The organism is Ellagibacter sp., from assembly GCF_048412355.1.
Taxonomy (GTDB): domain Bacteria; phylum Actinomycetota; class Coriobacteriia; order Coriobacteriales; family Eggerthellaceae; genus Ellagibacter.
On record NZ_DBFSAP010000044.1, the window covers coordinates 1 to 56,401 of the forward strand.

General features: G+C 61.4%; 52 protein-coding genes and 3 tRNA genes (1 of these 55 cut by a window edge). 44 read left to right on the top strand and 11 right to left on the bottom strand.

Features of this window, described 5'->3' with window-relative positions:
- Window positions 1-197 (top strand): hypothetical protein (locus tag ACMRQN_RS06015; protein ID WP_418734225.1); only part of this gene is annotated, 197 nt, incomplete at its 5' end.
- A 206-nt stretch (window positions 198-403) separates the two neighbouring features.
- Here ACMRQN_RS06015 and ACMRQN_RS06020 read toward each other — a convergent pair.
- Window positions 404-781 carry a winged helix-turn-helix transcriptional regulator gene (locus ACMRQN_RS06020; protein WP_418734226.1) on the bottom strand — a complete coding sequence of 126 codons (378 nt, stop codon included), beginning with the start codon at window positions 779-781 and terminating at the stop codon, window positions 404-406.
- A 148-nt stretch (window positions 782-929) separates the two neighbouring features.
- On the opposite strand from ACMRQN_RS06020, the gene ACMRQN_RS06025 reads away from it, so the two are divergent.
- The 4 genes from ACMRQN_RS06025 to ACMRQN_RS06040 all read left to right on the top strand — a co-directional run bounded on the left by ACMRQN_RS06025 (window position 930) and on the right by ACMRQN_RS06040 (window position 4,095).
- Window positions 930-1,703, top strand: coding sequence for a nuclear transport factor 2 family protein (locus tag ACMRQN_RS06025; RefSeq protein ID WP_418734227.1), 774 nt, complete (start codon window positions 930-932; stop codon window positions 1,701-1,703).
- Between the two features lie 72 nt (window positions 1,704-1,775).
- Window positions 1,776-2,486: an ATP-binding protein gene (locus tag ACMRQN_RS06030; protein ID WP_418734228.1), complete on the top strand. Its 711-nt coding sequence runs from the start codon at window positions 1,776-1,778 to the stop codon at window positions 2,484-2,486.
- A gap of 12 nt (window positions 2,487-2,498) precedes the next feature.
- On the top strand, window positions 2,499-3,524 hold the full coding sequence (locus ACMRQN_RS06035) for an SIR2 family NAD-dependent protein deacylase (RefSeq protein ID WP_418734229.1): 1,026 nt from the start codon (window positions 2,499-2,501) through the stop codon (window positions 3,522-3,524).
- A gap of 370 nt (window positions 3,525-3,894) precedes the next feature.
- On the top strand, window positions 3,895-4,095 hold the full coding sequence (locus tag ACMRQN_RS06040; protein ID WP_418734230.1) for a hypothetical protein: 201 nt from the start codon (window positions 3,895-3,897) through the stop codon (window positions 4,093-4,095).
- Between the two features lie 104 nt (window positions 4,096-4,199).
- Here the strand turns inward: ACMRQN_RS06040 and ACMRQN_RS06045 are convergent, their stop codons facing one another.
- Together ACMRQN_RS06045 and ACMRQN_RS06050 are read right to left on the bottom strand one after the other, a co-directional pair.
- Window positions 4,200-5,363, bottom strand: coding sequence for an iron-containing alcohol dehydrogenase (locus ACMRQN_RS06045; protein WP_418734231.1), 1,164 nt, complete (start codon window positions 5,361-5,363; stop codon window positions 4,200-4,202).
- Window positions 5,364-5,411: 48 nt separating this feature from the next.
- On the bottom strand, window positions 5,412-5,981 hold the full coding sequence (locus ACMRQN_RS06050) for a TetR/AcrR family transcriptional regulator (RefSeq protein WP_418734232.1): 570 nt from the start codon (window positions 5,979-5,981) through the stop codon (window positions 5,412-5,414).
- A 144-nt stretch (window positions 5,982-6,125) separates the two neighbouring features.
- Between ACMRQN_RS06050 and ACMRQN_RS06055 the strand changes: the two genes are divergently transcribed.
- The 21 genes from ACMRQN_RS06055 (at window position 6,126) to ACMRQN_RS06155 (ending at window position 25,399) form a co-directional block, all read left to right on the top strand.
- Window positions 6,126-8,315 carry a molybdopterin-containing oxidoreductase family protein gene (locus ACMRQN_RS06055; protein ID WP_418734233.1) on the top strand — a complete coding sequence of 730 codons (2,190 nt, stop codon included), beginning with the start codon at window positions 6,126-6,128 and terminating at the stop codon, window positions 8,313-8,315.
- 46 nt (window positions 8,316-8,361) lie between these two features.
- The gene (locus tag ACMRQN_RS06060) at window positions 8,362-8,619 is read left to right on the top strand and encodes a hypothetical protein (RefSeq protein ID WP_418734234.1); all 258 of its coding nucleotides are present in this window, start codon (window positions 8,362-8,364) and stop codon (window positions 8,617-8,619) included.
- A 396-nt stretch (window positions 8,620-9,015) separates the two neighbouring features.
- The gene (locus ACMRQN_RS06065; protein ID WP_418734235.1) at window positions 9,016-9,420 is read left to right on the top strand and encodes a YkgJ family cysteine cluster protein; all 405 of its coding nucleotides are present in this window, start codon (window positions 9,016-9,018) and stop codon (window positions 9,418-9,420) included.
- 100 nt (window positions 9,421-9,520) lie between these two features.
- Window positions 9,521-9,985, top strand: a complete 465-nt coding sequence (gene purE / locus ACMRQN_RS06070) for a 5-(carboxyamino)imidazole ribonucleotide mutase (RefSeq protein WP_158049118.1) — start codon at window positions 9,521-9,523, stop codon at window positions 9,983-9,985.
- Between the two features lie 178 nt (window positions 9,986-10,163).
- Complete coding sequence (locus ACMRQN_RS06075) at window positions 10,164-11,342, top strand: SurA N-terminal domain-containing protein (protein ID WP_418734236.1); 1,179 nt, start codon at window positions 10,164-10,166, stop codon at window positions 11,340-11,342.
- A gap of 5 nt (window positions 11,343-11,347) precedes the next feature.
- On the top strand, window positions 11,348-12,178 hold the full coding sequence (locus ACMRQN_RS06080) for an ABC transporter ATP-binding protein (RefSeq protein WP_418734237.1): 831 nt from the start codon (window positions 11,348-11,350) through the stop codon (window positions 12,176-12,178).
- Between the two features lie 134 nt (window positions 12,179-12,312).
- A tRNA-Ser gene (locus ACMRQN_RS06085) sits at window positions 12,313-12,404 on the top strand.
- 61 nt (window positions 12,405-12,465) lie between these two features.
- Window positions 12,466-12,558: transfer RNA gene (locus ACMRQN_RS06090), tRNA-Ser, on the top strand.
- A 112-nt stretch (window positions 12,559-12,670) separates the two neighbouring features.
- Window positions 12,671-13,210: a hypothetical protein gene (locus ACMRQN_RS06095; RefSeq protein ID WP_418734238.1), complete on the top strand. Its 540-nt coding sequence runs from the start codon at window positions 12,671-12,673 to the stop codon at window positions 13,208-13,210.
- A gap of 302 nt (window positions 13,211-13,512) precedes the next feature.
- Window positions 13,513-13,806 carry a 30S ribosomal protein S6 gene (rpsF, locus tag ACMRQN_RS06100; RefSeq protein WP_158049122.1) on the top strand — a complete coding sequence of 98 codons (294 nt, stop codon included), beginning with the start codon at window positions 13,513-13,515 and terminating at the stop codon, window positions 13,804-13,806.
- Window positions 13,807-13,859: 53 nt separating this feature from the next.
- Entirely contained in the window at window positions 13,860-14,354 is a 495-nt protein-coding gene (locus ACMRQN_RS06105) for a single-stranded DNA-binding protein (protein WP_418734239.1), read from the top strand.
- Window positions 14,355-14,365: 11 nt separating this feature from the next.
- Window positions 14,366-14,635: a 30S ribosomal protein S18 gene (rpsR, locus tag ACMRQN_RS06110; RefSeq protein ID WP_158049124.1), complete on the top strand. Its 270-nt coding sequence runs from the start codon at window positions 14,366-14,368 to the stop codon at window positions 14,633-14,635.
- 14 nt (window positions 14,636-14,649) lie between these two features.
- Window positions 14,650-15,189, top strand: a complete 540-nt coding sequence (rplI, locus tag ACMRQN_RS06115; RefSeq protein WP_418734240.1) for a 50S ribosomal protein L9 — start codon at window positions 14,650-14,652, stop codon at window positions 15,187-15,189.
- A 172-nt stretch (window positions 15,190-15,361) separates the two neighbouring features.
- Window positions 15,362-16,777 (top strand): replicative DNA helicase, encoded by a 1,416-nt coding sequence (dnaB, locus tag ACMRQN_RS06120; protein ID WP_158049126.1) that lies wholly within the window; start codon window positions 15,362-15,364, stop codon window positions 16,775-16,777.
- Between the two features lie 13 nt (window positions 16,778-16,790).
- The gene (locus tag ACMRQN_RS06125) at window positions 16,791-18,065 is read left to right on the top strand and encodes a metallophosphoesterase family protein (RefSeq protein ID WP_418734241.1); all 1,275 of its coding nucleotides are present in this window, start codon (window positions 16,791-16,793) and stop codon (window positions 18,063-18,065) included.
- Between the two features lie 8 nt (window positions 18,066-18,073).
- Window positions 18,074-20,242 (top strand): ATP-binding protein, encoded by a 2,169-nt coding sequence (locus ACMRQN_RS06130; RefSeq protein ID WP_418734242.1) that lies wholly within the window; start codon window positions 18,074-18,076, stop codon window positions 20,240-20,242.
- 80 nt (window positions 20,243-20,322) lie between these two features.
- The gene (locus tag ACMRQN_RS06135) at window positions 20,323-21,633 is read left to right on the top strand and encodes an adenylosuccinate synthase (RefSeq protein ID WP_418734243.1); all 1,311 of its coding nucleotides are present in this window, start codon (window positions 20,323-20,325) and stop codon (window positions 21,631-21,633) included.
- Window positions 21,634-21,777: 144 nt separating this feature from the next.
- The gene (purD, locus tag ACMRQN_RS06140; protein WP_418734244.1) at window positions 21,778-23,070 is read left to right on the top strand and encodes a phosphoribosylamine--glycine ligase; all 1,293 of its coding nucleotides are present in this window, start codon (window positions 21,778-21,780) and stop codon (window positions 23,068-23,070) included.
- 40 nt (window positions 23,071-23,110) lie between these two features.
- Window positions 23,111-24,421 carry a coproporphyrinogen III oxidase family protein gene (locus ACMRQN_RS06145; protein WP_418734245.1) on the top strand — a complete coding sequence of 437 codons (1,311 nt, stop codon included), beginning with the start codon at window positions 23,111-23,113 and terminating at the stop codon, window positions 24,419-24,421.
- Between the two features lie 226 nt (window positions 24,422-24,647).
- On the top strand, window positions 24,648-25,235 hold the full coding sequence (locus ACMRQN_RS06150) for a prepilin peptidase (RefSeq protein WP_418734246.1): 588 nt from the start codon (window positions 24,648-24,650) through the stop codon (window positions 25,233-25,235).
- A gap of 88 nt (window positions 25,236-25,323) precedes the next feature.
- Window positions 25,324-25,399 (top strand) — tRNA-Phe (locus ACMRQN_RS06155).
- Window positions 25,400-25,531: 132 nt separating this feature from the next.
- Here ACMRQN_RS06155 and ACMRQN_RS06160 read toward each other — a convergent pair.
- Window positions 25,532-26,506, bottom strand: a complete 975-nt coding sequence (locus ACMRQN_RS06160; protein WP_418734247.1) for an FAD:protein FMN transferase — start codon at window positions 26,504-26,506, stop codon at window positions 25,532-25,534.
- 426 nt (window positions 26,507-26,932) lie between these two features.
- Between ACMRQN_RS06160 and ACMRQN_RS06165 the strand changes: the two genes are divergently transcribed.
- On the top strand, window positions 26,933-28,276 hold the full coding sequence (locus ACMRQN_RS06165) for a (Fe-S)-binding protein (protein WP_418734248.1): 1,344 nt from the start codon (window positions 26,933-26,935) through the stop codon (window positions 28,274-28,276).
- A 399-nt stretch (window positions 28,277-28,675) separates the two neighbouring features.
- Here ACMRQN_RS06165 and ACMRQN_RS06170 read toward each other — a convergent pair whose 3' ends face one another.
- Window positions 28,676-29,140, bottom strand: a complete 465-nt coding sequence (locus ACMRQN_RS06170; protein WP_418734249.1) for a hypothetical protein — start codon at window positions 29,138-29,140, stop codon at window positions 28,676-28,678.
- A 125-nt stretch (window positions 29,141-29,265) separates the two neighbouring features.
- Here ACMRQN_RS06170 and ACMRQN_RS06175 point away from each other — a divergent pair, with 125 nt between their 5' ends.
- Together ACMRQN_RS06175 and nikR are read left to right on the top strand one after the other, a co-directional pair.
- A complete protein-coding gene (locus ACMRQN_RS06175) occupies window positions 29,266-29,520 on the top strand; it encodes a dynein gamma chain protein (protein ID WP_418734250.1) in 255 nt (84 codons plus the stop codon).
- A 12-nt stretch (window positions 29,521-29,532) separates the two neighbouring features.
- Entirely contained in the window at window positions 29,533-29,955 is a 423-nt protein-coding gene (gene nikR / locus ACMRQN_RS06180; protein ID WP_158049136.1) for a nickel-responsive transcriptional regulator NikR, read from the top strand.
- Between the two features lie 198 nt (window positions 29,956-30,153).
- Here the strand turns inward: nikR and ACMRQN_RS06185 are convergent, their stop codons facing one another.
- The 4 genes from ACMRQN_RS06185 to ACMRQN_RS06200 all read right to left on the bottom strand — a co-directional run bounded on the left by ACMRQN_RS06185 (window position 30,154) and on the right by ACMRQN_RS06200 (window position 33,937).
- Window positions 30,154-30,861, bottom strand: coding sequence for a DUF5714 domain-containing protein (locus tag ACMRQN_RS06185; protein ID WP_418734251.1), 708 nt, complete (start codon window positions 30,859-30,861; stop codon window positions 30,154-30,156).
- A 28-nt stretch (window positions 30,862-30,889) separates the two neighbouring features.
- The gene (locus ACMRQN_RS06190; protein ID WP_418734252.1) at window positions 30,890-31,897 is read right to left on the bottom strand and encodes an ABC transporter permease; all 1,008 of its coding nucleotides are present in this window, start codon (window positions 31,895-31,897) and stop codon (window positions 30,890-30,892) included.
- Window positions 31,897-32,685: an ABC transporter ATP-binding protein gene (locus tag ACMRQN_RS06195; protein ID WP_418734253.1), complete on the bottom strand. Its 789-nt coding sequence runs from the start codon at window positions 32,683-32,685 to the stop codon at window positions 31,897-31,899. Before ACMRQN_RS06195 ends, ACMRQN_RS06190 begins: the two co-directional genes overlap by 1 nt.
- A gap of 76 nt (window positions 32,686-32,761) precedes the next feature.
- Window positions 32,762-33,937 carry an ABC transporter substrate-binding protein gene (locus ACMRQN_RS06200; protein ID WP_418734254.1) on the bottom strand — a complete coding sequence of 392 codons (1,176 nt, stop codon included), beginning with the start codon at window positions 33,935-33,937 and terminating at the stop codon, window positions 32,762-32,764.
- A 322-nt stretch (window positions 33,938-34,259) separates the two neighbouring features.
- On the opposite strand from ACMRQN_RS06200, the gene ACMRQN_RS06205 reads away from it, so the two are divergent.
- From ACMRQN_RS06205 to ACMRQN_RS06240, 8 genes are all read left to right on the top strand, one after another.
- Window positions 34,260-35,033 (top strand): DUF2703 domain-containing protein, encoded by a 774-nt coding sequence (locus ACMRQN_RS06205; RefSeq protein ID WP_418734255.1) that lies wholly within the window; start codon window positions 34,260-34,262, stop codon window positions 35,031-35,033.
- A 188-nt stretch (window positions 35,034-35,221) separates the two neighbouring features.
- A complete protein-coding gene (locus tag ACMRQN_RS06210; RefSeq protein ID WP_418734256.1) occupies window positions 35,222-36,301 on the top strand; it encodes a PhnD/SsuA/transferrin family substrate-binding protein in 1,080 nt (359 codons plus the stop codon).
- 51 nt (window positions 36,302-36,352) lie between these two features.
- On the top strand, window positions 36,353-37,138 hold the full coding sequence (gene phnC / locus ACMRQN_RS06215; protein ID WP_418734257.1) for a phosphonate ABC transporter ATP-binding protein: 786 nt from the start codon (window positions 36,353-36,355) through the stop codon (window positions 37,136-37,138).
- A complete protein-coding gene (locus ACMRQN_RS06220) occupies window positions 37,138-38,841 on the top strand; it encodes a PhnE/PtxC family ABC transporter permease (RefSeq protein WP_418734258.1) in 1,704 nt (567 codons plus the stop codon). Before phnC ends, ACMRQN_RS06220 begins: the two co-directional genes overlap by 1 nt.
- A gap of 27 nt (window positions 38,842-38,868) precedes the next feature.
- Complete coding sequence (locus tag ACMRQN_RS06225) at window positions 38,869-39,489, top strand: leucine-rich repeat domain-containing protein (RefSeq protein WP_418734259.1); 621 nt, start codon at window positions 38,869-38,871, stop codon at window positions 39,487-39,489.
- A complete protein-coding gene (locus ACMRQN_RS06230) occupies window positions 39,477-42,068 on the top strand; it encodes a molybdopterin dinucleotide binding domain-containing protein (RefSeq protein WP_418734260.1) in 2,592 nt (863 codons plus the stop codon). Before ACMRQN_RS06225 ends, ACMRQN_RS06230 begins: the two co-directional genes overlap by 13 nt.
- Before the next feature lie 259 nt (window positions 42,069-42,327).
- Window positions 42,328-43,350, top strand: coding sequence for a hydrogenase expression/formation protein HypE (gene hypE / locus ACMRQN_RS06235; protein ID WP_418240716.1), 1,023 nt, complete (start codon window positions 42,328-42,330; stop codon window positions 43,348-43,350).
- A 425-nt stretch (window positions 43,351-43,775) separates the two neighbouring features.
- Entirely contained in the window at window positions 43,776-43,964 is a 189-nt protein-coding gene (locus tag ACMRQN_RS06240; RefSeq protein ID WP_158049141.1) for a 4Fe-4S binding protein, read from the top strand.
- Between the two features lie 74 nt (window positions 43,965-44,038).
- On the opposite strand, the gene pdxT is transcribed toward ACMRQN_RS06240, so the two are convergent.
- Window positions 44,039-44,659 carry a pyridoxal 5'-phosphate synthase glutaminase subunit PdxT gene (gene pdxT, locus ACMRQN_RS06245; RefSeq protein ID WP_418734261.1) on the bottom strand — a complete coding sequence of 207 codons (621 nt, stop codon included), beginning with the start codon at window positions 44,657-44,659 and terminating at the stop codon, window positions 44,039-44,041.
- A 38-nt stretch (window positions 44,660-44,697) separates the two neighbouring features.
- The gene (pdxS, locus tag ACMRQN_RS06250; RefSeq protein ID WP_418734262.1) at window positions 44,698-45,588 is read right to left on the bottom strand and encodes a pyridoxal 5'-phosphate synthase lyase subunit PdxS; all 891 of its coding nucleotides are present in this window, start codon (window positions 45,586-45,588) and stop codon (window positions 44,698-44,700) included.
- A gap of 114 nt (window positions 45,589-45,702) precedes the next feature.
- On the opposite strand from pdxS, the gene ACMRQN_RS06255 reads away from it, so the two are divergent.
- From ACMRQN_RS06255 to ACMRQN_RS06285, 7 genes are all read left to right on the top strand, one after another.
- Window positions 45,703-47,292 (top strand): PLP-dependent aminotransferase family protein, encoded by a 1,590-nt coding sequence (locus tag ACMRQN_RS06255; RefSeq protein WP_418734263.1) that lies wholly within the window; start codon window positions 45,703-45,705, stop codon window positions 47,290-47,292.
- Window positions 47,293-47,720: 428 nt separating this feature from the next.
- Window positions 47,721-49,649, top strand: a complete 1,929-nt coding sequence (dnaK, locus tag ACMRQN_RS06260) for a molecular chaperone DnaK (RefSeq protein ID WP_418734264.1) — start codon at window positions 47,721-47,723, stop codon at window positions 49,647-49,649.
- A 5-nt stretch (window positions 49,650-49,654) separates the two neighbouring features.
- Window positions 49,655-50,407 carry a nucleotide exchange factor GrpE gene (locus tag ACMRQN_RS06265; protein WP_418734265.1) on the top strand — a complete coding sequence of 251 codons (753 nt, stop codon included), beginning with the start codon at window positions 49,655-49,657 and terminating at the stop codon, window positions 50,405-50,407.
- Window positions 50,408-50,470: 63 nt separating this feature from the next.
- Window positions 50,471-51,415, top strand: a complete 945-nt coding sequence (locus ACMRQN_RS06270; protein ID WP_418734266.1) for a DnaJ C-terminal domain-containing protein — start codon at window positions 50,471-50,473, stop codon at window positions 51,413-51,415.
- Window positions 51,415-51,813, top strand: coding sequence for a heat shock protein transcriptional repressor HspR (locus tag ACMRQN_RS06275; protein WP_158049148.1), 399 nt, complete (start codon window positions 51,415-51,417; stop codon window positions 51,811-51,813). The genes ACMRQN_RS06270 and ACMRQN_RS06275 overlap by 1 nt, the downstream gene beginning before the upstream one ends.
- Window positions 51,814-51,849: 36 nt before the next feature.
- Entirely contained in the window at window positions 51,850-54,537 is a 2,688-nt protein-coding gene (gene clpB, locus ACMRQN_RS06280; protein WP_418734267.1) for an ATP-dependent chaperone ClpB, read from the top strand.
- A gap of 347 nt (window positions 54,538-54,884) precedes the next feature.
- Window positions 54,885-56,401, top strand: partial view of a TrkH family potassium uptake protein gene (locus ACMRQN_RS06285; protein ID WP_418734268.1) — the 5' portion only. The gene runs 4 nt beyond the window's last position; the window shows 1,517 of its 1,521 coding nt (coding positions 1-1,517); its start codon is at window positions 54,885-54,887; its stop codon lies off the right edge, out of view.

Genomic DNA, 56,401 nt, shown 5'->3' on the forward strand with positions numbered 1-56,401 from the left:
ACTCAACCGAACGCCCCGATTTGCCGCAGACCGGGCCATATCGACCTGGGAAAACACAGGACGGGCGCTCACGCGCCCGTCCTGCTAACTGCGAAAACTCTATTTATGCCGCAAGTGTCCGGCTAGAGATGAAAATCAACCAGCGGCGGCTGGCTGCCGCCCATGATGGTTTGTCTCTAGCATTGCCTCAACGATGAGATCTGACGAATCGCAAACTTGAAAACTATCCCGCCCGCTGGTGATTAGGCGCAGTCGAAGATTTGCCATACGTTTCGCACATAGCGGCAACGATTGAGGAAGAACATACCAAGCATCTATTTCAGTGAGCGCCTTTGGTGCCTTGTAGAGGTCAAAATGGCAGCATCGTTATCAGTCGGGGCTATTTTGAGTTGCGAAGGGATGACTAAACCGCCAGTGCCTGGTAGCTCTCGCCCCATGCCCACATGGCATCCATGATGGGGCGCAGGGATTCGCCGATGCCGGTCAGCGAATACTCCACGCGCGGAGGCACCTCCGGGTAGACGCGCCGCACGACAAGTCCGTCAGATTCCATCTCGCGCAGGTTGGAGGTCAACACCTTTTGGGACACATCCCCTATTGAGCGTTGGAGCTCCTTGAAGCGCATCGACCCGTTGAGCAACAAATCGCGCATGATGAGCAGCTTCCACTTGCTGCCGACGAGCTGGACGCACGTCTGCACGGGGCACGCGGGAAGTTCGGATCGCCGTGGCGGCTCGATTGCCTGGTATTCGGTGAACACTTCTGAAACTTTATCTTTCATAACTTTCCCAGTTCAGAGTCAATAGTTACTTTAGAGTACCTACAGCACTTCAAAGTGCCTACTTCCATATCAACACCGTTGATTCTAGTATCGAATGCGTCAAAAGGCAACCGCGCTAAAGGCGGCGCACGACGAAAGGATATGGAAGATGTCGAAGATCGAGAAGGCAAAGGAACTCATCAACACGTTCGCAACAGGTGATGCGGATAAGGCCGCGAGCCTGCTGGCCGAGAGCTACATCCAGCACAACCTCGCATACGGGACGGGCCGCGATGCATTTGTGGAGTCGGTCGAATACCTGGCGGGCGCTCCCGTGAAGACGACCGTCGAGACCGTCCGCGCGTTCGAGGACGGCGACAAGGTGTTCATGCACAACCTCTACAACTTCGCGGGCGCGGGCGACCAGGTGGCCTTCGACATCTTCCGCTTCGACGCTGAAGGGCAGATCGCCGAGCATTGGGACAACCTCGCCGATGTCGCCGCCCCGAACCCCTCCGGCCACACCCAGACCGACGGCCCCGCCGAGGCGACAAGCAAGGACAAGACCGAGGCGAACCGCGCGCTCGTCGAGGCGTTCCTCATTGACGTCATGCAGGGCAAGCACCCCGAGAAGACGCCCGAGTACTTCGACGGCGACGCCTACATCCAGCACAACACCGCCATCGCAGATGGACTCTCGGGGCTGGGGGCCGCACTCGACGCAATGGCCGCGCAGGGCATCCAGATGATCTACGACACGACGCACATGGTGCTAGCCGAGGGCGACTTCGTGCTGGGTGTGAGCGAGGGCACCTTCGGCGGCGCGCACACAGCCTACTACGACCTGTGGCGCGTGGAGGACGGCAAGATCGCCGAGCACTGGGACGTCATGACCACCATCCCCGAAGCATCCGAGTGGGCAAACGACAACGGCAAGTTCTAAGATAGGCTGAAAGATGGAGGTCAGCGGCGCTGCCCATGGGTGGTGCCGCCGCATTTGAAGGAGACGCGTCGGATGGCAGACGAGAGGTGCGAGGCGTATGGCCTTGCGGCGAGCGCGCAGATACCTGTCGCTACATACGAAGAGATAGACGCGGGGTACTGCCTGCGCTTTATGCGGCAGGTGCGCGACTGCTCGTTCGCCACGGTCGATGAGCGCGGCCTGCCGTCGGTGCGCGTGATCGACGTCATGCACGCGGGCGATGGCCGCCTCTACTTCCTCGCCCCTCGCGGAAAGGCGTTCTACGCGGAGGTCGTGCGCACGGGGCACATCGCCATCGTAGCGCAGACGACCGACTTCCGAACATGCCGCCTGAAGGGTGCGGTCGTGCACCCGACAGACGCCGCCGAGCAGAGGCGGCTCGTGGACTGGATGTTCGAGCTGAACCCGGGAATGGACGAGCTCTACCCGGGAGACACCCGCTACGCGTGCGAGGTGTTCTACATCGAGCGCGGCGAGGGCGACTACTTCGATTTGGGGCAGAAGCCGTTGCTCCGCAAGGCGTTCGCAATCGGCGAGCCCTTGGATGCATCGCAGCTCGGGGGCTTCGGGATTGACGAGGCGACCTGCACGGGCTGCGGTGCGTGCGCGGGCGTCTGCCCGCAGAATTGCATAGCGCGCACAGACCGCGGCACGTACGCCATAGTGCAGAGCGCGTGCCTGCACTGCGGGCTGTGCTTCGAGGCATGTCCGAGCGGCGCAGTCGAGAAGCTGGGATCGAAGTAGACGATGTCGCATATGGATGATCTTAAGGAAGTGGTGGGCTATCTTGCCGAGGAACGGTTCGGCGAGGGCGAGGCCGCACGCACGTTGTGCTCGATGTGTTTGGCGAAGAGGACGAGAGGATCTACCGTGAACTTCTTTTCTAGTAACATGCTCTCAGGGGGCGGCTATGTTTGCGCGGGACGTGGCGAGGCGCTGGCGCGCGGGCGCGCGGCGAGCATTGAGGAAGCTGCGCAAGCCATTCGCGCCGAGCTCGACTCCTGCGATGCCGTCATCATCGGCGCAGGCGCAGGGCTCTCCACCGCCGCTGGCCTTATCTATTCCGGCAAGCGCTTCGACGACAACTTCGCGGACTTCCGCGACCGCTTCGGCATCACCGACATGTACTCGGGCGGGTTCTTTCCTTTCCCCGACAGAGAGACCTACTGGGCGTGGTGGAGCCGCCACATCCTCGTGAACCGCTACGTGGAGGCGCCGAACGACACCTACAAGCGGCTGCTCGATCTTGTGACGAATAAGGACTACTTCGTCATCACCACGAACGTCGACCACCAATTCCAGAAGGCCGGGTTCGACAAGAAGCGCCTGTTCTACACGCAGGGAGACTACGGCCTCTTCCAGTGCAGCCGCGCATGCACGCAGGAGACCTACGACAACAAGGACGCGGTGCATGCGATGGTCGAGCGCCAGCGCGACATGCGCGTACCGAGCGAGCTTGTCCCCAAATGCCCCAACTGCGGCGCGCTCATGATGACCAACCTTCGCGTTGACAACCGCTTCGTGGAGGACGCAGGCTGGCATGCAGCAGCAGAGCGCTACTCCGAGTTCTGCCGCCGCCACGAGGGCATGCGCGTGCTCTACCTTGAGCTCGGCGTGGGAGGTAACACGCCCGTCATCATCAAGTACCCGTTCTGGAATGCCGTGGGCAAGAGCGAATACGCGACCTACGCCTGCGTGAACATGGGCGAGGCGTGTGCGCCGAAGGTTATAGAGGGCAGAAGCATACTCGTTGACGAGGATATCAACATTACCTTAATGTAGCGCTAAAGCTAAGGAAGCGCTGAGCAAATAGGGTTGCGCCCGCCAAATCCACTTCGCTGTTAGCGTCGGGAGAATTTAGCCAACGGGGGGATGCGGCGATAATCCTGGATCATCTTGCCGCTGTTACGGGTATTTCGTCACTGTACGCGCTCTTTGAGCATCAGCATCTCGTGGTTCTTTTGATGTTCGCAGAAATGACTTGGCGATCTACTTCTAAATTAAACAGAGCGCTCCGGCACCGAATTCGACTATAGTTTTTATTCATCTGCGAAGGATTGCGCTTGAAACATCATTGTTGCCAGCGAGGCTTACAGATAAGCATCCTTTGGACGATTATAAATGCGACAGAATAACGCTTAATGCAGTTACCATGACAGAGACAAAAGACGAAGCTGGAGCCAAGATTGCGGGCGTCATCTATGGGCTGCACCGAGCCGACTGGGAGAAGTGGTCGAGCGACGTCTTGGGCATTCTCGGGATGAGCGCCGTAGGGCTTCCCGAGGAGTTATCCCGCGACGCGAGTAGACATTTGCGGGTGAAGGCCGATATCGCTACAAATGTATGCCTATAGATATGGCATACGAGGGAATGCTAACTCTGTGCATATGTCCCTATTCAGATGTTTGTAGGGAGCAGACAGAGTCCCAGGCTACTCCCTACATCGGAATCAATTAGCTACATGCACTCTTCCAATATCTCGTACACCTGGTTGCGGTCAAGCTGTATGGGACCTGTGGGCACGAGGATGGTGGTATCGGCAACGCGCTTCAGCACATCTGGGGTAATCTCGATGCTCGACCCCAACTCGGAGAGCCTTGACGGAAGGCCGCAGTCGCGGATGTAGCTGGCGAGCGCATCTACCGCCTCCTCTGCCGCCTTCGCATCGTCGTCTGCTCGAACGTCGAACACCACTCTTCCGAGCTTTGCGAACTTTTCCGGTGCGGCCTTCGCGGCCATGCGATAGTAGGCGGGCTGTATGACGGCAAGACCTTGTCCGTGGTTACAGTCTGTGAAGGCGCCGAGCTGGTGCTCGATCATGTGCGCCTGGAAGTCTATGGCGCGACCCGCAGAGAGGAGTCCATTTATTGCCATCGCAGAAGTGAACATCAGGTTCCCACGCGCCTTGATGTCATCGAAGTCGGCCAAGAGGCGTCGGACGTTGTCCACCGTCGCGCGCATGATGGAAAGCGCGATGTAGTCGGTCGGGTTGTTTTCGTCGGACTTTCCGAAATACGTCTCCATCGCGTGTGAGAATGTGTCGTATGCGCCTGAGAACACCTGCATGCGCGGCACGGTGAGCGTGAGCAGCGGGTCGAGGATGGAAAAGACGGGATGCTTGCCGATCATCGTGTCCTTCACGTCCTCGTCATCGTTGGTGATGACGGCGAGAATGTTCTGCTCTGTGCCGGTGCCCGATGCGGTGATGACCGCGCCGACGGGAAGCGAGCTCATCGGGAACTTGCGCTGCTTTCGCTCGTAGTCCCATATGTCCTCGTCGAGCATCGCCTGAACCGCAGCTATCTTGCAGCAGTCCACGACAGAGCCGCCGCCCAAGGCCAGTATGAAGTCAACCCCTTCGGCCTTTGCAAGCGCCGCACCCTCCTGCACCTTTGCGTAAGTCGGGTTCGGGCTTATCCCGGAAAAATCGACCACGCGCTTGCCGCTTGCCTCGAGCATGCGGCGCGCAGCGTCATAGGCGCCGCTTTCCTTGGCCGACTTGCCTCCGTATGCCAGCATCACGGTGTTCCCGGCTATGGCAAGTTCCTTCGGAAGCGCCTTCTCGAACGCCCCCTCTCCGAAATGCATCCTGCCCGGGAACGTCAGATCGAATGTCTGCATGCCTTTCTCCTTCCAACTTTGTTTGACAGCCGTTGTTGCAAGCTATCGTTACTTACTAGTGCCTATCATTTCCAAGAAACCGTCGGCACGCGCCTCAAGCTCTGTCACTATCCCGCGCCCGGCATTCCAAGGTACGAACATCGCGTATCCCATCATGTCGTTCATATGTACCTCGGCGGCAAGCCGTGCATCCACATGCTTGCCGATATTGCCCTCAGCCTGTGCGCGCTCGATGCAGAATGTCAGCACGTCCACGAGCGAGTATCCAATGTCCATCCCGCGTTTTGAAAGCGCCAGCTGGGAGAACAGATGCGATACGAACTCCTCGCCCTTCTTCTTGTAGTAGTTCGCCTGCCAGGCGACCACATCGCGGAACGCTTCGATGCCGGATGCGTCATCGAGCGAGGCGTAGTAGGTGCGCAGTTCGTCGCTTTCGTTGCAGACGTACTGCACCAGCACGTCGTCTTTCGTCTTGAAGTGGTGGAAGAAGGCCCCGTTGGACACCTCAGCCTCCTCGCAGATTCGCTCCACCGTGGCCGCGTCGTAGCCATCGCGGTTGATGATCCTCACCGCCGCTTCGCAGATGCGCTTCTTCGTCGCGTCTCCCTTTGAGCTCATGTCCGTCTTCCTCTCTGGGCTGAATATGTCACATTGACGAATATCATAAAACAGAGTATGCTCTAGTTATAATAGAGTGAACTCTGTTTTGCAACTGCCAAGTTTGAGCATTGCACTTTTCGAGAGGTCTGGAGGGAGAAGGCTATGGAGGCGAGAACGACCACATGCATCTTCTGCGACGGGGGATGCCAGGTCACGGCAGAGATTCATGACGACGGGAAGATGAAAGTGCGTCCGGCTAACCCCGACTTCCCGGCGATATGCCGCAAGGCGAACATGATTGACGAGTACCGGCTTCACCCCGACCGCCTGACGAAGCCTCTGCGGCGCGTGGGCGAGCGCGGAAGCGGGAAATGGGAGGAAGTCTCGTGGGGTGTGGCACTCGACGAGATAGCCGACAAGCTGAAGGTCGTCATCGACGAGTACGGTCCGGAGTCGTTCGCCATGGCGGAGATGCCTCTCAACATAGGGCTCGGAGGCATCGGGCGGCGCTTCATGAACCACCTAGGCGCCGTGAACTACACGGCTCCGGTGCAGCTTTGCATGGGGAACACCGCGCAGGTGCACCGCCTGACCTATGGCTGGATGGCGTTTGCAAACTGGAGCATTGCCGACTGCGTGATCTATTTCGGACAGGACCGCGACGGGGAGCGCTGGCCGGGCGAGTACATCAACCTCAAGCGCGCGCTCGAGCGGGGCGCCGTCCTCATAGAGGTCGACCCGCGCGAGACCGAGACGGCCAAGCTGGCGCAGCATCACCTGCGCATACGCTACGGCACCGATGCCGCGCTCGTTTTGGCGTGGCTGAACGTCATCATCGCAGAAGGGCTCTACGACAAGGAATTCGTGGAGAGCCAGTGCGTCGGCTTCGAAGAGCTTGCCGAGCGTGCATCCGCATGGACGCCCGAGCGTGCATCGGAGGTGTGCGGCATCCCCGCCGAGCAGATTATCGAGACGGCGCGCGTAATCGGCAACGCAAGTGCGCCGGTGATTCCCTGGGGTGTCGTGGGCGACATGCAGGTGAACTCAACGTCGCTTCTCCATGCACAATGCATCCTGCGTGCTGTGACGGGCGCGCTTGGGAAATCGGAGATGGTGTTCGGACCTATGACAGGCTTCATCCCCAATGCCAAGGTGTCCGAATTCGGCGTGCTCACGCCAAGCCAGCGCGAGAAGCAGCTCGGACGCGACACTCGCCCGCTGCTCACGTTCCGCACGTCGGACCTGTACAAAGAGGCGTGCGAGCGCGCCGGCCTCGACTACGAGCCGGACATCATAGGCGAGTCGTGCGCAGCTGACCCCGCCGACATGTGGGCGGCGATGCGCGGAGAAGGTCCTTACCCCGTAAAGGCCTTCTTCTCTGCAGGCAATAACACGGTGATGAGCTATGCGGGGCAGGTTGGCATAGAGGATGCGTTCCTCAACTGCGACCTCGTGGTCACGTTCGAGAACTGGATGACGCCCACGGCGCAGCTTTCCGACTACGTGCTGCCGGGAGACATGTGGGCCGAGCGCGACGTGCTCTCAGGACCCTTCGACGCCGGCCCTGCGCTCAATGTCGGGCGCGCCTTCTTCGAACCTGTTGGCAAGTGCAAGAACTGGTACTGGGTAATGAAGCAGCTGGCCTGCCGCCTGGGGATAGGCGATGCCTTCCCGTGGGAGGACGAGCGCGAGCTTCACGGGTGGCGGCTTGCGCCCTCGGGGCTCACGTTCGAAGAGGCGGCGGAGCGCGTGACGGTGCTGGGAAAGCCTGCGGCGCCAGGCACATGGCTTACGCCGTCGGGCAAGGTAGAGCTCAAGAGCTCGGTGCTCGAGGCGCTCGGCTTCGACCCGCTTCCCGACTACGTCGAGCCGAAAGACCCGGGTGCCGAGGCTGCCGGGCGCGACGAAGGTGGCAGGCCCGTCTATCCTTATGACGTGTTCGCTGGGTACCGCGAGCGCGCGAACTACAACACGAACCTGCGCCAGATCCCGTCACTTCGCAAGTGCGCTCCCGAGCCGCAGTTCTACATCAACCCTGCAGATGCGGAGCTGGAAGGGGTGGCGGAGGGCGAATGGTGCCGCGTGTCCACAGCCTACGGCGAGGTGCAGCTGCAATGCCATATCGATGACGCGCAACCGGCCGGAAGCCTCCGCGTGCCGCACGGCTGGTGGAAACCGGAGGTGCAAGGTGGCCTTGGTGGCGGCTTGTCGGGCGCGAGCCTGTACAACGACGGCATGCTGTTCCCGGATGCGGACTGGATGCTCGATCCGGCGCAAGGGGTTCCGGGTCTTCGCGGCAGCCTGCATGCGAGGGTGGACAAGCTGCATTGGCACAATAGCGGAACGAACTGATATTGGTAACTTTACGAACTTCGAGTAAGGAGGCATAAGCACGAAGGTGAGGCTCACGGTTAATCTGGGTGCTAATGGACAGGTTCTGCTGGCTGGGAAGACCAGTGCAGCAGACATGCCTTCGGAGCTTTCGGGGGCTGCGGTGAGCCATGTCGCTCAGGACGGATGCGCCGTCATGAGGCGCACGTGCTACGAGATGTTCAAGCCTTTGCTGGGAGAGGCCATGAAAACAATCGATGCCGTTGTGCTGACGAGCGGCGGCCCTATCGAAGGCGTGGCGGCCGCAAGACCATGTTGGGCATGAGCGCGTTGGCGTCCACGCCCAGGGCTTCCACGCCGCCCACCTGCGCGAGGTTGGCGGTCAGCTGCGAGGCCAAATTCGACGTGAAGAGCGACCCCACCAACGCCGATCCTACGGTGCCTCCTATCTCGCGGAAGGGGTAGAAGGTTTTTCGGAAGGCTCCATATTCTGCGTGTTTCGCGCGCTGAAGAGGCGGGTCGCGCTTTACTTTTGCCCTTGGGACGCCCTTTCCCCTCCCCTTGTGCTTCTTGCGACTTCGCGGCTCTTGGCGGGAAACGCTTCCCTTCGCTTACAAGCCGTTTGTCGATGCTTCGCAAATGAAATGCTTGCACGGTGCAATGAGCGGTATCATCAGAGAAAAGACGAGTTCCATCAACGAGTTTCATCCGAAAGCAAGCTATGAAGATTACCCCGAACGACGAGCCGTTGCGCTTCGACGGCGACAACAGCTATCCCGATTGCACTTGCTGTGGGCAGTGCTGCGGGCTGAATGTGCTGGCCATCACGCCCGAAGAGCTTGATGCCATGCACGAGTGCATCGAGCGCAAGCGTGTGCGCCCGATCGACCGCAAAGGCGAGCGCTGCCCGTTGCAGTCCCCCGAAGGCGGCTGCATGATCTGGGAGGCGCGCCCGCAGGTATGCCGCCTGTTCAACTGCCATGTCCCGCGTGTCGAAATCCTAAAGCAGAATCCCTCGATCGTCGTTCCCGAGGACATTCCCCTGCTCGATTTGACGGAGGAGTTCGTGCGCGGGCGCTCCGGCTATGAGGCCATAGCCCGCTTGATGCGCGCGGCCGCGAGCTAGCTTTGCGCAGACTCCGCGTTATCGTTTCGGCCTTGGCGATCGGCTGCGCGTCACGCGTATACTGAGAAGGCAAATAAGCGATCGCGTGAAAGGTCTTGTCATGGCAGACGAAAAGCCCGTTGTGGGCATTATCATGGGCAGCAAATCCGACATGCCGGCGATGGAGCCGTGCATGCAGCAGCTCGACGAGTTCGGCATCTCCTACGAGGTGAAGGTGGCAAGCGCTCATCGCAAGCCGCTTGAAGTGCACGAATGGGCGTCCACAGCGCATGAGCGCGGCATCAAGGTGATCATCGCGGCGGCGGGCAAGGCCGCTCATCTCGGCGGAGTCGTTGCAGCTTACACGCCCGACCCCGTCATCGCCGTGCCCATGAAGACGAGCGATCTGGGCGGTCTCGACTCCCTTCTCTCCATGGTGCAGATGCCCTCCGGCGTGCCGGTTGCCTGCGTCGCCATCAACGGCGCAAAGAACGCCGCCATCCTCGCCGTGCAGATGCTCGGCACCAATTGCGATGGCTGCCGCCAGAAAATCATCGACTTCAAGGCGGCCATGGCCGAGGCGTAGCGCTTCACGTCCCGCATGGTGTTCTGTGAAACATAAGTGGGCAAATTGTGCGACCTTATGTTTCCAAATATTCCTATGCGAAAATACTCCGCGGCATTACGTCTCGTGCGGAATCGACGTCTCATGTGCGACTTTGCATCGCCGCTGCCGCACGTTTTCATGTAAAGGGAAGGGTTTCATGAAAGCTTCTACAATCGCTAAGGCCGTTTGCGCGGTGAGCCTGTCCGCCTTGTGCGTGGTCAGCATCACGGCGTGTTCGGGCAATTCCACGTCGGGATCGAAGGGTGTTGGAGGCGTGGCGGCGACCGTCAACGGTGCCGAAATCCAAGAGGAAGAGGTTACGGCCTCCGTCGAAAGCATCCGCTCCCAGATGTCTTTGACCGACGAGGACGCGTGGGGCGAGTGGATGGTCAAATACGACTACACCCCCGAGAAGGTGCGCGAGGAGGTCATCGATTCCCTTGTGACCAAGCAGCTGATCATCCAGGGCGCCGAGGAAAAGGGCGTCACGGTGAGCGATGACGAGGTGCAGTCCTACGTCGACCAGATGAAACAGAACTACGCGAGCGACGACAAGTGGAATGAGGCGCTCCAGGCGGTCGGAATGACCGAGGACGAGTACAAAAGCAACATCAAGACCTCTCTTCTGCAGCAGGGCCTCATGAAGTCCTTCGAGGGCGACGATCCGTCCGACGAGGACGTTCTCTCCTATGCCCAGACTTACGTTTCCAGCTTCGACGGCGCGAAGCGTTCCTCCCATATCCTCTTCGACGCCGACGACACGGAAACGGCGCAGAGCGTGCTCGACCAGATTAACGCCGGAACGCTTGATTTCGCCGAGGCTGCCAAGACCTATTCCAAGGACAGCTCGGGCCAAAACGGCGGTGATGTGGGTTGGGATAAGCTCAACTCGTTTGTGAGCGAATACACCGCAGGCCTCGCCGATCTTTCGAAGGGCCAGGTAAGCGGCCTTGTCACGAGCAGTTACGGCATCCATATCATCAAGTGCACTGACGAGTTCCACGCTCCTGATGAGCTGACGAGTCTCGATCAGCTGCCCTCCGAGTTCGTCGAGCAGTTCAGAAGCTCGCTCAAGTCCTCGAACCAGTCGAAGGCCTACCAGCAGTGGCTCTCTGATGCGAAGGACAACGCCGACATCGAGATCAAGGACATGCCGAGCGGGCTGCCCTACGACCTCGATATGTCGAAGTACCAGAGCGATGACTCCTCCGACAGCTCCTCCACCGATGGGAGCAGCGGCTCCGCCGACAACGAGGTGAGCGCAACTGACGCTTCCTCCACTTCGAGCGATACTGCTTCGGACAGCGGCGATTCCGAGACCAAGAAGGCAGCATAAACCACATGGCTGACAGTCAGTTCGAGGGAGGGCGCGAAGCGGATTCGCGCCCTCCCTTTCTTTGCTTGAACAACGCGATCGTGAAACGGTCGGGCAAGACTATCTTGCATATCGGTTCCTTCGAGCTTGCCGAGGGGGAAAGCATGGCGCTGCTTGGCCCGAACGGTGCCGGCAAGTCTACCTTCATCAAGCTGATCACGCGTGAGATTCTCCCCCTTTATCAGGACGAGCCGCCGGTGCTTTTTCGCGGGAATGCTCGGGCGACGCTCGAGGACGTGAAGAAGAGCCTGGGCATCGTGTCTTCGACGATGCAGGACCAGATCACGGTGCACATGCCCGCTATCGAGGTGGTCGCTGGCGGTCTGTACGGTTCGCTCGGCGTGCCGAAACGGGTGAACGCGAGCGAGGACGACTATGCGCGCTGCCGGAAAACGATGGCGACGCTCGGCGTCGAGTCGATCGCGGACCGCGATGTGATGACGCTATCCACAGGGCAGGCGAGGCGCGTGTTGTTTGCGCGCGCTCTCGTTCACGATCCCGACGTCGTTGTGCTTGATGAGCCGTGCACGGGGCTCGATCCGCAGGGGATGCACTATGTGCGCCGCTCCATGCGTGCGATTGCGCAGTCTGGGCGCGCAATCCTGCTGGTCACCCACTATGCCGAGGACATCATTCCCGAAATCGAGCGGCTGCTTTTGATCAAGGATGGATCGGTGCACGCGGACGGGTCGAAAGAGGAGCTCCTGTGCGATGAGGCCATGTCTTCGCTGTTCGATGTTCCGATGAGCGTTGCCGAGGTGACGCCTGGCCATTACTCGCTGACAAGCGAGTACTAAACGCAAACGCTCTGGTAGAGTGTGCGTTTTCGTTTGGAGTCGCCGCAACGGGCGGGTTTGCGAGTTTTTGAAAAATATCCTTGTGGACAGACAGGGTCTTATGTATAATACTTAGCTGCTGCAATTGGCAAAACGGAGAGATGTCCGAGCTGGCCGAAGGAGCACGATTGGAAATCGTGTATGCCCCAAAAGGGTATCTGGGGTTCGAATCCCCATCTCTCCGCCAGAAAAAGTAACGCGCTTCGGCGCGTTTTACATATCGGGGGCACAAGCCCCGCACCCCATGCGGAGGGGTGGCAGAGTGGTTGAATGCGGCGGTCTCGAAAACCGTTTTGCCCGCAACCCGGGTAACGAGGGTTCGAATCCCTCCTCCTCCGCCACGAACTGACAAGCCCTCGCAATCGCGGGGGCTTTTTCTGTGCTCCTCTCCCCAAAGCGAATACGGTGGACTACACTGTGACAATCGATTATCGAAAGCAAAGGAGCGACCTTATGGCCGATCGCACTGTTGAAAACTCATCTGAGGAAGTCCCCGAGATTCCGGAGATGCTCGAAAACGTGCTCCTGTTCGCGCTCGACGAGGCGAAGGAGAAGATGGAGAAGGGCGCTGAGCTCGTTCCGTTCACGACGCTCGTCGTTAAGGAGAACCTGTTCATCGAATCGCATCCGGGCGATTCCTCCGAGGAATGCTACAACCTCGCGCAGCATACGGTGGAAGGCGCACGCGGCGCAGACGCGTATGCGTTCTGCTATGACGGCTACGTCGAGACCGACGATGGCACGAAAGACGTTATCATCGCGGAAGGCGGCGTGCCGGGCGCGGAGGACGGCTATGCGGTTGGCTACCTTTATACCGTCGATGATGAGGGCGGCTACACCTTCGAGGAAGAGGCTGCCTATATCGGTGAGGCTCCGAACTTTATGGCGAAGCTCAAGAGCGGGGTCGACTACGGTGAGGACGAGATCGACGAGAAGTATCTGACGGAAGTCGACGAGGATCCTTCGACGGGAATCGACGCCGACGGAGAATAAATCCTCCTCTTAGATTGAATTTCTGCGAGAGCCTCGTGCAAATGCACGGGGCTTTCGTTTTCGTTTTGGGAGAACTCGCATCGAAATTCGGGAAGGAATCGGGAAGGATTCTGCCAGGTTTACATGCTAGGATGCCCCCAAAACGAGCTTGGCGGCTCGAGAAGATGTGTGGATCAGGTGATGGGAGACAGCTTTGGTCTACCCGAAGCGGGAAGCCTACGTTAATATAGTCAGGCTATATCCTGCTCTGGGTGAATGCCTTCACCAGACCCAGAGCCGTAAAGTCCAAAGGAGGTGAGCTGATGAAGGCTTACGAACTGCTGTTTTTTGTCGCCCCGACCATTTCCGACGAAGATCGCGTTGCCGTCATGAAGCGAATCGAGACCACGATCGCTGAGGGCGCAGGCAAGGTTGACAACGTCGACGAGTGGGGCAAGCGCAAACTTGCTTATGAGATCAATGGTCTGACCGACGGTGATTACACTCTCGTCAATTTCCACGCTGATCCTCAGAACGTTGCCGAGCTCGATCGCGTTCTGCGCATCAACGATGCTGTGGTCCGCCACATGATCGTGAAGCGCGAAGACCGCGACTAACTGGAGCTTAATGGGCGCTTTTGGCGTCCGGCACATGGGAAGAGGCAAGAATTATGAGCATCAACAGAGTTATCATCAGCGGTAATTTGACTCGCGACCCTGAGCTTCGCAGCACTGCGGGCGGCACTTCCGTTCTCGGTTTCGGCGTGGCGGTCAACGACCGTCGCAAGAACCAGCAGACCGGCGAGTGGGAGGACTACCCCAACTTCATCGATTGCACCATGTTCGGCGCTCGCGCCGATGCCTTGAACAAGTACTTGTCCAAGGGTACGAAGGTCACGATCGAGGGTAAGCTGCGCTGGAGCCAGTGGGAACGCGACGGGCAGAAGCGCTCCAAGATCGAAGTGATTGTGGACGAGCTTGAGTTCATGTCGAGCCGCAACAGTGATGCACAGTATTCTTCCGGTCAAAGCTATGGGCAACAAGGCGGCTATCAGCCTGCACCTCAGGCGAGCTACCAATCTGCTCCGCAGGCGAGCTACCAGCCCCAGTCGGCACCGACGATCGATGCCTCTTCTTCCGTCTACGATGAAGACATCCCGTTCTAAGGAAGAGTAAGTTGAAGAAAACGTCAGATTACGCGAAGCAGCCGCGTCGCAAGTTCTGCCAGTTCTGCAAGGACGATGTTGAGTACATCGACTACAAGGACACGCAGATGCTGCGCAAGTATGTGACCGACCGCGGAAAGATCAAGCCGCGCCGCGTGACGGGTGCCTGCACCCAGCATCAGCGCGACATCGCGAACGCCGTGAAGCGCGCTCGCGAAATGGCTTTGATGCCCTACGCGGTTCCCGCCGTGAGCGGCCGTGGCGACCGCCGCAACCGCTAGGCGAAGGAGGTACCATGAAAGTCATTCTGCTTAAAGAACTGAAAGGCAGGGGCGGCGAAGGCGACGTTATCGAAGTTGCCAATGGTTACGCCAACAATTACCTGCTGACCCAGGGCTACGCCATCAAGGCGACCAAGGGCAACCTCAAGCAGCTCGAGCAGCGCAAGCACAACATCGCCAAGCGCGAGGAGACTCGCCTTGCCGACGCTGAGGCCATGCGCGCCAAGCTCGATGGTGCAACTGTCAAGGTTCTTGCCAACGTTGGCGAAGAGGGCCAGCTGTTCGGCTCCGTCACCTCTTCGATCGTCGCCGACGCAATCAAGGAGAACCTTGGCGTCGAGGTCGACCGTCGTCGTGTCGAGCTTGGCAACCCGATCAAGGTTGCCGGTGAGCATGCCGTCGCTATTTCCATCTATCGTGACATCAAGGCCACCGTTACCGTGAACGTCGTGAGCGACAAGGCTGTCGAGGCTCTGGAAGAGGAAGAGGCTGTCGAGGCTCCCGCCGAGGAAGCAGCTGCTCCCGCTGAAGAGACCGAGGCTGCTGCCGAATAGCGCATCGCACATTGCGAACACGCTTATTTCGAGACCCCTTGCCCGTTTGGGCGAGGGGTTTCTTGGTGTTTGGGGTACCTCTCGCCGAGAGTGCTCACAGTGGGGTAAGATACAACGGTTAAACGAATTCTCAACGACTCTCGTCAACGCACCCAGAAGGAAGCCATCGCATATGCCCGACAACCGCTCCAACACCCCGCGCAACTCAGATTTTGCGCCGCAGTCAACGCCGCAGAACAGGCCATTGCCCCAGAACATCGAAGCGGAGCAATCCGTTCTGGCAGCATGCATGCTCGACGCCGAGGCTGTCGAGGAACTGGTGCTGAAGCTGAAGCCCGAGAACTTCTTCCGTCCTGCCCATCGCATCATCTTCGAGGCGATATGCGACCTGAACATCCGCCGCATCCCCATCGACCAGATTTCGCTTGCCGACACGCTCAATGCGTCGGGGCAGCTCGAGGCGGTCGGCGGCAAGGCGTACCTCGTCGACCTTGCGGACAACACGTTCGCGCTCACCAACTGGCAAAACCATGCCGACATCGTGAAGCGCACGGCCATCCTGCGCGAGCTCATATTTGCGTCTGCGCAGATCAACGCGCTTGCCTATGACGCCCCCGACGACCTGAACGAGGTTGTGGAGACCGCCGAGAAAACACTCTTCAACGTCACGGAGAAGCGCGTGTCCTCGACGTTCGCGCGCGTTGACACCCTGCTCACCGAGGCGTTCGAGGAAATCACGAAGCTCGCGGAGCAGAAAAGCCACATGGCGGGTGTTCCGACGGGCTTCAAGGACGCAGACGACCTGTTCCACGGCTTGCGTGCGGGCGACCTGGTCATCCTTGCCGCAAGGCCCGGCGTCGGCAAGACGTCGTTCGCACTGAACCTCGCCGTGAACGCGGCGAAGGCGGGGACGTCGGTCGCCTTCTTCTCCTTGGAAATGTCCGCGAGCCAGCTTATGCAGCGTATCCTGTGTGCCGAGGCGCGCGTGAGCCTCTCGAAGATTCGCGGCGGATTCATCGCCGAAGGGGATTGGGGCGCCATCGCCGATGCATCGAACGCGCTCTCGAAGCTCGATATGTACATCGACGACTCGCCGGGCCTGTCCATTCTGGAAGCTCGCGCGAAGGCACGCCGCGAATTGCGCCATGCACAGGGAAACGGGCTCATCATCGTTGACTACCTGCAGCTTATGCAGCCCCCGCAAACGCGCCGCGACGGCAACCGCGCCGTTGAGGTTGGCGAGATTTCCCGTGGCCTTAAGATCCTCGCGAAGGAGATGGGCATGCCCGTTATCGCACTCTCGCAGCTCTCCCGTGCCGTCGAGATGCGAGGAAAGAAGCGTCCCATGCTTTCCGACCTGCGCGAATCGGGCTCCATCGAGCAGGACGCCGACATCGTCATGTTTATCGACCGAAGCATGAACGAGGAAGAGGGCGAAAGCGACGACCGTCCCGATTGGGGCACGGCGGAGCTGATCGTTGCCAAGCACCGCAACGGCCCGACGCGTGACATCCCGCTCGCCTTCAACGCCGAGTACACGCGCTTCATGGACCTCATCGACGACTCGCGCGTCGGCGGATACGCATAAGGGGCGGCTTCCGATGGCGGAGCGCCTGACATTCATCCATGCTGCCGATCTTCATATCGGGGCGCCTTTTCGCGGCCTTCGGGCCCTTTCCGAGCGTTGGGCGAGCCGTCTCGTCGAGGCGATTCCCGAAGCGTACGAACGCGTGATTTCCGCCGCCATCGACAATCGCGTCGACTTCGTTGTGATTGCCGGCGACATTTTCGATACGGCGCGACCGTCCTATGCCGACTACCTCACATTTTTCGACGGCCTCTCACGCCTCGACGCCGAGGGCATTCCGGTGTACATGTGCACCGGAAACCACGACCCCTATACCACCTGGCAGCGCGACCTGTTCAACCTGCCGGGCAACGTGACCATGTTCTCCGCCGACAAGCCGAGCTTTGCGCTTTACCATCGGGACGGCAAGCCCGTGTGCGTGCTCGGCGGGCGCGGCTACTACAACCAGACATGGCCCGCGGATGCCTGCATCGCCGAGGGCGTCACGCGCGCTGCCGCGAACGAGGCCCTTGGGAAAGACGCCGCCTTGGCACCTTTCGGCGTCGGCGTGATCCATACCGGGCTCGATCTCGATCCGGACAAGGCACCCGTGTCGCCCGCGAAGCTTTTGTGCGCGGGGTTCGACTACTGGGCGCTCGGACACGTTCACAAGCGCCTGCTCTACACCGACGAGAATCCGCGCCTCGCGTTTTCCGGCTGTATCCAGGGGCGCGACATCAAGGAGACGGGGCCGCGCGGTGTGAACCTGGTCACGCTCGAGGAGGGGCGCCGCAACGTGGTCGAGTTCATCCCCACCGCAAGCGTCGTTTGGCAGCGCATGAAGGTGGACATCTCGGAGTGCGTCACGGTTCCCGATGTATCCGACCTGGTCACGCGCGAGCTTTTCCGCGTGAACGGCAAGACGCACTGCGGGGAGATGTGCACGCGCATCGTGCTTTGCGGCACGACGCCCCTGCATGAGGTTCTCAAGCGCCCCGGGCTGGTCGACGACCTGCGCAACCAGATCAACGATTCCCACCCAGAGTTCTTCTGCGACGCGCTCATCGACAAGACACGCCGGCCCTTCGATCGCGAAGCGGCGCGCCGCGAGGGGATGTTCCCTGCGGTGTTCCTCGGCGTGGCCGAGTCGATGCGCGAAGACGAGGCAGGCGAGGCGGCGTTTCTCCAGGACGAGTTCCTGAAGAGCAACGTCGCGCTGCCGAGCGCCCTCGTGCAGAGTATCCCGACGCTTGCTGAGGAGGCGCAAGACCTGGTCATCGACCTTTTGTGCGGAGGTGACGACCAATGAGGCCCTTCTTGAAGCACATCAAGATGGAAAGCTTCGGCGCGTTTTCCGGCAAGGTCGTCGGTCCCTTCGGGCCTCATTTGAACGTGGTCTTCGGCCCGAACGAGGCGGGCAAGACGACGACCGCGTCGTTTGTCCGCGGAGTACTCTTCGGCTGGGAAGAGGCGCGCGGGGTCCGCAACACCTACAAGCCGCAGGCGGCCGACCGCGCAGGCTCGCTGTTCTTCGATGACGGCGAAGGCGGCGAGATCAAGCTTTCCCGAAGCCGCAATGCTGAAGGCCTCAAGGGCGACGCTTCCCTCGTGCACGATATCGACCGCGAGACGTTCTCGACCATGTTCTCGCTCACCAGCGACGAGCTGCGCCGCCTGCGCAACACCACCGACGTCACGGCGCGCCTGCTCACGGCGGGGTCGGGCACAGGGACATCTCCCGCGCACGCGCTTTCCGTGGTGCAAGGGCGCCTTGCTGCCTGCACGTCGCGCGCCGCAAGTGCCGAGGAGTCGCTTGTGAACTTGGGCTCGCAGCTCGCGGACGCGAAAGAGGAGATGGCCCGCGCCGCCGAGATAGCCGAGAGCCTGCGTCGTAAGGACAAGGAATTCCACGAGATGGAGCCTGAGCGTGAATCGCTCAGCGCGCGCCTGTCGAAGCTGAACGCGCGCATCGAGGAGCTCACCGCATGCCGCGCGCGCATTGAGAAGCTCGCGGCGGAGCGCGAGGAAATCACCGAGGAGCACGCGCGCCTTGTCGAGGAGCAAACGCAGGCGGCGCTCGCGAAGCGGCGCGGGAGGCATGCGCTCCCTCGCGAGCTTATGAGCATGACGGCAGCCGAGGACCGTGAGTTACGCGATCGCATCGACGCCTTTGGCGACAGGGAATCGAAGTGCTCGCACAGCGTTGAACTGGCAAAATCGAATTACGCCGCATCGAAGGCGGCCTACGAGGTGCGTCTTGAGGCACCCGACACGCGCGAGATGGAGCTGCGCGCCCGCCATCAGCGTACGGCGCAGGTGGTGCTCTCTATCGCGCTGCCGCTTGTGTTCGTCGGGTCTGGTGTCCCCCTTGTGGTACATGGGCGCGAAATCTCGAGCCTGTCGTTTACGGCGCTCGGTTTGGGTTTGGTCGCCATGGCGGTCTTTCTCGCTGCGGGAGCGCTTGTGATGCTGTTCCGCCCGAGCAAGGAGCAGGAAGCTCGAAAGGCCGAGCTCCAAAGCGCGCAATGGGTCATGTTACAGGACAAGAAGAAATACGAGTCATGCCTTGCCGAGCAGGAGGCGCTCTCGGGGGAGATTCGCGCGTTTCTTGAGAGCCGCGGGCTGGGTGAGGCTTCGTCGAACCTGCGCCGTGCGCGGACGATCCTCGACGAGGCGAAAGATGCTCGCGGCGACATGGCCTTGCTCCAGCAGCGCTCCCAAGCGCTCACTGCGCGCCTGACCTCGCTCGAAGAGAAGATCGCGCGCAATGCCGATGCGCTTGCGAGCGCTTACACGCAGGCGCATCTGCCGAGCGAGAACGCGACGCTTGCGGCGCTCGACGCGAAGATCGCGCGCAAGGTTTCGCAGCGCACCAACCTCATGGAGGCCTTCGAGAGTACGAACCGAGCGTACGGCGAGCTCAAGCAGGAGCTTGCGGTGGCGCGTGGCGAGCATACGCTCGACGAAGTCCGCATGACCTACCAGCAGATTCGCACGCGCTACAACGAGTCGCTGCAAACTTTCGCGAGGCTTCTTCTCGCCCGTCGCATGCTCGAGATGGCGATATCCTCTTGGGAGAGCAAAAGCCAGCCCGAGGTGTATGCGCAGGCGAGCGAGCTCATGTCGCTTATGACCGAGGGTCGCTGGGTGCGCGTGTACATGACCGCCGACGGCCATCTGCGCGTCGTCGACTCCGTTCATACCGAGCGCGATCCGGTCCATCTCTCGCTCGGCACGTGCCAGCAGCTCTATCTCAGCTTGCGCATCGCGCTTCTGCTCGCCGCCGACAACGTGGGCCGTGCGATTCCCATCCTCGCCGACGACATTCTCGTGAACTTCGACTCCCGTCGCCGCCGCGGGGCCGCGCGTGCCTTAGCCGAGCTCGCGAAGACGCGTCAAGTCATTATGTTCACCTGTCACGAAGAGGTCGTTTCCGTTCTACGCGAAGTTAGTGACGCTACCAACGTCATCGAACTCGCCGTGTAACCCATACCTTATAATGCAAGGGTTGCAGGAAGAATGCCGATCGGCCTCGCTTGTGCGGGGCAGCGAAAGGATGAACGCTCATGCCCAGTACAGTTCTCGTCGGTGCCCAATGGGGCGACGAAGGCAAGGGTAAAATCACCGACCTCATTGCGAGCAAGTACGACTACGTCGTGCGCTACCAGGGTGGAAACAACGCAGGACACACCGTCATCCACGGTGACAAGAAACTGGCGCTGCACCTGATGCCTTCGGGCGTCATGTACGAGAACGCCATTCCCGTCATCGGAAACGGCGTCGTCGTCGACCCGGGCGTGCTCGTGAAGGAAATGGCGATGCTCCAGGCCGAGGGCATTTCGTGCAAGAACCTGAAGATCAGCTGCGACGCGCATGTCATCATGCCGTGGCACAAAGATCTCGACGGCGCTGACGAGAAGAGCCTCGGCGAGCACAAGATCGGAACCACCAAACGCGGCATCGGCCCGTGCTACCAGGACAAAGTCGCTCGCAAGGGCATCCGTATCCAGGATCTGTTCGACGAGAAGATCTTCCGTCTGAAGGTCGAGACTGCGCTCAAGCAGAAGAATCCCGTCCTGAGCAAGATCTACGGCCTCCACACCTACACGGTCGAAGAAATCTGCGAGGAGTACCTGCCTTACGCCCGCATCCTGAAGCCCTACATGGCCGAAACTGCGCACATGCTCAACAGCGCGCTGCGCGAGGGCAAGTCGGTGCTGTTCGAGGGCGCGCAGGGCACGTTGCTCGACATCGATCACGGCACCTACCCCTATGTGACCTCCTCTTCTTGCTGCGCGGGTGGCGCGGCGACGGGCTCGGGCGTGGGTCCGGCGAACATCGACCGTGTGCTCGGCATCGAAAAGGCCTACGTGACGCGTGTTGGCGGCGGCCCATTCCCGACCGAGCAGCGCTTCCCCGAGGACGGCGGCGTGGGCGAAGAGGCCGAAACTGGCGAGCTTCTGTGCTCTGTGGGCCACGAATTCGGTGTGACCACCGGCCGCAAGCGCCGCTGCGGATGGTTCGACGCGGTCATCGCGCGCTATGCTGCTGAGGTCAACGGCCTCACCGACGTGGCGCTCACCAAGCTCGACGTGCTTTCGGCGTTCGACACCATTAAGGTGTGCGTGGCTTACGAATGCAATGGCAAGCGCTACGACTACTTCCCCATGCAGCAAAGCGTGCTGTTCCACGCGAAGCCCATCTACGAGGAACTTCCCGGCTGGAAGGGCGAGGACATCACGGCTTGCAAGTCCTTCGAGGAGCTGCCCGAGAATGCACAGAAATACGTCGAGCATCTCGAGGAGATTACGGGCGTGAAGATCTCAATCGTCGCCGTCGGCCCCGATCGCGATCAGACCATCATGCGCGGTTGGTAAGCTTTGGGTTGCGCTCGCTGACTTTTGCTTAACCTGCGGGTTTTGGCTGTTTGGCCTGCGTATGTGGTTTGCCCGCAGTTTTGCGGTTCGGCTCGCGGGCTTCCCCTTGCTTGTTATTTGCGAACCTGAGAGAAAGGGTTTGTTGTGAACATTTTGGTGCTTGGCAGTGGCGGTCGCGAGCATGCGATCGCATGGGCGCTTTCCAAATCGCCTCAATGCGACGAGTTGTTCGTTGCCCCTGGTAACGGCGGCACGGCTGCGGTTGCGACCAACGTCAACGACGTCGATATGATGAGCGGCTCGTCCGTGCTCTCGTTCGTGCGCGAGCACGGTGTCGACCTTGTGGTCGTGGGCCCTGAGGCTCCGCTCGTCGCGGGCGTTGCCGACGAGCTGCGCGACGCGGGCATCTCGGTCTTCGGCCCCGACGCCGCAGGCGCGCTGCTCGAGGGAAGCAAGGCGCACAGCAAGGCGTTCATGGAAAAGAACGACATTCCCACGGCGGCGTACGCCACCTTCGATTCGTGCGATCCCGCGATCGCCTACATTCGCGAGCAGGGCGCTCCCATCGTGGTGAAGGCCGACGGCCTGGCGGCCGGCAAGGGCGTCGTCGTCGCTTCGACGGTAGAAGAAGCCGAGGACGCCGTTCGCGAGTGCTTCGACGGCAAGTTCGGCGACGCCGGCAAGACCGTCCTCATCGAGGAGTGCATGGCGGGCCCGGAATGCTCGCTGCTCGCCTTCGTGGCAAACGGCAAAGCGTTTCCCATGGCTCCTGCTCAGGACCATAAGCGCGCGTTCGACGGCGACGAGGGCCCGAACACGGGCGGCATGGGCGTCTACTCTCCCGTGCCCATCGTGACTGACGAGGAGATGGCCTCCATGGTGGCCATCATGGACAAGGCTGCAGCTGCTACGGCGGCAACCGACGATGCGCGCGACTATCGCGGCGTGCTCTACGGCGGCTTCATGCTGACCCCTGCAGGGCCGAAGATCGTGGAGTTCAACGTGCGCTTCGGCGACCCCGAGACGCAGGTGATCCTTCCTCGCCTGAAGACCGACCTTGTCGATGTGATGTGCGCCGTGGCCGAGGGTCGCGTCGACGATTTGTCGCTCGAGTGGGTCGACGAGTGGGCGGTGTGCGTCGTCCTCGCGAGCGCCGGGTATCCGGGCGCCTACGAGAAGGGCAAGGTCATCCTGGGGATCGACGAGGCCGAGGCGCTCGACGGCGTGTCGGTATTCCATGCGGGTACCAGTCACAACGCAGACGGCGAGCTCGTCACGGCGGGCGGGCGCGTGCTCAACGTGGTGGCGCTCGGCAAGACCTTCGAGGAGGCCCGCGAGCGCGCTTATGCCGCCTGTGACCTCATCAGCTTCGAGGGCAAACAGTTCCGCACCGACATCGGCGCGAAGGCCGCGCGCGGCCGTTCCGCCTGGGAATAAGAACGTTACGAAGGCGAAATAGCAGGGAAGAAGTTAGAATATGCTTTCTGAACGAATGCTGAGCACGGTGGTTCGCGCGTGCTCAAACCAATATCTGAAGCTCACGCCGACCGACGACGCGAAGGTCGCTCCGCCAAAGCCTGGGCAGCGCTACATGCTCTATATGCACGTTCCGTTCTGCGAGCGCCTGTGCCCGTACTGCTCGTTCAACCGCTTCCCGTTCAAGGAAGAGCGCGCGAAACCCTATTTCGCCAACATGCGCAAAGAGATGATGATGCTCAAGGATTTGGGCTACGATTTCGAGAGCGTCTACATCGGCGGGGGCACGCCCACCATCATGATCGACGAACTGTGCGAGACGATCGATATGGCGCGCGAGAACTTCTCCATTAAGGAAGTGTCGTCCGAGACCAATCCGAACCATCTTATCCCGAGTTATCTCGAGAAGCTGAAAGGTCGCGTCGATCGCCTTTCCGTCGGCGTGCAGAGCTTCGAAGACGGGCTGCTCAAGCAGATGGATCGCTATGAAAAGTACGGCTGCGGCCAGGAGATTATGGAACGCATCCAGGAGGCAAGCCCGTATTTCGTGTCCATGAACGCCGACATGATCTTCAACTTCCCGGCGCAAACCGAGGACATCCTGATCAACGACATCGAGCGCGTAATCGAAAGCGGAGCGAGCCAAACGACGTTTTACCCGCTCATGGCGTCGCCGAGCGTACAGCGCTCGCTTGCGCGCACGGTGGGCAAGGTTGACTACAAGCGCGAGCAGCGTTTCTACGAGATCATCTGCGAGCTTTTGATCGGCGGTGACAAGCCGCTGTTCGAGAACGGCAGCGCATGGACGTTCAACCGCTTGGGCACGGGTGCCGCGGGCGAGGACGCGATGATCGACGAGTACGTGGTCGACTATGAGGAGTACCCGGCAATCGGTTCGGGCGGTATCACGTATCTCGGCGAGAACATGTATGTGAACACCTTCTCCGTCAGCCAGTACAACGAGAAGATCGAAAGCGGTCGCATGTCCATCATGGGCAAGACGCACTTCTCCAAACACGACCGCATGCGCTACCGCTTCATGATGCAGCTGTTCGGCCTTCGCCTGGACAAGAAGCAGTTTAGGGAAGATTTCGGCTGCTCGATTGAGGCCGGCCTTCCCGCCGAGATGGCGTTCATGACTGCGGCGGGGGCGTTCGCCACCAACACCGACGAGGAAATCACGCTGACGCCGAAGGGCCGCTATCTCATGGTGGTCATGATGCGCCAGTTCTTTATCGGCGTGAACAACCTGCGCGATCAGGCGCGCGCGGCGCTTCCGGGCGAGGAGAAGGAGCTTCTGTTCGGCTGCTAGCGTCGATTCGAGCGGCCGCATGGGGCATAACCGGTAGTTGGTGGTCAACTGAGCGAGTTGTGTACTGGTTTGCGAGGCGGAATCCCAGGAAAAGCGCGCCGGCGTTCGCCTTTTCCTGGGGTTTGCTTTTGTCTGGCGCGAATCGCGATAAGCGAGGTCCGAAAAACGTCGCATAACTCTTCCAGTTGTCCATCAAGTCGCGGTACTCCTACAGAAAGAGAGCCCGATGAGCGTATCAGTCGTCCTTGGCAACGCCCCCGCGTATGCGGGTGGGGTGTCGTTCGCGCTCTTTTTGGTGCTGCTAGCCTGGGCGAGTGCGATCGACCTGCGCGAGAGGCGGATTCCCAACAAGCTAGTGGCAGCGATGGCGGTGCTCTGGCTTGCCGTGCGCGTTCTGCTTGCCGCGATAGCGGCCGCCTGCTCTGCCGGCGCCTTCGGCGTGGGTGCGCAAATGTGGTATGCGGCGTCGGCTGCATCCGTCGCGACGATGAGAGTGTCCCCCTTCGGCCTGACGCTTGGCGACGGGCTTGTGGGGGCGCTTGTGCTCGGGGGCGGCTCGCTTGCGGTCTCGATCGCGTTCGAGCACTTCGCCCAACGTCCCTCCATGGGAGGCGGGGATATCAAGCTGCTCGCAGCGGTCGGTTTGTTCCTGGGCTGGGAACGAGGGCTGTGGTGCCTGTTCGCGGCGTGTCTCGTCGTCCTTGTGATGCAGGCGGTCTCGCGCGTTCGCGAAGGCGGGAAGGGAATCGGCTCCCAGACGTTCCCGTTTGCCCCGGCGATTCTTGTGGGTGTCGTAATAGCTTCGATACTTTGAAAAAAACTATTGACGCGCTTTGCCATTTGCCATAAAATACTATCTTGCGTTTGCTCGAACGGATTCTCCGCGAAAGGCAAGCACGTATGGTCAGGTAGCTCAGTTGGTAGAGCAGCGGACTGAAAATCCGCGTGCCGAGGGTTCAAGTCCCCCTCTGACCACCATAAACTCAAGGCCCCGCTTCGGCGGGGTCTTTTGTATTTCTGGCTTTTCGGCTCTCGCCACGATTCAGATGCGTTTCCCTCGAGCGGAACGAGGGGGGGGCGGAATTCAGCGGCAGCGGGCTCTGGGCTTCGCTACGATTCAAGCACGTCCCCGTTGCGCGTGACGAAAATCGCCTTGCGGATGGCGGGATGTTCTCGCGCGAAGGCGAGCCCCCGCGCGGTGCCAAGTGCGAGCAAGGTGGTGGAATACCCCTCGGCATCGACTGATCGGTCGGCGATAACGGTTGCTCCTGCGGCGTCGGTTTCCACGGGCATCCCCGTTTCGGGCGAGAGGATATGGTGGTAGAACTTCCCGTTGACCTCGCAACAGCGTTCGTAGATGCCACTCGTCACCGCGGACGCGTCGCGAAGCGGCACCGCTCCCACGATAGCGCTCTCGTTGATGGGGTCGCGGATTCCGATATTCCACGCTGTGCCGCCAGGCTTTTCCCCGTGCGCTACCACGTTGCCTCCCAAGTTGATGAGGAAGTTCTCCAGCCCCGTTTCGACAAGGGCGTTCATGAACCTGTCGGCAATCCAGCCTTTGGCGATGCCTCCGACGTCGACCGCAGCTTGCGGGTCGGTGAGCTGGGCGAAATGGCGCCCGCCTTTTTCCCATACGCGGACCCCGCGCCAGTCGACATGGGTGACGGCTTCGCGAAGCTCATCCTGCGAGGGAATGATCGCGCGCCGCAGGTCCCACAGTTGCACGGCTGTGCCCATCGTGATGTCGAAGCGCCCGTCGCTGTCGGCGCAGTAGGAAAGCGCGCACTCCAAAAGGTCGGCCGTGTCGCGCGAAATCTCGATAGGGATGCCTTTCGCCCTGTTCAGACGCGAAATATCGGAATGGGGAAGCGTTCTTGAGAAGAGCCGCTCGAACCTGCGCGCCTCCTCTCGCACGCGCCCGAATGCCGAAAGGCAGGCTTGCTCGGGCGCGAACGCCTGCAGCGTGATTGCGGTGTTGAACGCGAGGAAGCGCTGTGCGACCATGCCTGCCTCGTTGGGGCCGCTTGTGTCGAGGAAGTCTTCTTGCGGAATCGCGTCTTGTGCGATGCCTGCTTCATTCATGCTATGCGCGCTCCTTGCAATGTGCGACGGCGAGGGAAAGTGCCAGCTCGCAGGTTCCTTTTGCAATCTCGGTGGCTCCTCGTTGCGAAAGCTCGCAGCCTGCAGCCGCCAGGCAAGATGCGGGAACGTTTGCCTTGTTCGTGAACCGATTCATGGTTGCATGGTAGCAAACTCTTGTGCTCCCTTGCCGCCACGCGATCTGCCTGCGCGCAACCACGCCCGATAAAAAGGTATCCCGCTCGCTTTGCGCTTGGGTGCTCGCGTTCGGGTCGCTTTGCTCGCCCCTGGAGTCGCGTTCGGGTTCGTTGCCTATCCTTTCGCGAGATTGCCCCACCTCGTGGCGTTTCTTCGTATGCTTTGGGTTTCTTGTGCGCTACACTGTTCCTCATGAAAACGGGGCAATTCAAACAAACGAGGGTGCGGAAATTGACCGCAGACGAGCTGGCCGAAATCGACCAGGCGGATTCTCCTGCGCTCAGCATGCTTTCGCGCTGGGCAAACAAGAAGATGCAGTGCGCGCATTGCAAGCGCTGCACGCTTCGATGCGAGGTGCTCAAGGAGCCGGGCCTCGATGTGGGCACGGTTCAAGAAGCGTACGACCGCGTCATGTCCCTTCCCGCTGATGAGCGCCCCGCCGCGGTGGCCGAGCTCATGCAGTCGAACTACGACATGTACCACGCGCTTCGCCGCTGCTGCTTCTGCGGTTACTGCACGGCGGACTGCGCGGTTCACATGCTCGCTCCCGACCGTATGCGCGACTGGCGTGAGCTGTTCATGCAATCGGGGCTCTACCAGCCCGAAAAGCTCACGATGGTCGACAACGAATGGCATATCTTCAGCGCCTACCGCGCCATCTTCGGCATTGGGTATCCCGAAATCGTCGCACTGCGCGATGCGGCGGCGTACGAGCCGGGAACGTTCGACACGGTGTTCTTCCCCGGGTGCTCGCTCGTGAGCTACGCACCCGATCTGACCCGCCGCGTGGGCGAATGGCTTACCGCTGCGGGATTCAAATGGTGCATGTCCGACGACTGCTGCGGAAGTCCGCTCATGAGCGCGGGCTTCTTCGATCGCGCCGCGGCGCATCGCGAGAAGATCTTCGAGCAGATAAAAGCCGCGGGCATCACGCGCATGGTAACTGTTTGCCCTGGTTGCGGTGAGGAATTCGCCGAGCTTATGGCCGACGATATCGATATCATCCCGCTGCCCGAGCTCATCTTGGAGCGCGGTCGCGAAATGGAGCGCACGGCAGGGGTCGCACTGCGCGCCGATGGCATGCCGGAAGACGTTGACGCGGCGGTTCGTGCAGCGGGCCTTTCCCCTTCGAACGTGCCTTCCGTCACCGTGTTCGACTCATGCCACGATCGCCATGACGGGCGCCATGGCCGGGCGATTCGCGGCGTGCTGCGTCGCTATATGCCGCAGGTCGAGATTCGTGAGATGGACGAGCGCCGCAAGCAGACGCTGTGCTGCGGGGCGGGCGGCGCCGTTGCAGGCTACGACCCCGACATCACGAAGCGCCGTGTCATGCGCGTGGTGGACGAAGCCCGCTCAACGGGCGCGAACACGCTTGTCACCATGTGCCCCACCTGCACGTACACCATCGCGCAGGAGAACCTGTCCGCAGCGCCCGAGCGCGTGATCGACAGCCATAACTACCTGGAGCTGTTCTTCGGGCAAACTATCGACTGGGCGGTCGTCTTCGACCAGCTTGGCTCCATGTGGACGGGCGAATACGGCCCGTGGCTGAATGCCACCTTCTTCTCGTAAGGAACCTTCGGGATTCTCATCGACCGCTCTGTAAGGTTAATGGGCTTCGAGGGCCGAAGCGTTCTGCGATTTGCGGAACGCTTCGGCCCGATATGTTCTATATCTTATCGAGGATAAATATATCCTTGACGTGGAATAATTGAAGAGCTATTCTTCTAATTGTTCCAAAGATTTCTCCTCGCTCCACTCGTCCGAGAACAAGGCCGCTTCCCCCGCGGCCTTTTCTCGTTTCTGGGGATGATTTGCGCACGTGCGCGGTGAGAGTGTGAGTGACGGGCAAGTCGCGAGGGCTGGAATGCCCGCGGACGCGGGATGCGCGCGGTGGGCGCGCGGTGGCAGGCGGGTGGGGGATGTACGAGGCAAGCAGGCGTGCAGCCTCGCGCGCCGATTGACCTTCCTCTATTTCCCCAGGCGGGGAAGCTTCTTGAGCAACGCCCAGGCGCGCTGCTTTCCCTCGGGGGTCTCAAGCATGCTCTCTAAATCCCGAAATGCCACGGCGTCGCGGCAGAAGATGCGGCTGGCCTCGTCGACAGGGACGTTTTGCCGATAAACGCGCGCGAGCCGGGCCGCTGCGGCGGCATCCGCCGCCACGATCGCAAGCGGATCGATTCCTTCCACAAGGGTGAACAGGTCGACATCGCCAAGCGGGATATCGTCGACGGTGAGGGTCACGAAGGCCAGCGCGCCGCCGTAGCCGAGGGCGGCCATCGAGCTTTCGAGGGCATGCTGTGCTGCCTCGCTTGCCTTGCGTGAGCCGATTGCGCAAGCGAGCGTCGTGCGCGATCCCAACACGTAGTCGGCGTACAGGTCCCAAACGAGGCTGCCGTTCGCCTCGTAAATGTTACTTCTTGTGGATTCTTTCACATCAATCCCCCGTTGCGTGGCCTGAAGGGGTATACCTGAACCCATGATAGCAAGAAACAAAGTGCCGGGTTTGCGATTATGCGCGAGGCGCGCCTATTCGCCCGACGCGATGAAGGAGGCTGTTTATGTGCACGAACGGTATTAACACTGGTCAATTCTCCCAGATGATCGACCAGATCGACGATCATATCAAGCTGGAGCGCCGCTGGGCCCACATGCTTGCCCACCAGGCGGGCGATGCCGGCTTTGCGCAGACGAATGAGAAGCTCCACAACGTGCAGGCGCTGCTCGACGACGTGCGCGCCATGCTCGACGAGGCGAAAGACGCGCTCGAGGACGACGCGGAAAGCGCTCCTGGTGTCACCGTCAACCTCGTGTAAGCGGCATGCGTCATGAGCAATGACCTCATGCGCTTCTCGGTGGCGATGCCCGAGGAGCTTTTGATGCGCTTCGACCAGCTGGTCGCTCGCCGTGGTTTGGCGAAGAACCGCAGCGAAGTGGTGCGCGACCTGGTGCGCGATGCGCTCGTCGAGGACGAGTGCGCGACTCCTGGCGTGGAGGTGATGGGCACGCTAACGATCGTGTTCGACCATCATGCGTCGGATGTGCAGGAGAAGCTGCACAACATTCAGCACGACTATTTCGGCAACATCGTGTCCACGCTCCATGTGCATCTCGACCAGCATCATTGCTTGGAAGTGGTGATTCTGCGTGGCGAGACCGGGCTCGTGCAGACCATCGCGAACCTGATCCTTGGCACGAAGGGCGTGAAGAACGGGCGACTGGTCCTCACCACCGCGGGTGAAGGATTGTAAAGGGGCTTTCGCGAAGGACCCTGCGGAGGGTTCCTACGAAGTTTCCGCGAAGGGCACCGCAAGGGGTTCTCTCAAAGAGTTTCGTCGAGGACTTTGCAGAGGGTTCCCGCAAAGGGCCCCCATAAAGGAAAAAGACGCGAGAAGCGCCCAGGTGGGCGGCCTGTTCGGTCGCAGCCTGGGCGCTTCGTCTTGTTCGCGCTAGTCTTTGGTCGGGAAGAACGGACAGCCTTCCTTGAGGCACTCGGCGTTTCTCGTGTAGAACGCGCAGGTCACCTTTTCAGGTACCTCCATTTCCACGCCGTGCATCTCCTTGGCGAAGGCGACGCCCTCGAGGATCGCCGTGAATCCCGTGCGCTTGCAGCAGCGCGGGCCTCCCAAATCGGCGAGCTTCCCCAAGATACGCGAGGTCAAGCGCTGTGTTTGCGCCCAGGGGTCGCGCGTCATGGGCGTCGACCCGGAAACGATCGACCACCACTGCCCGGCGCTCGTCGCGGCACCGCATGTGCCCCAGAACCCGCAGGTGCCGCCTGGCACGAGAAGCGAGCGCTTCTGTAGCTCGGCGAGCGCCTTCTCCAAGTCGATGTCGCCGCCGGCGTTCTTGTAAGCGGCCATGAGCGAAGCCCCGATGAGGGTGTGGTGCTCGGGTCCGTTCGGGTAGATCGACTTGTCGCTCATGATCTTCTGCGCGATGCGGATGGGATTCTTCGAGTCGGTCTCGCGGCATACGGCCATGATGTGCTCGACCCCGCCCGCGCGATGGCACGCGTCGCACACGTAGTGGCCTTCGACGCAGACGGAATGCCCCGTCTCCTTCTTACCGCAAATCTGGCAGGTGACGTCCTGCGCCTCCTTGAAGTAGGTAAGCGGCTCCCCGCACACCAGGCAAATTCCTTTTCCTGCTGACATAAATCCCCTCTCTCTTGCCTTTACCAGGCTAGTTCCACTTCACCGTCTTGCGAACGAGAAGCCCCACCAGGAAGTCCAAAATGGTGACAACGATTCCAACCATGATAATGCCCGCGACGACGTTCGTGTAGTTCGCGTAGTTCGTGTAGTTGATGACGAAGTACCCAAGCCCGCTCGTGGCGCCGTACATCTCGGCCATGACCAGCATCAACATGGCGGTCGGCAGCTGCGTTTTCAGTCCGGTCGCAACTGTGGGGTACAGATACGGCAGAAGAACCTGGAAAATCATCGTGGGCGTGGACAGCCCCATCATGCGCGCCGAGTCGAGGATGTGCTTGTCGAGGGACTCCACGCGCAGGATGGTGTTCAAAAGCGTCGGCCAGAAGATGCCGAGGAAGATAACGGCGACGGCCGCGGCTTTGAACGAGGGCAGAAGCATCACGAGATACGGCGCGAACACGATGGCCGGCACGGGTGCGAGCACGTGAGCGATGGGGTAGACCGCTTCGCGCACCTTGGGCATCCAGCCCACGAACAGCCCGATGATGTTGCCGGCGATAAGCGAGGTGATGAAGCCCTCTGCGAGGAGGATCATCGACGACGTCACGTTTTTGAGGAGCTCCTCCCATCGCGTGGGGAACACGGCGAACACGTTCTCGGGGTTGGGGATGAGCACCGGGTGCGTGAGCTTTAAGTCGGTCGATACGGTTTCCCAAACGATGAGCAGCAAAAGCACGACGATCACGATGTGGCATGTCGAGCGCTTTCGCCCGCCCGCGAAATAGCGCCACAAGAACAGCGCCTCGATGATCGCCGCGGCGACGTAGAAGGGGACGCTCGTCTTCGGGTGGACTTTGCCGGGGATCGCGATCGCTGCGAGAAGCGCCAGGAACAGCACGTTCGCCAGGATAAACGACACGGTGAGCACCTGGCGTGCGCGACTTTTGGTCGAGGCGGGTGCAGGCGTTTCAGTGCCTTCGACCTCGCTTTCGGCGGCGCGCGGGTTGTCTGCAGTAGGCTTTTTCCCGAGTGACATCAGCGGTCATCCTTTCCCGTTGCGGTGGCGTCGAACAGTTCCATGACCTCGCGTTTGATGTCGTGCAGTCGCGCATCCTCCACGATGGCCTCGGCGCTGCGGTCGCGGTCTTTCGGCAGGATGAATTCGCGCGTGATGCGGCGTGGCTCCATGAACACGATGCGGTCGGCAAGGATAAGCGCCTCGTCGATGTCGTGAGTCACGAAGACCGCCGTCTTGCAGCAGCCTTCGCCTTCGTTCCACAGGCGCAGCAGCAGCTCCTGCAGCTTGCCACGGATGAGCGGGTCGAGCGCGCCGAAGGGCTCGTCGAGCAGCATCGTTGGCGCGTCGATGCCCAGTGCGCGGGCGATCGCCACGCGCTGGCGCATGCCGCCCGAGAGCTGAAAGGGGTAGCGATTCGCGGCGTCTTCCATGCCCACCTGGGCAAGCAGTTCGAGCGCGCGCACCTTCGCCTGCTCCTTGGAGATGCCCTTGTTCGTCTGGCGGATCGAGAACGTGACATTCTTAAGGGCGGTCTGCCAGGGGAACAGGGAATAACTCTGGAACACGATCGACCGGTCGGGGCCGGGTCCTGAAACGGGGGTGCCGTTGATGAGGATCTCTCCCGAAGTTGGCATCGACAAGCCTGCGAGCAGGGACAACAGCGTCGACTTACCGCACCCCGAATGGCCGATGAGGCATACGAACTCGCCGTCGTCGATTTCCAGATTGACGTTTTCGAGCGCTAAATACGACTCGTTGTCGTCGATGTAGGAGTAGCTGACGTTCTTGAATGAGATGGCAGGCATGGGGTCCTCGCGATACCGGGTGGAAAAGACGCGCGCCCGCAAGCCCGGCTGCGGGCGCGCGCCGGGGGGAAGGTGATTAGATGCCGAGCGTGTTGTGCTTCTCGTATTCGGCGGCGAGCTTCTCGTAGAAGTCCTTGTTCTCGCCGCGCTCGATAAGCGCATCGAGCGCTGCCTTGTAGATGGTCGAGTCCATGTGCTCGACGATGAGCTCCTTGTTGGTGTCGTCGATGTCGCCGTTGTCGATCATATCGCCGTAGAACGCCTTCACGTCGTCGGTGTAGGGGTCCATCTCGAACTTCATCGCGGCAACGTAGTCGCCCTTGCCGTACGTGATGTTCTCGATGTACTCCTCGGGTTGGCCGGAGTACTCAACGATGGTCGCGATGGTTCCCTCGTGGTCGCTTTCGATGTCGTAGAGGGCGCGCAGGTTGGCGATTTCGAACTTGATAAGCGCCGAACGCTTCTCCTCGAACGCCTTGCGATTCGTGGTCTGGCGGCAGCAGGGGAATTCCTTGCCCGTCAGCTCGTTGGGGCGAAAGGCGACAGCGCATTTGCCGCCCTGCGTGGCGACATAGCCGTAGCCGCTGTTCACGAAGCACATGTCGATCTCGCCGTTTTCAACTGCGGCAACTTCGGCAGCGGAGCTTTCCAGCAGGATGAACTCCACGTCCTTGCCGTCCTCGATGCCGTTTTGGCGCAGCCAGCTCTTGGTGATCATGTGGCCGGTCTCCATGCGGAAGCAGCCGATCTTCTTCCCCTTGAAGTCTTCCGGCTTCTTGTAGGAGTCCTTGTTCTCGATAAGCGTGACGCACTCGGAGCCGTCGGCGACGGTGCCGCCGAAGATGACCAGGTCATCGCCTTGTCCGATATAGGTGCAGGAAGGGATGGAGCCGAAGGGGAGCACGTCGGCGGTGCCGTTGGAGAGCGCAGGCATTGCCTCGGGGAAGCCGCCCGACACGGTCTGCGTGGCGACGTTGAGCTTCTCCTCTTCGTAGTAGCCCTTCTTGAGGGCCAAGATGATGGCGGCGATCTTCGAGTCCTTGCCCAAAAGCACGATGTTGAGGTCTTCGGTGTCGGCCGAAAGCGTGTTGTCGTACTTGCTTTCGGGGGCGTCGGTTTTTGCCTCGGACTTGTCCTCGGTCTTCTGCTCGCTTGCGCATCCGCCGAGGGCGGCGATGCCGGCGAGCGCGCCCGCGGCTGCCGCGCCCTTGACGAAGGTGCGGCGAGAAAGGTTGTTACTGATTTGAGCCATTCGGTTCCCTCCTTGGCTTGGTGGAATGTCCCCTATAAAGACGTGATTCACATATAGCACACAAGCTATCATTAGACATATGACAATAATCTAAAATGTCACTATTCTTCTTGCAAAGGTAGTTGATGAACTGCGAAAATGCTATTTGACAAGTATGAATTAATGAGGCTGGGCTCATAACAAATCGCGGACCCCCACGCCCTGCCCCACGCCCCCGCATCTGCTGTTTGCCTGCTAACCCGTCGGTGGGCCATGCCCCGTTGCACTTTCTGGCGTATGATGGGGCAAACCGAGAAATCGTTTCATCCACGAAGGGGGATTCATGTCCAAGAAGGAAAAGAAACAGAAGCTGGGAAAACTCGCCCAGGCGGCGAAGCGCGCGCGAAAGGGTAAGGCGTTGGCCGGCGAGTGCTCGTGCAGCCAGCCCACCGAGCGAGCAATCGTCGCATTCGACCAATGGCAGCCCTCGCCTGTGCCCGCCGCGGAATCGGCAACGCTTCCGCCCTATAGCTCGGATGCGTCTTACAGCTGCTCCGACGATGCCTACGCCGGGCGCAAGAAAACAGTTGTCGTCGACTTTTTGTACCTCGATCTTACGGTGTGCGAGCGCTGCCAGGGTGCTGACAAGCGCGTCGAGCGCGCGGTCGAGCTGTGCCGCCCGGTGCTTGCCGCATGCGGCTACGACATCGCGCTGAACTCGGTAAACGTCGACAGCGAATGGCTTGCCGAGCAGTATAACTTCTATAGCTCGCCGACCGTTCGCGTGAACAACGTCGACATCTGCCCCTCTATCGAGGAGAACGACTGCGACTGCTGCAGCGACATCGCCAACTACGATGTCAAGTGCCGCCTGTTCCCGTTCAACGGTACGTACTACGAGGTGCCGCCGACGGATTTGCTCGTGCGCGGCATCATGGAGGTCGTGCTCCAAGGCCGCACGGCCGAGCCTGGTGCCGACAAGCCCTACGAGTTGCCCGAGAACCTTGCTGGGTTCTTCGCCGGCAAGCGCAAGAAGGATGCGGAGAATCGTGCTGAGCAGGGCGAGGGCGAGAGTTGCTGCGGCGACGGCGGCGAATCCTCCTCGTCGAGCTGTTGATAAGCGACCTGCGGACGGTCGCCCGCAAAGAGCTCGTTATGCATTGTTTCGCGCAGATAAAAGACAATGCATAGCATTAGATTTAGTCTATTACTTTCAAAAAATGTAGTAAAATGGTGTTAACAATGCGGGTGCGCAGTTGATGTGCATCCGCGCTGCATCTTTAGGGAAAGTAAGGAAGGACGAAAATGGAACTCAACCTCAATCGCCGCCAGTTCGTCGCGGCGGGAACCGTTGCTGCGATGGGCGCTATGGCCGGTTTGGCAGGGTGCTCCTCGAACGATTCCAAGACCGATGCCAAGACCGACGACAAGAAGGTCGAAGCTCCCGAGAAGCTCGTGTTCGCGTGGGAGCCGGGCGCTTCGGAGGGCAAGTACGAGAACATGCGTGACCTCATCGCCGAAGCGATGGCCGAGGGCGCGGGCGTGCCGTGCGAGCCGATGACCACCACCGACTACAACGTGTGCATCGAGGCCGTGAACTCGGGCAAAGCCCATTACGCCTCGCTCGGTGCCAAGGAGTACGTTGAGCTCCACAAGAAGAACCCCGCAGTCGAGGTGGCCTGGGTCCTTTCTGACGGGGAAGGCAAGCTGAACCAGGTTTCCTACCATTCTCAGGTTCTCGTGCTTGACGAGAACGCCGACAAGTACAAGAAGGGCGATTCCTACGAGCTTACGCAGGACGCCATGAAGGGCAAGAACATGTCCTGGGTCGAGCTTTCCTCGACTTCGGGCTACGTCATTCCCTCGATCGCGCTCGCGACCGAGTTCGGCATCTCCGACTCCGAGGAGCTCGGCGAGTCGGGCAAGTTCTTCAACACGGTGCTCTTCGGCGGCAGCCATGTGAACTCCATCTACAACGTGCTCACTGGCGACGCCGACTTCTGCGCGTGCGACGACACCGGTGCGGCGAACAACTACAACGTCATCGAGGGCAAAAACGGCGAGCTCGGCGCCCTTTACGAGATTAAGTCCGGCCTCGAGGCTCCGCTCGACAAGTATGCAGGCGTGAAGCTGCGCTGCGTGTCGTCCCTGCCCGTTCCCGCGGTTCCCTTCGTCGTGAACACCGATTACGTTCCCGAGGACATGAACAAGCAGGTCATCGACTACATGTGCTCCGACGCGGTTTCCGGCAACAAGGAGCTGTTCAAGGACCCGAGCGACAAGGATACCGTGACCAAGTGGAAGCAGACCACGGGCAAGGTCACCTTCACCCCTGCCGACGACTCCTATTACGACGACTTCCGCAAGCTCATCGGCGAGGAATAGCGCTCTATGCCGCATACTGGGTGGCATAGCTGAAAGGGAAAGGAGGCGCCGGTGGGTGCGACTGAGACATTGCTCCAGGTCGAGGGGCTGACGAAAAGCTACGATGGTTCCTCGAAGGCGCTCGAAGACGTCTCCTTCTCCATGAATCGCGGGGAGTTCGTCTCCCTTATCGGCAGCTCGGGGGCGGGCAAGTCCACGCTCCTGCGCTGCATCAACCGTCTGATCGACCCGACTTCCGGCTCCGTCGTGTTCGATGGTCGGGAAACGTCGTCGGCTCGCGGCCGCGCGTTGCGCGAGATCCGCCGTCGCATGGCGATGGTGTTCCAGGGGTACAACCTGGTCTATCGGTCGACGGCGATAGAGAACGTTCTTCAGGGCCGTCTTGGTTACAAGAATTCCCTCACGGGCGCTCTCAGCATATTCACGGAAGAGGAGAAGCGCGCTGCGTTCGACGCCCTCGAGCGCGTGGGGCTCGGGTGCTGCGCGTACATGCGCGCCGACCAGCTTTCAGGTGGGCAGAAGCAGCGTGTCGGCATCGCCCGTGCGTTGGTGCAAGACCCGCTGCTCATCTTGGCCGACGAGCCCATCGCAAGCCTCGACCCAAAATCGTCGAGAACGGTGATGGAACATCTGCGCTGGGCCGCAGACGAGCGGGGAATCGCCTGCTTGGTAAGCCTTCATCAGGTGGAATACGCGCTCGAGTTCTCCGACCGCATCATCGCGGTGTCGGACGGCAAGCTCGTTTTCGACGGGGCCCCTGATGATTTGACCCCAAGCATCATCGCGTCGGTCTATGGCGAGGAGGATTCCTCGAGCTCGACTGCGGAGTGCTGCTGATGGCCCTTCTCAAGAAGCGCGGATGCGTCGGTTGCCAGTCGGCTGGCGAGCCGCTCGCAGGCGAGGGGAAGGCGTCGCCCGACCCGCTGTTCTTCCCGAAACGACACGCATCCTATGCAGGCATTCTCATCGCCTTCCTCGCGGTGACCTTCGTCGCGGGTGGCCACATCGATTTCAGCTTCCTTGATGCGGCCAAGGATTTCCCCGGCGGTTTCGTGTGGTTCGTCGACCAGTTCATGCCGAACGCCAAGGCGTTCGACCAGATGGGGAAGATTACCTCCGCGCTCGCTATGACCATCTTGGACGCTATCGCCGCGGGTACGCTTGCCGCCATCATCGCGTTCGTCCTGGCCGTCATCGCCTCGCGTGTATCGGGCGTTGGCGGCCCTGTTCAGATGGTCATCCGCGCGTTTGCGACGGTGCTGCGCAACATCCCGACCGTCGCATGGGGCTTCATCCTGCTTTTCTCCTTCAAGCAGGCGGAATTCACCGGTTTTCTGGCGCTGTTCTTCAAGAGCCTCGGTTTCCTGACGCGCGCCTTCATTGAGACGATCGACGAGGCGGACGCGGGGTCGATCGAGGCGCTCAAGGCAACGGGCGCGTCGAAACTCCAGATTATCGTGCACGGCGTCTTCCCGTTAAGCCTGACGCAGGTGGTGAGCTGGGTTCTCTACATGATCGAGACGAACTTCCGAGACGCGACGCTCGTCGGCATGCTCACGGGCACGGGAATCGGGTTCGTGTTCAACTGGTATTACCGCACGTTCAAGTATCCTACGGCCGGGCTCGTCATCATCTGCATCGCCGTGGCGGTGATCGTCGTCGAGGCGGTTTCCAACTACGTGCGCCGCCGCATCGGCGCGCCCGACGGCCATTCGGGCGAGATGCGCGCCTCGCGCGGGAAGATCAAGGTGCGCGTTCGCACGACGTCGGGCACCGTGCTCGCCGTGCTTGTCGCCTTCCTCACCGTTGCGACGACCTACACGATGGTGAACATGGGCTATGGCTCCGCCGACACGATGCAGGCGACGTCTGATCTGGCCGAGTACTTCAAGCTCATGTTCCTCTCCCCCTATCTTTCGAACTACACCTGGGCCGATATGTTCGAGGGGCTCGCCGTCACCCTCTGCATCGCGGTGCTGGCGACGGCGGGCGGCGCGCTTATCGCGCTCGTGCTGTCGCTCCTTGCAGCGAGCAACCTGTCGAACAAGCTTGTAAGCAACGTCATCAAGACCGTGATGGCCGTCATCCGTTCGGTTCCTACGATTATTTGGGTGCTCGTGTTCACCGTTGCCATCGGGCTCGGCTCTGAGGCCGCCGTGATCGGCATGATGTTCCACACCGTTTCCTTCCTGACGAAGGCGTTCTCCGAGGCGTTCGAGGAGGTCGACCGGGGCTCCCTCGAGGCTCTCAAGGCGACGGGCGCGACATGGTGGCAGCAGGTTGCGCGCGGCGTGTTCCCCGACAAGCTCAACGAGATTCTGTCGTGGGTGTTCATCCGCTTCGAGAACAACTTCGTCGGAGCGGTCACCGTCGGCGCCATCGCGGGCTCGGGCGGCATCGGCTACTATCTCTACATCGTTGCGAACTACATGTTCAACTGGCACGAGATGGGGCTCATCATCTATCTCTGCCTTGCCGTGTCCGTCACGTTGGAAATCATCGCCACGCAGCTGCGCAAGCGCTTCATCGTGCATCGCTAGCGCGGGGCGAACGGGTAAGATGGCCGCATGGAATCATTCGAACTGACATTGACGCATTATTCAGGCGATGGGGAAAGCGTCGTCGTGCCGGAAGGCGTGACGGTGATAGCGCATCGTGCGTTCGCGAACAACGGTTCCGTGCGCGAGGTCTTGCTGCCCGAGGGCGTCATGGAGGTGGCGAGCCAAGCGTTCGGCTCGTGCGTGCATTTGCGGCGCGTCTCGCTTCCGGGCTCGCTTGAGGTGCTCGGCCCCGCCGCGTTTCGCGGGTGTCGCGAACTGCGGGAAATCAGCCTTCCAAAGAAGGTGAAGACCCTCACCGGACAGGTGTTTCTTCGTTGCTTCCATTTAGAGGAGGCCATCTTGCCCGAAGGGCTTGAAGTGATCGAGAACGAGGCGTTCCGCAAATGCGGCGATCTTCGGTCGATCGACCTCCCGTCAACCGTGAACTGGATCGGCGAGCGATGCTTCAAAGATTGCGCCTCGCTTGAGGAGATAACGCTGCCTGCGGGGGTGCGATCGCTTGAATCCGAGGTATTTGCGGGGTGCGCGAGCTTGCGGGCGGTTCGCTCGGCTTGCGCGCTCGACTACATCGCGCCCGACGCGTTCGACGGCTGCGCAGCGATCGAGGTGCGCCCATGGACCGAGTGATCCCGTCGGCCTGCCAGGGGTGCCTGTCGAACTGCCCCGTGCTTGTCACGATGGAAGGCGGCCGCGCGGTGAGGGTTCGCGGCAACGCGGCGAGCGCGGCGACGGGCGGCAGCGCGTGCCCAGCCCTCGCGATCACGCTCGAGCAGGAATACGACCCCGACCGCGTGTCGACGCCGTTGCGTCGTCGCAATCCCCGAAAGGGCCGCGGAGTGGATCCCCGGTTCGAGCCTGTGACGTGGGATGAGGCTCTCGATGAGCTTGCAGATAGGATGATGACCCTGCGTCGCGCGGGGCATCCGGAGCGCTTTGCCCTCGCGAAGGGGCGCTCGACCGGCATCAACGAGGTGCTGACGCGCGTCCTCCCCGAGATTTACGGCACGCCGAACAGCTTCAATCATGATTCCATCTGCGCCGATGCCGAGAAGCTAGCGACTGGCGTGATGGATGGGGCATACGACTACCATGATTACGATTGGGAGCATCTGGAGTGCGCCATCCTGTGGGGTGCCGATCCTATTGCCTCGAACCGCCAGAAGGCGCACGCCAGGCGCGCCCTTCCCGAGGCTCTTCGTCGCGGTGCGACGGTTTATGTTGTCGACACTCGCCGCTCGATGACGGCCGAGCTCGTCGAGAGGGAGGCTCGCCGCAAGGGCAGCGCGAGCGCTGGAGACTCGAACGGCTTGACGGCGTCGGACGCAGGCGGCTCGGGGTTGTGCGACTTGAGCCCGCGCGATTCGGCGGCCCACGTTTCGGGCTTGCGCGCCTTTCCCGCGGCGGAGCCCTCCGACGCGGGATGCTGGGCTCCCGTCGTTCCCGGAACCGACGGCGCCCTTGCGTCTGCCATCGCCCGCGTGATTCTCGTCGAGGGGCTCTGGAACCGCGATTACGTCGGGGATTTCAAGGATGGTAAGAACCTTTTCGCTGAGGCCGCCCAGCTCAAAGGCGCAGTCGATGAGGTTTTCTTCCAGGAGAGGTTTACGCATGGCGTCTGCGCATGGTGGAACGAGGAGCTTTTCGACAAGACGCCCGAATGGGCCGAGGCGGAAACTGGTGTCCCCGCATCGCTCATCGTGCGGATGGCGCGCACGTTTGCGAGGGCGGGTCAGCGCTCGGTGTCGTGGATTTCTCCGGGCGTCGCCATGTCGGCCCGCGGTCTTTACTCGGGGATGGCCTGCTATGCGCTCAACGGCCTTGTCGGGTCCATCGGGGCGGAAGGCGGCGTGCTCGCCTTCCCCTCGCTTCCTGTCAAGAAGCTTCCCAGCACCGAACCGTATCGCGATGGCGCGGCTCGTCGCGCATGCTCGTCGCCTCGCGTCGATATCCCCCAGCGGGCGGACTTCCTGTGCGCTAAAGCAGGCCGGACGCATCGCGCACCGGTGACGAACCTTATCCCCGAGGCGATAGAGGGCGGGCGCGTCGATATGCTCGTTGCCTACTGGTGCAATTACCCGTTTTCGTGCACGGGCGCCTCGCGGTGGGAACGCGCGCTCGAGAAGCTTCCGTTCCTCGTGCATGTGACAACCCATGTCTCGGAGATGTCCCAGTTTGCGGACATCGTGCTGCCTGCGCGCCATCATCTTTTCGAGACGTGGGGGTTCGCGCGCTGCCGGCAGAACAAGCGCTCGTCGATTGTGCTCGAGCAGCCTTGCGTCGAGGCTTTCGGCGAGTCGCGCAACGACGAGGCGGGCCTCGCCTTCGCATTGGCCGAAAAGCTCGCCGACCGCGACTTTCCTGCGGTGCTCGACTTCTTCCAGCGCGAATGCACCGACCCGTGTACGGGGGCCGCGCCGGCGTCGGGGGATGAGCTCGCCGAATATGCGCTCAAAGCGATGACCGCGCCGTTTTGGCGACCTGACGGTGCAGGCGACGCGGGCGTTTCGGAGAGAGCTTGGCGGGTCTTCCTCGCGAAGGGCTTCTGGGAAACCGACCCCGTGCGCGGCCGCCAAAAGGGCGAGGCCCCTTCGCCTCTTCCCACACCATCGGGGTGCTTTGAGCTTGAAAGCGGTGCGCTCCGCCGTGCCTTCGAGGACCATGCGCTTCGCTACGGGGTGGACCCAACCGATGCGTCGGCATTGCTCGGGTACGAGGCGCGCGGGCGCAAAAGCCTTGTACCGCATTATGAACCGCCTGTTCGAGAGGGAGATGAGCGCGAATTCCCCTTCATTTTCTCCCAACACCGTTCGATTGCGAACTTGGAGGGCCGTTCGGCGAACGCCCCGCTGTATCACAAACTGAAGAGGCTTGACCCAGGGGATGAACCAGGGGACGACGTGGTGAAAATCAACCCGATCGATATGGAGCGTCTTGGCCTTCGGTCGGGTGACGCGGTGCGCGTGTCGTCGCCCGAGGGCTCGATCGTCGTGCGCGCAAAGGCATGGGACGGTGCGCTTCCGGGCGTGGTTGTGAAATGCTATGGGCAGGGACATTGGGCGTATGGGCATGTTGCCTCGCGCGACTTTGAGCAGGGTATTTCGCGAGGAGGCAACAACAACGAGATCGTCCCGCCCGAATGGGAACGCGCGAGCGGCGCGACGGCGCGCCACGGGGGTCTTGTTCGCGTGCGCATCGAGCGCGCGTAGGCTTCGCGCTCTTCGCATGTGGGCTTGCGAGTGAATCGTCATGTGGCTTATCGGGCCGTGCGCTCTTATTTTGTCCAGAAGGGGTTGAGGAGCTTGTCGGAACGGTAGCGCCGTCCCGCGTCCCTGCATCTGCTGTTTGCCTGCCAACCCGTCGGTGGGCCGTGCCCCGCCGCGCGTTCTGGCGTATCATGGGGCAAACAAACGATTTCCCCGCGCGCGATAAGCGCGTTGCGGGTGGCGAAGGCAAGGGAGAGTCTTCATGGATGAGAAAGTGATGCTCGGGCATGGCAGTGGCGGGTCGATGATGAAGCGCATCATCGATGAGGTTTTCTACGAGGCCTACGGAAACGATGAGCTTCTGCAGGGGAACGACGCGGCGGTTCTGCCGGCGCCCAAACCTGGCGAGCGGCTGGCCTTCTCCACCGACAGCTTCGTCGTGACCCCTCAGTTCTTCCCCGGTGGCAACATCGGGCGGCTCGCGATTTGCGGCACGGTGAACGATGTGGCCACTTCAGGCGCCCGCCCGCTTTATCTGAGCTGCGGTTTCATCCTTGAAGAGGGCTATCCCATGGCTGACTTGAAGCGCATTTGCTCCACGATGGCAGAAACGGCGCGCGAGGCGGGCGTGCGTTTGGTCACGGGTGATACGAAGGTTGTGAACCGCGGCCACGGTGATGGCGTGTTCATCAACACCGCGGGTGTGGGCGTTGTTCCCGAGGGGGTGAGCCTGGGCGGTGAGCAGTGCAAGCCGGGCGATAAGGTGCTCGTCAGCGGTACTCTGGGCGACCACGGCATCACCGTCATGAGCTGCCGAGAGGGCTTAAGCTTCTCGGCCGACCTGCAAAGCGATGCGGCTCCGCTGAACCACCTGATCGCTGAAGTTCTCGCCGCCGCACCCAATACGCGCTGCTTTCGCGATCCGACGCGCGGCGGTTTGGCGTCGACGCTCAACGAGTTCGCCGATCAGGCGCAGGTCGACATCACCATCGAAGAGGACTCCGTGCCTGTGAAGGACGCGGTGCGCGGCGCCTGCGAGATGCTCGGCTACGACGTGCTCCAAGTGGCGAACGAAGGCAAGATGGTTTGCGTCGTCCCCGCCGACGAGGCGGATGCCGCGCTTGGCGCCATGCGAGCGAACAAGTATGGCGTCGATGCGGCCATCATCGGCGAAGTGGGCGAGATGCAGCCCGAGCGCGGGCCGAAGGTTTACTTGCGCACGGCTTTCGGCGGCAAGCGCATCCTCGACATGCTGGTGGGCGAGCAGCTCCCGCGCATCTGCTAGTAGGCCCTTGCTGGCAGACTCTCCGCTAGCGAGCCCCAGCTGCGAGTCCTCGCCGGGGGAATCCCCGTTAGTGAGCCTGCCCCTCCAGCGACCCTTGCTAGCGGGCCGCTTCTTCTGAGCCCTTGCGAGCGAGAGCCTCTGCCGCGAACCCGCCCTCCGGCGATCCTCAAGCAGCGGGATGGAGCGCTTCATCCCAAAATGGGGAATAATCATCGGGCGCGCCGCGAGGCGTGTCCGACTTTGCTCGGCGTATCTTGACGTCTCGGTATCAATTCGCGCCGTACCCTGAAAAACGCTCGATTTCTCTTGCATTTAACGGCTGCAATGGTATCTTTTCGGGCAGTAGTTTCCCGAGCGCGCGGCGGTCAGTTGCGAGAGGGCGCCGGGATTCGCTTTCATCTGAATGAGACGAGAAGGAGTTTGACATGGCTCACCCGGTTATTGATGCAGATGAGTGCATCGGCTGCGGCATTTGCGTTGACGCCTGCCCGCAGGAGGTTCTCGAGGTCGTCAACGGCGTTGCGGCTCCCGTGAACGAGGACAACTGCATCGCATGCGGTGATTGCGTCGAGGAGTGCCCGATGGGCGCTATCCCCGAGGTTGTCGAGGAATAAACCTCACAGACAAAGCGAGAAAAGGCCGGCTGTTCAATTGGACAGCCGGCCTTTCTGTTTGCAGGACGTCCCTCCTACCCGATAAGGCTCACGAACAGCTCGTGAATCCGCAGGTCGTCGTCGAGCTCGGGATGGAAGGCTACGCCGAGCTGGTTGCCGGCTCTCACGGCGACGATGCGTCCATCGACCGTGGCGAGCGAGGTCGCACCCTCGTGGACATCGGCGATGTAGGGCGCCCGGATAAACGTCATGGGGACGTCGCCCTCGATGCCTGAAAACGGTGCTTTCGCATGGAAGCTCCCCAGCTGCCGGCCGTAGGCATTTCTCCTCACGGTCACGGGCAGCGTGCCGAAAGCTCCTGGCGCGACGGCTCCCCCGACCACTTCCGCGGTAGGGTCACCTGCGGCGGGAACGCCTTCCTCGACGGTTTTCGCGAGGAGGATGAGCCCCGCGCAAGTGCCCATAACGGGTATACCGTCCGCAATGCGGCGGTGCAGCTCGTCGATCATGCCGAGCTCGCGCAGGAGCTTCGCCTGCACCGTGCTCTCGCCGCCCGGTAGCACAAGCGCGTCGAAAGGCTGGCGAACGTCGGGCCCTTGTCGCAGTTCCACGCATTCGCATCCCAGCTTCGAAAGCGCGCGCTCATGCTCGACAAACGCCCCCTGAACAGCCAGGACGGCTATTTTCTTTCCCATATGAAGACCTTTCAGGCGATATCGGCGTCCGTAGCGGCCTACTTGCCGCGCTCAGCCATGAGCAGGGCGATCTCGTTCTCGTTGATGCCGACCATCGCCTCGCCAAGATCCTCGGACAACTCGGCGATGAGCTTGGCGTCGGTGTAGTTCGCCACGGCCTTCACGATGGCCTGCGCGCGCTTGGCGGGGTTACCTGACTTGAAGATGCCCGATCCCACGAACACGCCCTCGGCGCCGAGCTGCATCATGAGCGCGGCGTCTGCGGGGGTCGCCACACCGCCGGCGGCGAAGTTCACGACGGGCAGCTTGCCGTTTTCGTGCACGTACTTCACCAGGTCAACGGGCACCTGCAGCTGTTTGGCCGCCTCGAACAGCTCGTCTGTGCGCAGGTTCTGGATGCGGCGGATCTCGGCGTTCATCATGCGCATGTGGCGCACGGCCTGAACGATGTCGCCCGTGCCCGGCTCGCCTTTCGTGCGGATCATCGTGGCGCCCTCGGCAATGCGGCGCAGCGCTTCGCCCAAATCGCGCGCCCCGCACACGAACGGCACGTTGAACTGGGTTTTGTCGATGTGGTAGGTGTCGTCGGCGGGGGAGAGCACCTCGGATTCGTCGATGTAGTCGATGTCGATGGCCTGCAACACCTGCGCTTCCACGAAATGCCCGATGCGGCACTTCGCCATGACGGGGATGGACACGGCCTCTTGGATCCCTTTGATCATCTTCGGGTCGCTCATGCGGGACACGCCGCCCGCCGCGCGGATGTCGGCGGGAATGCGCTCGAGCGCCATGACGGCGCAGGCTCCGGCCTCTTCGGCGATGTGCGCCTGCTCGGGTGTGGTGACGTCCATGATGACGCCGCCCTTGAGCATCTGGGCGAGCTGGCGATTCAGTGCAACGCGCTCTTGCGCGGTTTGCGGTTCTGACATTTCCTACTCCTTCTATCGGCATTTGATAGTTTGGCATCATACTTCCGATTTGAACCTGTTAGTATGGTCAAATTGCGAGTAATTAATAAGACCAGATTGGTGTGATGACGGGAAATGCTGTCCTACGATATGGGCAAGCGAGGAAACGCGAGCCGCTATGACTACCTTTATCGGCGTATTCGCCACGATATCGCCCATGGGAACATCTTGCCCGACGAGAAGCTTCCCTCCAAGCGGGCGCTCGCGCGCAATCTCGGTGTGAGCGTCATTACGGTTGAAGCGGCCTACGCTCAGCTCATCGCGGAAGGCTATGTGCGCGCAGAAGAGCGCAGAGGCTACTTCGCGTGCGAACTTTCCCCCGTTGCGCGCGGCGGGCAATGTGGGGGGCAATGCGGCGGGAAACGTGACGGGCAGCGCGGCGGAGACCACCTGCGCGGGAGCGCAGCGTCTGACAGCATCCCCGAAAACGCGATTCGGCGGCCTTCTCCCGCCTCTGCGGGCATGACGCAGTTTCCCGCTGCCTCCTCCGAGCGAAGGCTCTCGTCCCCAGGCACTTCGGCGCGGATGGCCGAGGGCGTTCCGACCTTCGCCTCGGAAGGCGGCCCGGCGACCCCCGCACCTTCGTCAGAGTCGGCGGCAACGGCGCTTTTCCCCTATCAAACTTGGGCCCGCGTGATGCGACGGACGCTTGCGGAGGAGTCTTCCGCAACGCTCGCGCAAGCTGCTCTCGGCGCCGGGTCTCCGCGCTTGCGTCGGGCAATTGCCGCTTACCTGCGCGAATACCGCGGCATGGATGTCCCCGCCGAGCGCATTGTCGTCGCTGCGGGATCGCAGACGCTCTATCAGCTGATAATCCAGCTGCTGGGGCGCGACCGCGCCTTCGCGATAGAATCCCCGGGGTATCCGCTGCTCGAGCGCATGTACGATGCCCAGGGCGCGCGCTGCGCGAGCGTCCCGCTTGCTGCGGGGGGCATCGACATCGCAGCATTGAGGGAAAGCGGCGCGAGCGTGGCGCATGTGATGCCCGCTCACCAATTCCCGACGGGGGTCGTCATGTCCGCCGCCCACCGACGCGATTTGCTCAACTGGTCGCGAATGGATGCGGCGCGGGCGTTTTCCTCCGACGGGCCGCGTGGCCGCTTCATCATCGAAGACGATTACGATGCGGAATTCCGCATGTCGGGGCGCCCGATCGCGCCGCTCGCGAGCGTCGATGTGGCGGGGCGCGTCATCTATTTGAACTCGTTCACGAAAAGCCTCGGTGCGGCATTCCGCATCGCTTATATGGCACTTCCCGAGGACCTCGCTGCGCAATTCGAGCTCAAACTGGGTTTTTACTCGAACACGGTCAGCCCACTCGAGCAGCTTGCCCTCGTCCGCTTCATCGAGCAGGGACATTATGAGCGGCATGTGAACCGTCTGCGTACCCATGTGAAGAGGCTGCAGGACGGGCTGGTGGGCCGCGTGCGCGAGAGCTCCCTTGCGCAGGAAGTCGCGTTCGAAGGGCTCGACCGGGGACTTTACTTCTCGATGCGCGTGCGCAAAGGCACGCAAGACCGCGTTGTGGGGGCACTGCAGGCGGCGGGCGTGCGGCTTGCCTTCCTGGGGAGAGGCCCTCTTGCCTGGTCAGATGCTCAAGCGGGGGAGTTGGTCTTTGCGCTCAACTGCGAGAGCCTCAACATCGAAGAACTTGTCTTGCCGTAGCGCCGCGCGGGGCGGGGCCCTCGTTTGCCGCGGGCTTGGGGAATGCTCGCGCGCCGCGGGGCGCGAGGGGGCTTCATCTTCGCCGTGGGACCGTGAGCCCCTTTTCGTCGCAGCGCCTCGGCTTTAAGCACTCTTCCCCCGCTTTGATTGGCCTCCTTGAGTCTTCCTGACTTAGATTTCGTATGTGATATCTTCACAATTCCTGCATACCATAATTTGCGTTATCGCAGGTCAATCGTTTGAGCACTAGTTTTGCAAAAAACCTTAGCGAAATCCAGAAGCAAACTTGACAGCTTCGCACTTAGATTTTATAGTACGCAATATCGAACGGGTAGGTCGATGGGGCAGCCGCGAAAACTCGGAGCGGCTCTTCTGAAAGCCTTCCCCTCGAAACCACGGTAACTATCTCTAAAAGGAGAGGAAACATAATGTCTAAGATTCTCGGTATTGACTTGGGCACCACGAATTCAGCAATGGCAGTCATGGAAGGCAGCGAGCCTGAGATCCTCGTGAACGCCGAAGGCGATCGCACCACCCCGTCGGTCGAGGGCTTCCGCAAGGACGGCGAGCGCGTCGTCGGCAAGGCTGCGAAGAACCAGGCAGTCACCAACCCGGAAAACACGGTTTCTTCCGTCAAGCGCTTCATCGGCCGCTCCTTCAACGAGACGAAGGCTGAGCAGGCCAAGGTGAGCTACAAGGTCGAGGCGGGCAAGGACGGCCGCACGGTCATCGACATCGAGGGCAAGACCTACACTCCCGAGGAAATCTCGGCAATGGTGCTCCAGAAGCTGAAGACTGACGCGGAAAAGCAGGTTGGCAGCCCCATCACCCAGGCAGTCATCACCGTGCCTGCGTACTTCAACGACGCGCAGCGCCAGGCGACGAAGGACGCTGGCAAGATCGCCGGCCTCGAAGTGCTCCGCATCATCAACGAGCCGACGGCTGCTGCTTTGGCCTACGGCCTCGATAAGACCAACAAGGACGAGAAGATTCTCGTGTTCGACCTCGGCGGCGGCACCTTCGACGTGTCCATCCTCGAGCTCGGCGACGGCGTCTTCGAGGTTGCCGCGACCGCTGGCGACAACCAGCTCGGCGGCGACGATTGGGATCACCGCGTCATCGATTGGCTGGCCGACAAGTTCGCGGCTGACAACGGCGGCATCGACCTGCGCAAGGACAAGATGGCGCTGCAGCGTCTGAAGGAAGCTGCCGAGAAGGCGAAGATGGAGCTTTCCTCCACCACGCAGGCGAACGTCAATCTGCCCTTCATCACAGCTGACGCCACCGGCCCGAAGCACTTGGACTACACGCTCACCCGCGCGGAGTTCGAGCGCATCACCAAGGATTTGCTCGATCGCTGCCGCAAGCCTGTTGAGCAGGCGCTTCGCGACGCGAGCATGTCCCAGGGCGACATCGATGAGGTCATCCTTGTTGGTGGCTCCACCCGTATGCCTGCGGTTCAAGAGCTTGTGAAGAACATGACGGGCAAGCAGCCGAACATGTCGGTGAACCCGGACGAGGTCGTTGCTATGGGCGCGGCTGTTCAGGGCGGCGTGCTCGCCGGCGACGTCGAGGGCATCCTGCTGCTCGATGTTACCCCGCTTTCCCTGGGCGTTGAGACTATGGGCGGCGTCATGACCAAGATGATCGACCGCAACACCACCATCCCGACCCGCAAGACTGAGGTTTACTCCACCGCCGCCGACAACCAGACGTCCGTGGAAATCCATGTCCTGCAGGGCGAGCGCCAGATGGCCAAGGACAACAAGACGCTCGGCCGTTTCCAGCTCTCCGGCATCCCGGCTGCTCGTCGCGGTGTCCCGCAGATCGAAGTCACCTTCGACATCGATGCGAACGGCATCGTGAACGTTTCCGCTAAGGACCTGGGCACGGGCAAACAGCAGCAGATCACGATCTCCGGTTCCACCGCGCTTTCCGACGACGAAGTCGATCGCATGGTGAAGGACGCCGAGGCGCACGCCGCCGAGGACGCTCAGCGCAAGGAAGAAGTCGAGACGCGCAACAACGCCGACTCTTTGGTGAACGCCACGCAGCAGACCCTCGATGAGCTGGGCGACAAGGCGCCGGCCGACGCGAAGGCGGCTGCCGAGTCCGCTATCGCCGAGGCGAAGAGCGCGCTCGAGGGTAACGACATCGAGGCCATCAAGGCTTCGGTCGAGAAGCTGCAGCAGGCTGGCTACAAGCTCGCTGAGGTTGTGTACTCGCAGAACGGCGGCGACCCCGCGGCTGCGGCGGCTGCAGCGGCTGGTGCTCAGGGCGGCGCGGCTCCTGCCGACGACGACACGATCGAAGCTGACTACGAAGTCGTCGACGACGACAAGAAAGAAGGCAAGTAATCGCTATGGCGAAATCTGGAAAGGACGACGCCGTGAGTATTCCCATCGATGATGCCAACACGGGCGCAGAGGCTCCCTCCTCCTCCCCAACCTGCGCCAACGATAGCGCCACCGCGGCCGATGCGAAGTCGGCTGCGGAGGGTGCTGCCGCCGAGCCGGTAGAGGCAGAAGTGCTCGAGGGCGAGCCCGAGGAAGCGGAAAAGCCCGCCGAGGGTGCCGAGGGCGAGAAACCCGCCGACGATGCGAAGGCCGAGGCGGAGAAGGCAGCAGCCGAGCTTGCTGCCGCGAAGGCCGAGGCTGCCGAGTGGAAAGACAAGTTCATGCGCCTTCACGCCGAGTGGGACACCTACCGCAGGCGCACGAACGAGCAGCGTGAAGCCGAGAAGGCCCGCGCCGCGGAGAAGCTGGTCACGAGCCTGCTTCCCGTGATAGACGATTTCGAGCGCACGATTGACTATGCTGAGAAGAACGGCGAAGGCGAGCTGCTTGGAGGCGTCCGCGCGGTGCATTCCAAGTTCGTCGGCGTGCTCGAGAAGGACGGAGTGGAAGTGATCGACCCGGCTGGCGAGGCGTTCGATGCGCTGGAGGCTCAGGCGGTCGCGACGGTTCCCGATACGGAGGCGTTCGACGAGACGGTCCACGAAGTGTACCAAAAAGGGTACCGCCTTGGGGCGAAGGTCATCAGGCCCGCGATGGTCACGGTGACCACCGGCGGCCCGAAGCGACCCAAGCCCGAAGAGGACGAAACCGAAGAGTAATGTATGGGGGCGGGCGCGTGAGCCCGCCCTTGTTTTTCAAGTGAGAAAGGCAGGTGGTCGTGTATGCCGGCAACTCCGGATTATTACAAAACGCTGGGCGTTCCGCGCACGGCGTCCACCGATGAGATAAAGAAGGCGTTCCGCAAGCTTGCGCGCAAGTACCATCCCGATGCGGGTGGCGACGAGGCCAAGTTCAAGGAGCTCAACGAAGCGTACGAGGTTCTCTCCGACGACAAGAAGCGCAAGCTCTACGATCAGTACGGCACGGCGAATGAGAATCAGATCCCGCGCGGCTGGGGCGGCGGCCAGGGCGTGAACGTCGAGGACATCTTCGGCGGCATGGGCGGCGCCGGCAGCTGGGCCGATATCCTGGAGAGCATTCGCCGCGGCGAGGGCGCCTTCGGAACGGAATGGGACTTCGGCAACTTCGGTGGCGGTGGGCGTCGAGGCCCTCGCCCGCAGAAGGGCAAGGACATGAACGTCACCCTGAACGTGACGTTCGATGAGGCGTTCTGCGGTACCGAGAAGCGCGTGACTGTTCGCATCCCCGGCAAGGACGCCCCCGAAACCTTCACGGTGAAGGTCCCCGCAGGGGCCGTCGATGGCGGCAGGCTTCGCTTCCGCGGCAAGGGCGGCTTGGGCTCCGACGGCGGCGAGGCGGGCGATCTGCTCATCACCACCAAGATCGAACCCCATCCGTACTTCTCTCGCGACGGCGCCGACGTGCTCGTCGACGTGCCGGTCACTGTGGCGGAAGCGGCGCTCGGAGGCAGCGTTGTCATTCCCGCGCCGGATGGCTCAAAGGTGCGCGTGAAGGTTCCCGCCGGAACGCAAAGTGGGACGAAGCTCACGGTTCGCGGCAAGGGCGCACCGCGAGTGAAGGGGCAGGGCTCGGGCGACCTGAAGATCAAGGTTATCGTTAAGGTTCCTGAGCATTTGAACGATGGACAACGCAGGGCCCTGGAGGAATTCCAGGCTGCGACGAGCGAGGACGTGAGGACATGGTAATGGACGACCGCAACAGACCCCTGTACATGATCAGCGTGGCAGCGGAGCTTGCGGGAGTACATCCCCAGACGCTGCGCGCGTACGAGCAGAAAGGCCTTGTCACGCCGCAGCGAACGAGCGGCAACACCCGCATGTACTCGCAGGCCGACATCGAGCGGCTCGGGCTTATCAACGAGCTCACCAACGAGGGCATCAACCTTGCGGGCGTGACGCGAATCCTCGATTTGCAAGGGCGCTTGGACGCGCGCGACGAGGAAATCGACGACCTGCACAAGCGGGTGCGCCGCTTGGCCGATCGCGTGCATGAGCTCGAGACGCGCGAAAGCGTGAACTCGCTCGTGCAAAACGACGTCGGCGGCGTCACTCCGGGCGCTATCGTCCTTCGACGCCTCTCTTAAATGGCAAACCATCTCCTTACGAAGGAGGCTTAGATTATGAGGTTAGACAAACTAGCAATCACCGCCCAGGAGGCGTTTCAGAACTCCATGGGCGTGGCAAGCGATGCCGAATCGGCGGTCATCCAGCCGATTCACCTTCTGAAGGCATTGCTCGATGCCGATGAGAACAACCTCGCGGCAATCATCAAGCGCATCGGCGCCGACCCGGCGCAGCTTGAGCGCAACGTGAACGAAGAGGTCGAGCGCGGCCCGAAGTCGCAGGGCGGCATGCCCATGCCGATGCCGGGCAATGACCTCATGAAGACGATCGACAACGCGGTGAAGGCAGCCGAGAAGCTCGGTGACAGCTACGCCACAAGTGAACATCTGCTCATCGCGCTTTCGGAGGACAAGGGTCCAGCGGGGCGCATCTTGAACGGCGTGGGCATCACGCACAAGAACATCGAGGCGGCCTACGAAGAGCTCCGCGGCGACACGCGCGTGACCGATCAGCAGGAGAAAGCCCAGTTCGAGGCCTTGGAACAGTATGGTCAAAACCTTACTCAACAGGCGCGCGAGGGCAAGCTCGACCCGGTGATCGGCCGCTCTGAGGAAATCCGCCGCACCATCCAGGTGCTTTCCCGCCGCACCAAGAACAACCCGGTGCTCATCGGCGAGCCGGGCACGGGCAAGACGGCCATCGTCGAGGGACTTGCGCAGCGCATCGTCGCAGGCGACGTGCCTTCCAGCCTGAAGGACCGCGACATCGTGTCGCTCGACTTGGGCGCGATGATGGCGGGCGCGAAATACCGCGGCGAGTTCGAGGACCGCTTGAAGGCGGTGCTGCGCGAGGTGAAGCAGTCCGAGGGCAAGGTTATCTTGTTCATCGACGAGCTGCATACCATCGTGGGCGCCGGCTCCTCGGGCGACAGCACGCTCGATGCGGGCAACATGCTTAAGCCCGCGCTCGCGCGTGGTGAGCTGCATGCCATCGGCGCGACCACGCTCGACGAGTACCGCAAGTACGTCGAGAAGGATAAAGCGCTTGCCCGCCGTTTCCAGCCGGTCATGATCGGCGAGCCGACGGTGGAAGACACCATCGCCATCCTGCGTGGCTTGAAGGAGAAGTACGAGATCCATCACGGCGTGCGCATCACCGACGGCGCCATCGTTGCCGCGGCGGAGCTTTCCGACCGCTACATCTCCGACCGCTTCCTCCCCGACAAGGCGATCGACTTGATGGACGAGGCGGCGAGCCGCCTGCGTATCGAGATCGATTCGATGCCCGAAGAGGTCGACATGGCAGGGCGCAAGCTCACGCAGATGCAGATCGAGGAGCAGGCGCTCATGAAGGAGAGCGACGACGCCTCGAAGGAGCGCCTGGAGGCGCTGCGCCGCGACATCGCGAGCGCGCAAGAGGACCTCGACCGTCGCAAGGCCGAATGGCGCAACGAGAAAGACGTCATCGAGAACGTGCAGACGCTCAAGGCCGACCTGGAAAGCGCCCAGGCCGAAGAGGAGCGCGTCACGCGCGAGGGCGACCTTTCGCGCGCCTCCGAGCTGCGCTATTCCACCATCCCCGAGCTGCAGCAGCGCTTGAAGACGGCGGAGGAGACGCTTGTCGGCAAGCAGAAGGACGGCGCGATCTTGAAGGAGGAGGTATCTGAAGACGAGATCGCCGAGGTGGTGTCCGCGTGGACGGGCATCCCGGTCCAGAAGATGATGCAGGGCGAGATGGAGAAGCTCGCCGACTTGGAAGACAAGCTGCATGAGCGCGTCGTCGGCCAGGACGAGGCCGTGCATGCGGTGGCGGGCGCCATTCGCCGCAACCGCGCGGGGCTTTCCGACCCGAACCGCCCGGTGGGCAGCTTCATGTTCTTGGGCCCCACGGGTGTTGGCAAGACTGAGCTCGCCAAGGCGCTCGCCGAGTACCTGTTCGATTCCGAGAAGGCCATGGTGCGCATCGACATGTCCGAGTACATGGAGAAGTTCAGCGTCCAGCGCCTAATCGGTGCCCCTCCGGGATACGTGGGTTACGACGAGGGTGGCCAGCTCACCGAGGCGGTGCGCCGCAAGCCCTATTCGGTCGTGCTGCTCGACGAGATCGAAAAGGCGCACCCGGACGTGTTCAACGTGCTTTTGCAGGTGCTCGATGACGGCCGCCTGACGGACGGCCAGGGCCGTGTGGTTAGCTTTAAGAACGCCATCATCATCATGACGAGCAACATTGCCAGCCAGGAGATTCGCGACTTCGCGAAGGAGAACGAGTCGATGGGCGAGATGATGGAAGGCATGTTGAAGGCCGACGTGGCCACCGCGTCGAAGAAGCTCGCCGAGTTTACGAACAGGATTCAGGATTCGCTGCGTGCCACGTTCAAGCCCGAGTTCCTGAACCGCATCGACGATATCATCACGTTCAAGCCGCTGTCGATCGAGTCGATGGAGCCTATCGTGAAGCTTCAGCTCGAAGACGTGCGCAAGCGCCTGGCTGACCGCCACGTGTCGCTCGACGTGACGCCTGCGGCGCTCGAGCATCTGTCGATCGACGGCTTCGACCCGGTGTACGGCGCCCGCCCGTTGAAGCGCTTGATTCAGCGTGAAGTGGTCGATCGCATCGCCGACGCGGCTGTTCGCGGCAAGTTGCTCGACCGCAGCCATGTGCTGATCGATGTCGACGATACCGCGGGGGACTACACCTGCCGCGTCGAGGCGCCGCTCGATTTGGACGCCTTGCCGCTGGAGTAAGGCTCGAGAGCAGATATGACTATCGAACCCGCCAAGTTACGAGAAGCAGCTTGGCGGGTTTCTTTGCGCGTATAAGCATGTTCCCTGCGTCGGTTTTGGCGTCCGCAAGCCGCGGGGCACCGGCTTTTGACCGCTCTTGGGGCGCTATGGGACAACCCATCGCGCCCGACGTGCCTTTTTCGACAAATGTACTAGAATATGCCCCATGCAAAAGTCTTGGTCTGACATACGCGAATCCATTACGACGCCCCTTATGGGCTTTGCGATCGTCGTGCTGTTCTTCGTGTGCCTCCTCCTTGCGATGGTGGTCCTGGTCAGCATCGCTCGCGTGCTGATGGGGTAGTGGCATGTGGCAGAGGTTCTCGCTTTACGACCTGCGCGTTATCGGACACTACCTCGGTACGCTCACCCAGCTCTTCGCGGCGCTTATGGCGGTGCCGTTCATAACGGCGCTCGTGTTCCAGGAATGGGAGCCCGCCGAGCGCTACCTGCTGGGTATCGGCATCGCGCTCGTTGTCGGCACGCTGCTGCAGTTCCTGCGCATCGAGCCCGGTCGCTTGGGGCGTCGCCAGGCGCTTGCGGTCACGGGCTTCGCATGGATCGTGCTCGCCTTCTTCGCGTCGGTCCCGCTCTTTCTGTCCGGGCACTATGCCACTTATATTGATGCGCTTTTCGACGGCGTCTCGGGCCTCACCACGACGGGTGCCACCGTCGCGCTCGACATCGACCACTTCTCTAACGCGGACAACATGTTCCGATTCATGATGCACCTGGTCGGCGGCTTGGGACTCATCGTCGTCGCGCTTTCTCTCGGCATCTTCGGCAAACGCTCGGGCTCGTCGCTCTACACCGCCGAGGGCCGAAGCGAGCACGTGGTTCCCAACGTCGTCCAGACGACGCAGCTCATTTTGCGCATCTCGCTTGTCATCATCCTCCTCGCTGCGGTGGTGCTCGCTGCGCTGTGTATGTCGATCGGCATGGAGCCCGTGCGCGCTGCTCTGCATTCGCTCTGGCTTGCGATCACCGCGTTCAACACCGGCGGCTTCGCGCCGATGGCCGAAAGCGTCTCCTACTACAATTCGATTCCCATCGAGGTTTTCCTCATGCTGCTCATGATCTTGGGCTCGGTGAGCTTCGTTATCCACGCCGAGGTGTGGAAGGGGCGCCTGCAGTCGTTTTTCGGCGATATCGAGATTCGCACGATGATCATCTGGCTGCTGGTGATGACGATCGTCGTCGCGGCGTCTCTTTCGGCGAGCGCGTTGTTCTCCGACCTGCCTGCGATGATTCGTCGCGGCCTGTTCATGGTGGTGTCGGCGTTCTCGACCACCGGGCTTCAAAACGTCACGACCAACCAGTTCACGACGGTGTTCTCGTCGGGTGCCTTCCTCGCGCTCGCGCTGATCATGGCTGTCGGCGGTTCGGCGGGGTCGACTTCGGGCGGCGTGAAGCTCTACCGCGTGGGCATCATCTTCAAGTCTATTGTCTCCACGGTGAAAGAGGCGGTGTCCCCTTCGTCTGCTCGCGTTGTCGTTTCCTATAACCACCTGGGACGACGCGTTCTCTCCTCCGATGCTGTGAAGGAAGCGATGACCGTGTTCGTGCTCTTCGTGATCACGTACTCGGTCGGCGCGCTCGTGGGCATCGCGCACGGATACGAGGCGTCGCAGGCTATCATGGAGTCGGTCGCCATGACGTCGAACGGCGGCGTTATCACCGGCATCGTGACGCCTGGCATGTCGCCTTCTCTCGAGACGTTCTACATCTTCCAGATGTGGGCGGGCCGCCTCGAGTTCGTCACGCTGCTCGCCGTTTTGGCCGAGATCGTCGCGTCGTTGGTCCCCCGAAAGAGGGTGCGGCGCCA

What these genes read in the sequence shown, in the direction of transcription:
- ACMRQN_RS06020 (WP_418734226.1), bottom strand. Translation starts at nt 781, where the DNA reads ATGAAAGATAAAGTTTCAGAAGTGTTCACCGAATACCAGGCAATCGAG.
- ACMRQN_RS06025 (WP_418734227.1), top strand. Translation starts at nt 930, where the DNA reads ATGTCGAAGATCGAGAAGGCAAAGGAACTCATCAACACGTTCGCAACA.
- ACMRQN_RS06030 (WP_418734228.1), top strand. Translation starts at nt 1,776, where the DNA reads ATGGCAGACGAGAGGTGCGAGGCGTATGGCCTTGCGGCGAGCGCGCAG.
- ACMRQN_RS06035 (WP_418734229.1), top strand. Translation starts at nt 2,499, where the DNA reads ATGGATGATCTTAAGGAAGTGGTGGGCTATCTTGCCGAGGAACGGTTC.
- ACMRQN_RS06040 (WP_418734230.1), top strand. Translation starts at nt 3,895, where the DNA reads ATGACAGAGACAAAAGACGAAGCTGGAGCCAAGATTGCGGGCGTCATC.
- ACMRQN_RS06045 (WP_418734231.1), bottom strand. Translation starts at nt 5,363, where the DNA reads ATGCAGACATTCGATCTGACGTTCCCGGGCAGGATGCATTTCGGAGAG.
- ACMRQN_RS06050 (WP_418734232.1), bottom strand. Translation starts at nt 5,981, where the DNA reads ATGAGCTCAAAGGGAGACGCGACGAAGAAGCGCATCTGCGAAGCGGCG.
- ACMRQN_RS06055 (WP_418734233.1), top strand. Translation starts at nt 6,126, where the DNA reads ATGGAGGCGAGAACGACCACATGCATCTTCTGCGACGGGGGATGCCAG.
- ACMRQN_RS06065 (WP_418734235.1), top strand. Translation starts at nt 9,016, where the DNA reads ATGAAGATTACCCCGAACGACGAGCCGTTGCGCTTCGACGGCGACAAC.
- purE (WP_158049118.1), top strand. Translation starts at nt 9,521, where the DNA reads ATGGCAGACGAAAAGCCCGTTGTGGGCATTATCATGGGCAGCAAATCC.
- ACMRQN_RS06075 (WP_418734236.1), top strand. Translation starts at nt 10,164, where the DNA reads ATGAAAGCTTCTACAATCGCTAAGGCCGTTTGCGCGGTGAGCCTGTCC.
- ACMRQN_RS06080 (WP_418734237.1), top strand. Translation starts at nt 11,348, where the DNA reads ATGGCTGACAGTCAGTTCGAGGGAGGGCGCGAAGCGGATTCGCGCCCT.
- ACMRQN_RS06095 (WP_418734238.1), top strand. Translation starts at nt 12,671, where the DNA reads ATGGCCGATCGCACTGTTGAAAACTCATCTGAGGAAGTCCCCGAGATT.
- rpsF (WP_158049122.1), top strand. Translation starts at nt 13,513, where the DNA reads ATGAAGGCTTACGAACTGCTGTTTTTTGTCGCCCCGACCATTTCCGAC.
- ACMRQN_RS06105 (WP_418734239.1), top strand. Translation starts at nt 13,860, where the DNA reads ATGAGCATCAACAGAGTTATCATCAGCGGTAATTTGACTCGCGACCCT.
- rplI (WP_418734240.1), top strand. Translation starts at nt 14,650, where the DNA reads ATGAAAGTCATTCTGCTTAAAGAACTGAAAGGCAGGGGCGGCGAAGGC.
- dnaB (WP_158049126.1), top strand. Translation starts at nt 15,362, where the DNA reads ATGCCCGACAACCGCTCCAACACCCCGCGCAACTCAGATTTTGCGCCG.
- ACMRQN_RS06125 (WP_418734241.1), top strand. Translation starts at nt 16,791, where the DNA reads ATGGCGGAGCGCCTGACATTCATCCATGCTGCCGATCTTCATATCGGG.
- ACMRQN_RS06135 (WP_418734243.1), top strand. Translation starts at nt 20,323, where the DNA reads ATGCCCAGTACAGTTCTCGTCGGTGCCCAATGGGGCGACGAAGGCAAG.
- ACMRQN_RS06145 (WP_418734245.1), top strand. Translation starts at nt 23,111, where the DNA reads ATGCTTTCTGAACGAATGCTGAGCACGGTGGTTCGCGCGTGCTCAAAC.
- ACMRQN_RS06150 (WP_418734246.1), top strand. Translation starts at nt 24,648, where the DNA reads ATGAGCGTATCAGTCGTCCTTGGCAACGCCCCCGCGTATGCGGGTGGG.
- ACMRQN_RS06160 (WP_418734247.1), bottom strand. Translation starts at nt 26,506, where the DNA reads ATGAATGAAGCAGGCATCGCACAAGACGCGATTCCGCAAGAAGACTTC.
- ACMRQN_RS06175 (WP_418734250.1), top strand. Translation starts at nt 29,266, where the DNA reads ATGTGCACGAACGGTATTAACACTGGTCAATTCTCCCAGATGATCGAC.
- nikR (WP_158049136.1), top strand. Translation starts at nt 29,533, where the DNA reads ATGAGCAATGACCTCATGCGCTTCTCGGTGGCGATGCCCGAGGAGCTT.
- ACMRQN_RS06185 (WP_418734251.1), bottom strand. Translation starts at nt 30,861, where the DNA reads ATGTCAGCAGGAAAAGGAATTTGCCTGGTGTGCGGGGAGCCGCTTACC.
- ACMRQN_RS06190 (WP_418734252.1), bottom strand. Translation starts at nt 31,897, where the DNA reads ATGTCACTCGGGAAAAAGCCTACTGCAGACAACCCGCGCGCCGCCGAA.
- ACMRQN_RS06195 (WP_418734253.1), bottom strand. Translation starts at nt 32,685, where the DNA reads ATGCCTGCCATCTCATTCAAGAACGTCAGCTACTCCTACATCGACGAC.
- ACMRQN_RS06200 (WP_418734254.1), bottom strand. Translation starts at nt 33,937, where the DNA reads ATGGCTCAAATCAGTAACAACCTTTCTCGCCGCACCTTCGTCAAGGGC.
- ACMRQN_RS06205 (WP_418734255.1), top strand. Translation starts at nt 34,260, where the DNA reads ATGTCCAAGAAGGAAAAGAAACAGAAGCTGGGAAAACTCGCCCAGGCG.
- ACMRQN_RS06210 (WP_418734256.1), top strand. Translation starts at nt 35,222, where the DNA reads ATGGAACTCAACCTCAATCGCCGCCAGTTCGTCGCGGCGGGAACCGTT.
- ACMRQN_RS06220 (WP_418734258.1), top strand. Translation starts at nt 37,138, where the DNA reads ATGGCCCTTCTCAAGAAGCGCGGATGCGTCGGTTGCCAGTCGGCTGGC.
- ACMRQN_RS06225 (WP_418734259.1), top strand. Translation starts at nt 38,869, where the DNA reads ATGGAATCATTCGAACTGACATTGACGCATTATTCAGGCGATGGGGAA.
- ACMRQN_RS06230 (WP_418734260.1), top strand. Translation starts at nt 39,477, where the DNA reads ATGGACCGAGTGATCCCGTCGGCCTGCCAGGGGTGCCTGTCGAACTGC.
- hypE (WP_418240716.1), top strand. Translation starts at nt 42,328, where the DNA reads ATGGATGAGAAAGTGATGCTCGGGCATGGCAGTGGCGGGTCGATGATG.
- ACMRQN_RS06240 (WP_158049141.1), top strand. Translation starts at nt 43,776, where the DNA reads ATGGCTCACCCGGTTATTGATGCAGATGAGTGCATCGGCTGCGGCATT.
- pdxT (WP_418734261.1), bottom strand. Translation starts at nt 44,659, where the DNA reads ATGGGAAAGAAAATAGCCGTCCTGGCTGTTCAGGGGGCGTTTGTCGAG.
- pdxS (WP_418734262.1), bottom strand. Translation starts at nt 45,588, where the DNA reads ATGTCAGAACCGCAAACCGCGCAAGAGCGCGTTGCACTGAATCGCCAG.
- ACMRQN_RS06255 (WP_418734263.1), top strand. Translation starts at nt 45,703, where the DNA reads ATGCTGTCCTACGATATGGGCAAGCGAGGAAACGCGAGCCGCTATGAC.
- dnaK (WP_418734264.1), top strand. Translation starts at nt 47,721, where the DNA reads ATGTCTAAGATTCTCGGTATTGACTTGGGCACCACGAATTCAGCAATG.
- ACMRQN_RS06265 (WP_418734265.1), top strand. Translation starts at nt 49,655, where the DNA reads ATGGCGAAATCTGGAAAGGACGACGCCGTGAGTATTCCCATCGATGAT.
- ACMRQN_RS06270 (WP_418734266.1), top strand. Translation starts at nt 50,471, where the DNA reads ATGCCGGCAACTCCGGATTATTACAAAACGCTGGGCGTTCCGCGCACG.
- ACMRQN_RS06275 (WP_158049148.1), top strand. Translation starts at nt 51,415, where the DNA reads ATGGACGACCGCAACAGACCCCTGTACATGATCAGCGTGGCAGCGGAG.
- clpB (WP_418734267.1), top strand. Translation starts at nt 51,850, where the DNA reads ATGAGGTTAGACAAACTAGCAATCACCGCCCAGGAGGCGTTTCAGAAC.